Below are 46323 nucleotides of genomic sequence, written 5' to 3' on the forward strand. Positions count from 1 at the left end.
CCCGGCGCATCCGCCCGTGGTTGTACACGTCGATGGGCTCGTCCGCCAGGATCGCGCGGGTGAACTTGAACAGCGCCATGTCGGGACGCCCCCAGGGCCCGTACACCGTGAAAAAGCGCAGGCCGGTCGTGGGCAGGCCGTAGAGGTGGCTGTAGGCGTGCGCCATCAGCTCGTTCGCCCGCTTGGTGGCGGCGTACAGGCTCAGCGGATGATCGGCCGGGTCCCCCACCGAGTACGGCATCCGGGTGTTCGCCCCGTACACCGAACTCGACGAGGCATACACGAGGTGCTCCACCCCGGCGTGGCGGCAGCCCTCCAGCACGTTGAGAAACCCGGTGAGGTTGCTGTCCGCGTACGCGTGCGGGTGCTCGACCGAGTGCCGCACGCCCGCCTGCGCGGCGAGATGCACCACCACGGCGGGGCGCTCGGCCCCGAACAGCTCGGCCATCCCCCGCCGGTCCTCCAGGTCGAGGCGCACCTCCAGGAAGTTCGGGAACGCCCTGAGGAGATGCAGCCGCGCCTCCTTGAGGGCCACCGCGTAGTCGGGGTTGAGGTTGTCGAGCCCGATCACCTCGTCGCCGCCCTCCAGGCAGCGCCGGGCGAGGTGCGAGCCGATGAAGCCCGCCGAGCCGGTGATCAGCATCTTCATGGAGACCTCCAGGCGAGGGAGACGCGGGGCGCGGGCCGGGCGGGGTCAGGCATCGTGCTCCCGCAGCCACAGCTCCAGCGTCAGCAGGGCGTAGACCACCGCCGACCAGTGGCGGTCGGCCATCACCCGACGGGCGAGCAGGGCGTCCACGAACGCGGGGTCGAGCCACCCGCGCACCCGCGCGTCCGGGGCGCCGAGCGTGTCGTGCAGCAGCGGGCGCAGGTCCTCGCGCAGCCAGCGCTCGACCGGAATCTCGAAGCCGCGCTTGGCCCCGCGCACCACCTCGTCAGGCAGCCGCCCCCGGTAGGCGTCGCGCAAGACGGCCTTGGGGGTGGCGCCCCGCACCCGGTACCCCCCCGGCAGGCGGGCCGCGTACTCGGCGACCCGGTGGTCGAGGAGGGGCGAGCGCGCCTCCAGCGAGTGCGCCATCGTGGCGATGTCCATCTTCACGAGCAGGTCGGAGAGCAGGTTGAGGCGCACGTCGGCGTCGAGCTGGCGGTCGAGGGGGGGCAGCCGGGGGTCGAGCAGCGACTCGATGCGGTCCTCGGTGGGCAGGCCGGGGGCGCGGCGCCACAGAGAGCGCTTGTCGGCCTCCTGCAACAGGTCGTTCGTCCAGGTCAGGTACCGCGCGCCGGGAGGTTGCCCCAGGCCCCGCGCGAACCGGGCGCCGAAGCCCCTCGCCGAGCGGCGTCCGGCGCCCCGGCCCAGCACCCGCGCCGCCGCCCCCACGGCCCACCCCGGCAGCAGCTCGAAGGGCGCGGCCCGGCGCGCGGCGACGTAGCGGCGGTAGCCGCCGAAGGCCTCGTCCCCGCCGTCCCCGTTGAGCACCACCGTCACGTGCTCGCGGGCCAGCCGGGCGATCTCCAGGCTGGGAATCGCGCTCGCGTCGGCAAACGGCTGGTCGTAGTGCCGCACGAGCCGCTGGAGGCCGTCGAGCGAGGACACCTCCAGCGGCAGGACCCGGTGGCGCACCCCCAGGTGGCGGGCCGTGCGCCGGGCCACGGGGGACTCGTCGAACTGCGGGTCGTCCACCGCGACCGTAAAGGTCTCGAGCTCCGCGCCTAGGACCCGGGCCGCCTCATAGGCCACGACCGCGCTGTCCACACCGCCCGACAAGAAGACGCCCAGCGGCACGTCCGAGCGCAGGCGCAGCCGCACCGCCTCGGCCACGAGGTCGCGCACCCGCGCCTGCGCCCGCGCGTAGCTGGCCCGGTCTTTGGGCAGGTACTCCAGATTCCAGTAGGTCCGCACCTCGTGGCCGTCCTCGCCGATGGAGGCCCAGCTTCCCGGGGGCAGGGCGTACACCCCGCGGTAGATCGTGGACGGCTGCGGCACGACGCCCAGCGACAGGTAGTCGTAGACGGCCTGCTCGTTCAGGGTCAGCTCTTCGCCGCAGGCGCGCGCCAGCACCCGCAGCGCCTTGAGTTCGGAGGCGAACAGCCAGCCGCCCGACGCCGCGCGCATGTAGTAGAGCGGCTTTTTCCCGAAGCGGTCGCGCGCGAGCAGCAGCCGGTGGGTGCGCGCGTCGTGCAGGGCGAAGGCGAACATGCCCCGCAGCTCGTGGACGAGCTCGACCCCCCGTTCCTCGTAGAGGTGGACGAGCACCTCGGTGTCCGAGGTCGTGCGGAAGTGGTGGTGGCGGGCCCGGAGCCCGGCGGCCAGCTCCCGGTAGTTGTAGATCTCGCCGTTGAAGACCACGGCGACGCTGCGGTCCTCGTTGTAGATGGGCTGCTGGCCGCCCTCGAGGTCGATGACCGACAGCCGCCGCATTCCCAGCACGACGTGCGGCTGCCGGTAGAGCCCCTCCCCGTCCGGGCCGCGGTGGCGCAGGGCGTTCAGGGCGAGACAGACCGGACGGTCCGCCAGGGGCGACTCCGCCGTTCTGGGCTGCCAGACTCCGGCGACGCCGCACATCTCAGCCCCCCACGACGCGGCGCATCAGCCCCGCCACCGCCTGCGCCTGGGCCTCCAGGCTGTAGTGGTCCAGAACACGCGCCCGGGCCCGGCCACCCAGGCTCGCGCGCAGCCCGGGGTCGCGGATCAGTTGCGCGAGCCGCGCGCGAAACTGCTCGTCGCTTGCCGCCAAAAACCCCGTCACCCCGTCCACCACCACGTCGCGGTTGGCCCCCAGGTCGGTGGCGACGCTGGGAATGCCGAGCGCGCCGTACTCGATCAGCTTGAACGCACACTTGCCCCGGACGTAGGCGTCGTCGAGCAGGGGCATCAGGCCGATGTCCACTCCCCTGAGCGCCCCGATGTAGGAGTCGAGGCCCCACGCGGCGAACCGGCCCCCGGCCTCCTCCACCGCAGGCCGCACGTCCGGCGAGGCGATCACGAGGAGGTCGGCGCCGTTCTCCCGGCAGGTCTCGGCGATTCCGGGCAGCACGGGCAGCAGGTAATGCCGGAAGGAGGCGCCCGTCCCGATCCAGCCCACCACGGGCCTCGCCGGGGCGGGGTGGGCCACGGGCCGGTAGACCAGCGGATCGACCACCGTGGGCACGACCACCGCCTCGGTGCGCGCCGACACGCACCGGACGTAGGCCGCCAGGTAGGAATTGCCCACGGTCGCCGCGTCGCAGTGCCTGAGCAACCCGTCGATGGAGTACTCGGTGAACACGGCGTCGTCCATGTCGAAGATGAGTTTGGGGCCCGCGCGGACCGCCACCCCGTCGAAGACCCGGTGCAGCGCGGGCGCGCACTGCCGGTGAATCCACACCGCGTCGTGCCCGCGCGCGCCCAGCAGGTCCGCCACCCGGCGCAGCGCGCGCCCCAGCAGGCGGGCGAGCATGGGCGGGTCGAGGACCCGGCGGTGCATCCAGCGGAAGTACATGGCCCTCGTCATGAACGGGCGGATGTCCAGGGCGATGCCCTCTTTCCGGAGCGGCCCCTCGAAGTTGTAGACCCGGTAGCGCGAGCTGGGGCCCTCCAGGGGATAGGGGGTGATCGCCAGAATCTTCATCTCTTCGCTCTCCTCGGCGTCTCAGACACCTTCTCGAAGGGGCGACCCGGCCCGCTTCCCCGGCCGTCCCCACCAGACCCCCAGCAAGACGGCCAGCGAGCACAGGGCGTAGGACAGGGCGATCCAGGGCACCACGAGTCCCGGCGACCCCAGCAGCAGCGTGGAGGCGAGCAGGGCGCAGAAAGCCAGAACGATCAGCACCTGGAAGGCGAAGGGGGCCTGCCGCCCCGCCGTCACCTGCTCGAGGCGGGCGACCCCCAGCAAGAAGGTGGCGGGCAGCATCCACTCCACGTAGCGCGAAGCCCCCGCGTAGGTCTCCCCGTACAGCAGCACGATGGCGGGCCTGCACAGCGCGACCATGACGAGGCCCAGCAGCGCGAGCGCGGCGTACAGGGGCGCCCTGCGGCCCAGCGGACGCTGGATGACGACCGCCGACAGCGCGGCGAACACCTGGAAGTAGATGGTGGTGAAGGTGTTCGAGATGGCGTACAGCCCGGCGTTCGCCCCACCCAGCAGCACCCGGATCAGGGGCAGTTCCAGGCAAAACGTCAGGACGGTCTCGGGCAGGGCGACGGTCGTGTACGCCCGGCTCTCGCGCCACACGCCGCGCGCGCCCGCGGGCCCGGCCTCACCCGGGGGCAGCAGGGGCCGCACCCGGCTCAGGCTCAGGCCGCACGCCAGCGTGACGGTGAGCAGCCACGCCCCGTAGAAATAGAGGGAGCGGTGGGTGGCGTAGGCGGCCAGGAAGAGGGCCAGTTGCACGAGCGCCTGACCGAGGTTGATCACGAACAGCTCGCGCAACCGGCCCAGGTGGATGAGGTAGGCCGTGTTCACCTTGAGCACCGCGACGACCACCGCCGCGAGGAAGGTGGGCAGGAGGTAGACGGCGGGCAGACGGCAAAACACCAGAAACCCCCACATCAGGGGCAGCAGCGTCGCGCAGCCCAGCAGGAGCGCGCGGTGGTAGGCGGCCCGGCCGAAGAGGCTGAACCCGTGTTTTTGCACGAGCTGCTCGAAGCCGAGGGCACCGAAGCGGCTGAAAAGCTGCCCGGCGAGCAGCAGGAGGGCCAGGGTGCCCCGCTCCTCCAGGGCGAGCGCCCGTGCCGAGCACACGCCCACGGCCACCCCCACGAGCGTGACGGCGTAGCCCTGCAAGATCAGCCCCGCGGCCCGCCCCACGGCGGGGCCATCCTCACCGGCCCTTCCCCGGCCCGGCCACACGCTCACGGCGCCGGGGATCCCGACACCTGCGGCGAGCGCTCCTCGCGCAGCCACGCCGCGAGGCGCGTCACGCCCTCCGCGAAGGGGGTGTGGGGGGCGTAGCCCAGCAGGTCGCGCGCGCGGGAGAGGTCGGCCCAGGTCTGCGGCACGTCCCCGGCCTGCTCGGGCAGCCGCTCCAGCCGGGCGCGGGTGCCCAGGACGTCCTCCAGGGTGGCGATCATCTCGCTGAGGCGGACCGGCGAGCCGCCTCCCAGGTTGATCACCTCGAACAGGCGGCCCTCGTACGCCAGGGCCCCCAGCACCCCGTCCACGACATCGGTGACGAAGGCGTAGTCGCGGCGGCTGTGGCCGTCTCCGAACACGGGAATCGGCCAGCCCGCGAGCATCCGGCGCGCGAACCGGTGAATGGCGAGGTCCGGGCGCTGGCGCGGGCCGTACACGGTGAACAGGCGCAGCGCCACGAAGCGCAGCCCGTAGAGGTGCGCGTAGACGTGCCCGAGCAGCTCCCCGCTCAGCTTGCTCGCCGCGTAGGGACTCAGGGGCCCGCGCACCGCCTCGCTCTCACGCCACGGGAGGTTGGGGCACCCCCCGTACACCCCGCCCGACGAGGCGAACACGAAGTGCGGCACCCCCCGCTGGCGGGCGAATTCGAGCAGGCTCTGGGTGCCGAGCACGTTCACGTCCTGGTAGGCGCGGGCCCGGTCCACCGAGGAGCGCCCGCCCACCAGCGCCGCGAGGTGCACGATGGCGTCGATGGGCTCAGGCTCCAGCCGGGTGAGCAGCGCGGGCTCCTCGCGGACGTCGAGCCTCTCCAGCCGGTACCCGGGGTGCCGGGCGTGGGCCGCCACGTTGCGGGTCTTGACCGCCGGGTCGTAGGTGGCGTCGAAGTTGTCCACGGCGGTCACGGCCCAGCCCTCGCGCAGCAGCCGGTCCACGACGTGGCTGCCGACAAAACCCGCCGCGCCGGTCACCAGCGCGTGGGGCGCGAGCTTCACCGCCCCACCCCGATGTGGAGCAGCCCGGCCGCGCGCAGGGCGGCCGCCGGCAGGGCGTTGCGACCGTCCATCACGACCGGCTGGCGCATCCGGCGGGCCACCTCCGCCCAGTCGAGTTCGAGGTACTCGGGCCAGGGCGTCGCCAGCACGAGCGCGTCCACCCCGTCGAGCGACTCGTACCACTCCACGTCGAGCTCCGGGTGGGCCGCCCGCGCCTGATCGAGGGCCACCGGGTCGTGCGCCCGCACATACGCGCCGCGCTGCACGAGCCGCGTCACGATGTCCAGGCCGGGCGAGTCGCGGACATCGTTCGTGTGCGGCTTGAAACTCAGGCCCAGCACGGCCACGTGGCGCCCGCGCAACACCTTGAGCACCTCCTGAAGCCGCTCGAGCACGTGTTCGCGCTGCCGGGTGTTGACGGCGCACGCCGCCTGCACGATGGGCAGGGAATAGTCGTACTCCGCCGCGACGGCTTGCAGGGCGCGCATGTCCTTGGGAAAACAGCTTCCGCCCCACCCGATGCCCGCTTGCAGGAACTGCGGCCCGATGCGGGCGTCGAGGCCCATGCCGCGGGCCACCTCGTCCACATCGGCCCCGACCCGCTGGCACAGCCCCGCCATCTCGTTGATGAAGCTGATCTTGGTGGCGAGGTAGGCGTTGGCGGCGTATTTGATCATCTCGGCGCTCGTGGGGTCGGTGACCATCAGGGGCGGCGGCGTGAAGCCCCTGGGTCTGGGCAGGAGCGGCGGCGGCTCGAAGGTCTGGTCGAGCAGCGGGCGGTACAGCTCCCGCAGGCATTCGACGGCCTGCGGGTCCTCGGACCCCACCACGATGCGGTCGGGATAGAGCGTGTCGTGCAGCGCCCGGCCCTCCCGCAGGAATTCGGGATTGGAGGCGTACCGCACCCGGGCCTCGACCCCCCGCTGGCGCAGGCCGCGCGCGATCACGGCCTCGACCCGGCGACTCGTCCCGATGGGCACCGTGGACTTCACGACGACCACGTACTCGCGGCCTCCGCGCAGCCCGAGCGCGATCTCCGCCGCCGCCGCCTCCACGAACGCCGTCTCGGCCTCGCCGTTCGCCCGGGCCGGGGTGCCCACCGCGATCACGATCAGATCGGCCTCTCCCACCGCCCCCACCAGGTCCACCGAGTAGGTCGTGACGGCCTGGGTCCGGGCGAGCATCTCCGTCAGCCCGTGCTCGTAGATGGGGCTGTGCCCCGCCCGCAACTCCGCCACCCGCCCCGCGTCGCGGTCGACCAGCGTCACCGCGTGCCCCAGGTACGCCAGCACCGCCCCCGTGTTCAGCCCCACGTACCCCGCCCCCACGATGGTGACGCGCTGCGCCGCCCCCGGTGGCCGGACCGCGCGCTCGGCACCGGACTGGGAGGAGAGGATGGGAGGCTGTGCGTCGGGCGGATGCGGCATGAAACACTCCTGAACGCGATGAGGGCCCGCGCGGCGGAGCCGGGGCGACGAGGCGGGATCGGGGCAGCCAAGCTACACTAGATCGCCCGACGTTAATAACTCGTTAACGCACCGGGTGGCCTTCCCGGCGCGGCGTCGGGCGGTCGGGGGAGGGGCGCAACACGTCCGGCCCCCGGGGCGGGCGGAGGCCCACGAGCCCCGTTCAATGTTAGGCAACTCTCTTTTCGTCCTCCTGTCAGGCTCAATAACGACCCTCACCGGAGGTGCCCATGGGCCGAACGGAGTCCATCCTGATCGCCGTGTTGTCACTCGTCCTCAGCCTGGCCCTTCTGTTCGCGGGTCAGCTTCGCGCCTGGGTCATGGGCCCCGCCGCGCCGGTCGAGTCCGTGGACACCGGGGTGATCTCAGCCCCGGCCGCCCCGCCCAGGCCCCGCCCGGTGCCCCCCGTCCCCACCCGGCTTCCCCCTCCCCCGGCCCGTTCACCCGACGTGACGGCCCCCTCCGCCAACCGGGTGATCCCGGACGCGGGGCCGCTGGAAAGGGGGCGGCGGTTGACCCGGCTGTTCTACGACGGAAACCTGGAGCAGGTCTGGGCGGCCTTCAGCCCCTCGGCGCGCGGGGAGTGGGGAGGGCTGGCCGGCTTCGAGACCTACCGGGAGAGCGGGAGGCGGGCCTACGGCGCCGAGACGGGGGTGGTGCGGGAGCGGGTCGTCCGGGAGGGCGAGTTGACCTACTACACCCGCACGGCCACCTTCGAAAAGGGGCCGCGCGGCGGCTGGACGGTGGTGTTCGGCCTGGACGCCTCGGGCAGGGTGCAGGAGTTCGGCATCGTCGCGCCCTGAGTCCTGCCGGACTTTCAAAACACGGGAAAGCGGGCCGTGACTCCATGTCACGGCCCGCGCGGTTCCTGCCGGTTACTGGTCGCGGAAGTCGTTGCCCTTCACGCCGACGAGCTGGATGTTCACGGCCGTGTTCGTGTTGACGTTGAGGGTGTGGTTCGAAAATCGCTTGATCCCGTAGACGAGCCGCCCGCTGTCGTTCGTGATCGTGGTGTCCCGGATGGTCACGTTGCGGGAGACCCCCTGGGAGAAGGCGATGCCCAGGCCGGTGCCGTTTTTCACGGTCACGTTGCTCAGGCCCACCCCGTCGTTGGAGTAGATGGTGAGGGCCTTGTACCCGACGTTGACGTCGTAGCCCACGTTGTTGAACGTGACGCCCCTGAGGTAGATGTCGCGGTTGAAGCTGCTGCTGTCGCCGTCGCCGATGGAGGCGAAGGTGCGGGAATTGGAGAAGGTCGTGTTCTCGATCACGGCGCCCTTCATCTGGGTGAAGATGAAGGGGCGGTACACGCCGTCGAACGAGGAGTTGACCACCCGCAGGTTCAGGGGCACGGTGCTCGCCGTGGGAATCTCCTTGGCGTCCCACGAGGAGTGCGTCAGCGCCAGCGCGGTCTGCCCGGGGCGGTTGTCGCCGTAGCCGCGGACATTGCTGATGGTGATGTTCTGCGAGGGCGTGGTCAGCCGGTCCTGGGGCCGCAGGAGCAGGGCGATCAGGGCGTTGGCGGCGACGTCACGGAATTCGCAGTTGTCGATGGTGATGTTGCGGACGCGGCTGAAAGCGTCGTTTTCCGGGTCGGGCTCCAGGTCGATGGCGCCCGGCATCCCGGGGCGGCCCGTCCGCAGGAACTTGGAGCCGCGAATCTCGACGTCCGTGCCGTCCACGATGGTGATCCCGTTGCGGTTGTTCTGGACCACCCCGTCGAAGACGCTGTTGAGGATCTTGACCCGCTCGTTGTGCCGCTCGGCGTAGCGCATCCCCGACCCCAGGTACAGGCCGTCCCCGACGTAGCCCTCGAAGGTCAGCTCGCTCACCACGACGTCGGACACGGCGTTGAGGTTGAGCAGGTGGATGTGCTCGTCGAAGGCCACCTTGCCCGCCTGGCCCCTCAGCTTGAACTTCTCCAGCCGGATGTTGCGCGTGTTGTCCGCCACGTTCGCCGTGCCCGTGCGGCCCGGGTTGGCGCTCAGCAGGTACGGAGCACCCACCTTTTGCAGCAGCACCGAGGAACTTCCCTCGCCCACGATGTTCTGGTTGGACCTGAGCAGGAGGTTCCCCACCAGGCAGGTGCCCGCCGGGAGATAGACGTTGTTCGCGGAGGTCAGCGCCCTTTGCACCGCCGCGCTGTCGTCGGTCACGCCGTCGCACTTCGCTCCGTACGTCTTGACGCTGGTGAACCCGGCGGGCATCGCCTGGGTCTGGACCCCGCTCGGGGCGCTGGCCGCTTCCTCGGTCGAGGTGACGGCGCTCCCGGCGGGCGGCTGGGCGGATGAGGCCGAGGGCGTCTGCCCACAGGCACACAGGGCGAGGGTAAGAGCGAGAACGCCCGACACCTTCCAGTGTAAAGCGCGGGGCGAGAGGGCCGTGAGAGGGAGCTGCGGCATGTTGAACTTCCTTGGAGTGAGAGGCGACAAACGAAACCCTCCAGTCCCGGGAGACCGGACGGAGACCGACCAACATGGGTGGGGCGCCGCTTGCTTTGCACGGCCCCTGGCGCGGCTGAAGCGCGGGATTCGCAGAACTCCAGCCGGACCTCTACGGCGCCCAGGCTACGCCATTTCGAATTCCTTTAACTATTAAATAGTCGTCATCTTAAGCGATTGCCCGAAAGTTCACGTTTGGGGGCGGCGCGGAGGACTGCATGGCCCTGGCCCGCGAAAGACGCGGCTGTGGAGCCGCCCGCGGTCGAGGGGCCGGGCCCCTGCGTCTACGGGAGCGTGGGCAGGGCTTCGACCGACCGGGACGGGGCCAGGACGTGCGGGAGCAGGTCGCGGCCCCTCCACTCGACGCGGGCAAGACACAGGCCGATGTCGACGGCGCGCACCTGCAACTCGACGGCGCGCGGGTCGGGGCGGTCGGCATCCAGCGTCAGCTCGTGCTCCATCCAGACGCCCGGGGTCACGGTGCTGCGGACGACGTGCCGCAGGCCCTGCACCTCGAAGTCGGGCTGGGCGTAGGGGCTCAGGATCAGCAGGGTCTGCGCGTCCACCCGGACCGCCAGGGGGAAGGGGACCTCGGGGGGGCCCAGTTCGGGGGCGGCGTTGAAGTGCTCCAGGCGCCAGATCAGCCGCAACCGGCCCCCGCCTCCCTCCCCGGGCAGCCGCAGGTGGACGCGCAGGGTGCGGGCGTGCCCGTAGGGGCCCCGGCGGTGGATCTGGAGCCAGCCGTGCTCGTTGGACAGCAGGAAGTCGCGGACCCGCTGCGGGGTGACGGGCGGCACGTCGGCGGGGGTGGGGGCGGGGGGCGGGGCGGCGGGCGGCGCGCTCACCTCCGCCACCTGGATGTGGCCCGACCGCTGCACATACGCCTGGTGCAGGGCGGCGGCCAGGGCCGTCTCCCCGGCACGCCGGGCGTAGAAGGCGGCGAGCCCGGGGTCCGCCTGGGCCAGGTGACGGGCGAGCCGGAGGTTTGTCTGCCGACGGGGGGCCCCGGGCAGGCGGCTCGCCAGGCAGATGCGCAGGGCCTCGCTGCGGAAGATCGCCCGGCTGTGGGCGGGGGCGAGGGGGGGCGGACGCCGCCACCCGCCCCCGATCACGACCGTCTCTCCGGGGTCGTCCTCGCGCAGCGCCCCCAGCTCGTGGGCCTCGCGCAGCAGCGCCGCCTCCTCACCCGGGGGGCTCGCGCCCAGGGCGGCCACGAGGTCCTCGTCGACGGGGCCGAGCGCCAGGCTCAACTGCTCCAGGCCGTGCCGCAGGGCCGGCGGCCACTGCTCGATCTCGGCGTTGAGGCGCCGGTGCATCTCGGGGGGCAGGTGGGGCCCGGGGCTCTCGCTCAGCAGCAGGGCGCGCAGATGCAGGGGGTTGCCCGCGCTGCCCAGCAGCAGGGTCTGGGCGAGGCGGCCCGCCTCGTCCCGGCCGAGCCGCGGGTGGTGGGTCTGCACGGCCCCGACGACGCTGTCGAGGGTGAGCGGGCCGAAATGCACCCGCCGCAGGCGCTCGGCCGGGAGCCGGGTCAGCATCGTCCAGATCAGGGCGCCGTGGTGTCGGGGGTGGCTGGTGGTGAGGACCACGAGCACGGGGGCGGGGCCGGTCGCCAGCAGTTGCAAGAACCCGGCGAGGTCGGGCGTCTCGGCTCCCGTGTTCTCGAAACACAAGATCAGCGGCGGGCGCACCGTGCGCAGGGCGTACGCCACGCTCGCCGCGTCCTCCTCGACGGACTGGGGGCTGAGCAGCGTCCGGGTCACCAGGGCCTCGGCCTCGGGGGTGAGGGCCGACCCGGCGGTCTGGGCGATGCTCGCCAGCGTCAGGCGCAGCGAGCGCGTGTCGCCGTACACGAGCAGCCCGCCCTCGCGCTGGGCCAGCCGCTGGAGTTCGTACGACTTGCCGCTGCCCACCGCCCCGCTGAGCACCAGCACCTGCGGTCCGTGGCGCGCCGCGTGCAGGGCGGCTTGCAGGGCCGCCGCCTCCTGCCGCTTGAAGTGCGGCTCCCCCGGCACCAGGGGAAGGGGCGGGGGGTCGGGTGCGGGGAAGGCCTCGTGCCCGAGGGCCGTGAGCCGGGCGTTGATGCGCGCGCACACGCCCTGACGCCCCGCGCGGGCGTGGGCCAGGTACACCTGCTCGAGCGTGTGGAGCATCCGGGTGTCGAGCACCTGCCGCTGCTCGTCGAGCCAACTGCGGAAATGCAGGCTGCCCAGGTCGTCGAGCCCGCTGAGCGGCACCCCGCGCAGGGCCGCCAGCCACTCCTCGAGCTCCGGCCCGTCCAGGCGGCCCGAGGCGCCCGCCTCCCAGAAGTCCAGGTCCGTCCGGGCCTGCGCGAGCGACAGCAGCCGCTGGCCCTGCGGAAAGCCGGGCAGGCCGCTCGCCCGGATGCGGTTGAGTTCGACCCGCAGGTTGAGCCGGGCGTCGGGATGGTCCCACAGCAGGTCCGCGAGATGGTCGCGGTGATGCGGCTAGCGTTCCAGCGTCAGGTAGGTCAGGAGCGCGACGGCTTTCGCCGAGAGTCGGACGGGTTGCTCGCCGTGTTTCACGTACGTGTGCCCCATCACGTGGACGGTCAGCATGGTGAACCTCGGAGGGGAAAAAGAGCTTTTTCTTACTGTAACAGGGAATCTCTCATGTCAGGGACACCCGGTGCTCACCGGGCGGCGGGCGCACCTCCCCGGAACGCGGGGAAGTCGCGCTCTGCCCGTTCGCCGGGGGCCGCGCGGGTCGGTCCTGCCCCCACCGAACGCACCCGGCCGGACGGTCGAGTGCGGGCTCCCTGCGCCCGACTCCGGGCCAAGGGGGACGCTATTAACGAGTTATTAACGTTGGGCGATCTAGGGTGGCCTGGCCGCCCGACCCCGCCTCGCCGTCCCGGCTCCGCCGCGCGGGCCCTCGTCGCGCCCAGGAGTCCTGCCATGCCGCATCCGCCCGACGCACAGCCTGCCGCCGCCTGTCCCGGCCCCGGGGGCGGGGAGGGTGGGGGCGAACACAGCCTTCTGGCGCGCACGGTCTGGCCGGGTACCCGGGCGACACGCCAGCGCGGGGCCCACCGCACCTCCGGAAGGCGCCAGCGGGCGGCCCGGATGAGCTGCGGGGGGTGCCGGAGAGGAGGGAGGAGCTGAGGTGCCCACCGTCGTCATCAAGTTTCTGATCGACCTGCTGATCTTCGCCGTCGCCCCGGTGGTGGCGTATCTCGTCCGCTTCGACTTCGGGCGCGGGGGGTACGTGTACGACGCGGGAATTTACGCCCTGCTCACGCTGCCCCTGAAGGCGGCGGTCCTGGGGCTCTTTCGTCAGCACCGCCTGATCTGGCGCTACGTCGGCTTCGAGGACCTGTGGTCCCTGGTGCGTCCGGTGGGCGTGTACGTGGTCGGCGCCCTGCTGCTGACGGTCTGGCTGCGTTCCTGGCTGGTGGTGCCGTGGTCGGTGCCGCCCGTGGAGGGGCTGCTGGCTTTTTTGCTGATGTGCGGGGCGCGGCTCGTCGCCCGCGGGCGGCTCGACCGGCGCCAGCCGCCGCAGGCCGGGCAGACCCCGCGCCGGGCGCTGATCGTGGGTGCGGGCATCGTGGGGCGCGTCGTGGCGGGCGAACTGCTGCGCCACCCGCGCGAGCAACTGACCCTGGTCGGCTTTCTGGACGACGATCCCTCCAAGCGGGGCAAGAGTCTGCTCGGCGTGTCGGTGCTGGGGTCGTACCCACACCTGGCGCAGGTGGTCCGGGAACGGGGGGTCAACCTGCTCGTGATCGCGATGCCCTCGGCGGGGGGCCGGGTGATCCGCCGCTACTTCGACCGGGCGCAGGAGATCGGGCTGGAGGCGCGCATCGTGCCCGGGATGAACGAACTCGTCGGCGGCCAGGTGACGGTCAACCAGTTGCGGGAGGTCCGCATCGAGGACCTGCTGCGGCGCCCGCCCATCCGGCTCGACGACGACCTGATCCGCAGCTACCTGGAGGACAAGGCCGTTCTGGTCACGGGTGCGGGCGGCTCCATCGGCTCGGAGATCGTGCGGCAGGTCGTGCGCTTCCGGCCCCGGCACGTGCTGCTGCTGGGCCGGGGCGAGAACAGCATCTTCGTCATCGAGCAGGAGCTCAGGCGCACCTGGCCCGCGATCAAGACCACCGCCCTGATCGCCGACGTCCGGCACCTGGAGCGGCTCGAGGGGGTGTTCCGGCAACACCGCCCCGACGTCGTGTTTCACGCCGCCGCCCACAAGCATGTCCCCCTGATGGAGGCGGCCCCCTGCGAGGCGGTGGGCAACAACGTGTTCGGCACCTGCAACGTGGCCGAGCTGTGCCTGAGATACGACGTGGCGTGCCTGGTCAACGTCTCGACGGACAAGGCCGTCAACCCGTCTTCCGTGATGGGCGCCACCAAACGGGTCGCCGAGATGGTGGTGGCCGACGCGAGCCGCCGGGCCGGGCCGCACCAGACCTTTGTCTCGGTGCGCTTCGGAAACGTGCTGGGCAGCCGCGGCAGCGTCGTGCTGACGTTCTTGCAGCAGGTGCGCTCGGGCGGTCCGGTCACGGTCACCCACCCGGACATGACCCGCTACTTCATGACCATCCCCGAGGCCGCCCGGCTGGTGTTGCAATCGGGCGGCATGGCCCACAACGGTCAGGTGTGCCTGCTCAACATGGGGCAGCCGGTGCGGGTGGTGGACCTGGCGCAAGACATCATCCGGCTCTCGGGCGCCCAGGACGTCGACATCGTGTTCTCGGGCGTGCGGCCCGGCGAGAAGCTCCACGAGGAACTGTTCGCCTCAGCGGAGCAGACGGAGGTGACCACCCACGGCGACGTGTTCACCGTGCGCTCGGAACAGCCCGAACCGCAGATCCTCGGCCGGCTCCTGCAAGACCTCGGGGACGCGGCCCGGGGCAGCCTCGACGACGAGGTGTACCGGCTGCTGCGGGCCACCATCGCCCAAAACGAGTTGAAGCCCAAAGAGCCGTATGCCCAGAGCCTGAGCGGGGCGCTGTGACGCCCCTTTCCGAGAAACCGGGGGTCATGTGAGGATGAGAACGGAACCCGCGACGGCGGGGGGTGCCCATGACGCGTGAGACGGCCCTGCCCGAAGAGGTGGACCTGCGGGAGATGTTGACGGTCTTGCGCCGCGCGGCGCTGCTGATCGTGCTCGCCACGCTGCCGGTGGCCCTGAGCGCGTACGTGGCGACGAGTCGGCTGCCGACCCTCTACGCCTCCACGGCCGCGCTGATGACCGTCGACCGCAGCACGGGCCGCTTCCCGGACGCCGCCCTGGACAACACGCTGACCTCGGCGCCCGCGCTCCCGCCGGGGGCCCTGGCGGGCGCCCTGCGCAGCCCGGGGGTGGTCGAGGACATCATCGGCCGTCTGGGGTCTGCCGGGCAGGGCGCCCCGCTCGTGCGGGCGGTCGCGGCGGACCTGCGCAGTGAACTCGCCCAGGGACGGTTCGTGCGGCTGGCCCTGAAGTCCCCCGACCCGGACGCGCCGGGGGGCGTGTACGAACTGCGGGCCCAGGCCGAGACGCCGGGGGCGGCCCGCGCCCTCGCGTCGGCGGGCACCGGGGCGCTGCTGGCCTGGGACCAGGCCCGGTCGCAGCGGGATGTCGACCGGGCGCAGACGATCTTGCGCCGCCAGTTTCAGGACCTCACCCGGCTGCTGGCGGCGGGCGCGGGGGACGCCTCCGAACAGGCCCGGCTGAGGCAGGCGCGCGCCGAGGTCTGGCAGGCCCTGACGCGGGTGGACAGCCTCGACGCCGTGGTCGGTGGCACCCTCGCCGTCGTGACGCCCCCCGTGGCCCCCCTCGCGCCCGTCTCCCCCAAACCCCTGCGGACCGCCCTGCTGGCGGGGCTGCTGATGGCCTTGCTGACGGGCGGCCTGGCGCTGCTCGGGCAGCTCCTGCGCCCGGTGGTGTACGGCCCGCCCGACCTGGCGCGGCTCGGCCTGCCGGTGCTGGGGCAACTGCCCCGCGTGCGGCCGGCCCGGCCCGGCGGGAGCCTCCTGACGGGCGGGCCCGGCGACCCGTGGGCCCGGGCGCTGGGCTTCCTGGGCCTGAACCTCCTGGCGGCGCGGCACGGCGGGCGCGTCGTCGTCCTCGTCTCGGGCGTCACCCCGGGGGTCGGGGCGAGCAGCGTCACGGCGGGGCTCGCCGGAAGCCTGGGCCGCCGGGGGTACCGGGTGCTCGTGGTCGAGGCGGACCTGGAGCGGCCCTCGCCGCTCGCCCTCGGGACGGCCGCTCCGGAGGAGGGTACGCTCGCCGGGCAGGCGGTTCCGGGCCAGACACGGCGGGTCGCGCCGAACGTCGACCTGCTGTCCGGGGCGGATGTGGCGGCGCGGCTGGAGCGCTCCGGCCCGCCCGGCGGCCTGCCCGGCGAGCCCGGCCTCAGCGGCCTGCTCGACGTGTGGGGCGAGGCCTACGACGTGGTGCTCGTGGACACGCCGCCGCTCACCCGGCAACCGGAGATCGCCGCCCTCGCCGCCGGGGGCGACGGGGTGCTGCTCGTGGTCGAGGCGGGCCGCACCCGGCGGGCGGCGGTGGTGCAGGCCGCGCAGACGGCGACGTTGGCGGGCGGAAGTGTCATTGGCCTCGTGCTCAACCGGTGCGGCGCCCCCCGGAGGGACCGGCTCCCCGGGCCGCCGCCCGCCCCCCGGCCCACCCACGAACCAGGCCACCGCCGGGGGGTCCGGGCCACCGAGGTGGTCGATGCCGACTGAGCGCCCCGCCCCCCCGTACCCCTCCCGCAGGGGGCCGGGACAGCGGGAGCCCTGAGGTGCGGGCCGCCTCGCCCCCGGGGGGCCAGTCGGGGGGCCGGGCGCCCGCCGGAGGTGTGGTTCCCGGCGGGCGTCCGGGAGAACCCCCGACGCCGCTGCTGTTGCCGTTTTTGCTCTATTTCTCCCTCATTCTCCTCCTGCCCGTCTCGGCGAACCTCACCAAGGCCGTCCTGGCGGCCGTCGTGGCGGTCGCTGCGGCGCTGCTGATCGTGCGGCGGGGGCTTCACCTCAGCCGCTCCACCCTGGCGGTCTTCACCCTGATGCAGTGCACCGGGCTGCTGTGGATTTTGTACGGCGCCTTCGGGAATACCCCGGGCTGGGTCTTCTCGCTGATGGTCTACGTGATCTGGCCGGCGTTCTACCTGATCACGTTCACCCAGTTCGTCAGCTCGCGCCGGGTCTACGGGGTCGTCCGGAACCTGATGATCCTGGGGCTGGGGCTGATCGGGCTGTTCACCCTGTATTTCGTTCTCTACAACTTCGGGGTGGTGCCGGCGACGCCGCTGCTCAAGTTGCAGTTCGGCCAGGGCATCGCAAAACACAGCGGGTACACGGCCCTGCGGCTCTACTCGATTTCCACGATGATCTTCCTGATTCCGTACGGGGTGGCGAAACTGCTCTACCCCTCGCCGGGCACGGGCCGGGGACGGTTCTGGCTCACGGCCCTGGCGGTGGGGCTCGGGAGCTGCGCCGTGCTGTTCACCGGACGGCGGGCGGCGCTCCTCACCGTGGGCCTTTCGGTGTTCATCGCGCTGGTGTTCGGCCAGTTCTCACCGCGTCCCCTGCGCTCGGGAGCCTGGCGGCGGGTAGCGGCGTGCCTCGCGGCGCTCGTGCTGCTCGGGGCGGTCTCGGCCGGCCTGCCGGCCTCCTCGCGCTTCTCGGCCCTCACCCTGGCGACCCAGGTTCAAAGGAGCCTGTTCGACCCGGGCCAGACCGCCGACGACGTTGTTCGCTTCGAGCAGGCCAACTCGCTGATCGACGGCTGGGTGCGCCGCCCACTCGTCGGTGCCGGGCTGGGGGCCTCCTCAGGCTACGTGCGCTCCGAGCGCACCTGGAACTACGAGCTGCAATATCACCTGCACCTCTTTCAGATGGGGGTGCTGGGCGTCTTTCTCTACAGCCTGGGCTTCGCCTGGATCTACCGCAATGGGCTCAACCTCGTTCGGCTCGGCGGCGACCCGGGTTCGGAGATGATCGCGCTGCTCACCGGCCTGACCTGCTTTCTCCTCGCCAACGCGACGAATCCCTACCTCCAGGCCTACGGCAACCTCTGGACGGTCTTTCTGCCCGTGGCCGTGATCAACCTGATGAAGCTCGAGCAGACCCCCGCCGCCTGGCCTTGACCCCGGGCCGGTAAGCGGCGGGATGCCCGTCCGGACCGAGGGAGGGGGACTCGCGGACGAGCGGCGACCGGTGCGGGCAGGAAAACCTGCGCTCCGGGCCAGGGTTCCGCCCGGATAAAGACCGGGCGCTGTAAGAAATCTGGGTGCGGGCCCTGCCTAGGGTGAGGCGTGACCGCTCGCCCCGCCGCGCCCCCCGGACTCAGCGCCGAAGAGACCGCCTGGCGTCAGAACCTGCTGCTCACGCTGCCTCTCGCCGGGCTGGCGGTCGCGGCGGGGATCTGGCTGGAGGCGCGGGCGCCGCAGTCCGTGGCCTTTGACCGGGTGGGCTACCCGGTGCTGGCCGCGCTGCTGCTGGGGCTGACCGGGTGGCTGCGGGCCCGGCCGACGGCCCTGCGCGCGGTTGTGCTCGCCTCGGTGGGTGCGGCAGGGGCGTTTTTCGGCCTGCGCCTCGCGTACCTGCTGCACTTCACGCACGGGGCCGAGACCCTGCGCGAACTCACCGAGGCGTACGGGTGGGTGCCCGTCATGTACGTCGTGACGTACCTCGTGCCGGAGAGTCAGGGCCGCGCGGCCCGCCGCCTGGCGGTGGCCTGCCTGCTGTGGATGCTGCTCGTGGGTGCCGCCTTCTCGGCGACGCACGCGGGCGAGCGGGCCGCCTTCCCGGTGATCTCCGCGCTCGTGCAGCTCGCGTGCAGCAACCTGGCGGTGCTCATCCTCACCCGTTCGCTCGCCGAGCGGTTGCAGGGCCGCGCCCGCGAGCACGAGCGGCTGGCGAGCACCGATGTCCCCACCGGGCGGTTCAACCGCCGGGGCTGGTCGGCGGCCTTTGAAAAGGTGCTGCGGGACCGCGACCAGACGCAGGTGCAGGCGCAGGTGCAGGCGTACGCCGTACTGTTCATCGACCTCGACGGCTTCAAGCGGGTGAACGACACGCGCGGCCACGAGGTCGGCGACGCGCTGCTGCGGCAGGCCGGGGAGCGGCTGCACCTCCTGGCCGCCGGGGGCGCCGCCGCGCGGCTGGGCGGGGACGAGTTCGCCCTGTTCGCGCCCGTGGAAGGCACCTGGCAGGCCGAGGCCCTTGCGGAGCGGGTGCGGGGCGCCCTCCAGGCCCCGTACGAGATCGGCGCCTTCACCGAACTCGTGACCGCCTCGGTGGGGGTGAGCGTCGCCCCCCACGACGGCGCCGACCCAGAGACGCTGCTGCGCACGGCCGACCTCGCCATGTACCGCGCCAAGCGGACGGGCAAGAACGCCGTGCGCCGCTACGCGAGCGTGCTCGGGGAGGCCGAATCGCGCCGTGCCCGGCTGGAGCGCGACATCCAGCACGCCGCCGAGCGCGGGGAGCTGACCCTGCACTACCAGCCCCTCTTCGAGCTGCGCGCCCGCCGGGCGGTGAAGGTGGAGGCCCTGCTGCGCTGGGCACACCCCTCCCTGGGAGCGGTCAGCCCCACCGAGTTCATCCCCCTCGCGGAGGCCACGGGCCTGATCCGGCCGCTCGGCGAGTGGGCGCTGAGGCAGGCCTGCGCGGACGCCCGGCACCTCCCGGACGCCCTCGTCGTCGCGGTGAACGTCTCGCCCGTGCAACTGGAGGACGGCGACTTTCCGGAGCTGGTCCAGGCGGTCTTGCGCGAGTCGGGGCTGGCGCCCGGGCGGCTGGAACTCGAACTTACCGAGACGGCCGTCATGCGCGACGTGGACCGCGCCCGGCACGCGCTGGGGCAACTGCGCGCCCTGGGGGTGCGGGTGGCCCTCGACGACTTCGGCACCGGGCACACCTCGCTCTCCTCGCTGCGGGACCTGCCGCTCGACACCGTCAAGATCGACCGCTCCTTCGTGGCGGACCTGCGCGGCGGCCAGGCACAGCCCTTCGCCCGGACGCTCCTCGGCGCGCTCCTTCAGGTCGCCGACCTCCTCGACCTCGAGGTCGTCGCGGAGGGACTGGAGGACGACGCGCAGTTGCAGGCCCTCCACGCCCTGGGCTGCCACGTCGGGCAGGGCTACCTGCTCGGGCGGCCCGCCCCGCTGGGCGACGTGCTCGCCACCCCCTGGGGCCAGGGGCGTCGGGAGCCGGAGGACGTGGGCGCGGTCGTCGCCTGACCTCGCGCACGGCCGCCAGACCGTCACGCGGTCCTCACATTCCGCAGCGCCGGGAGACCGGGCTGGTACAACGGGGAGCATGTGCGCCCTCCCCCTCCAGACCGCCCTCCCCGCCGCGCGGGAGGCGACCCGGACCTTCCTGAACGCGCTCTCCCCCGCCGGGCGGGTGGTCGTCTTCTGCCACTTCGACGCGGACGGGCTCTCGGCGGGGGCCCTCTTCGGCCGGGCCCTGCCCCGGCTGGGGTTTCAGGACGTGCGGGTGGTGCCCTCGGGGCGCGGGGAATCCGCCTTCTCGGAGGGGGCGCGGGCCCGCCTCGCCGCGCTCGGCCCGGCGGCCCTCGTCGTCACGGACCTGGGGGTCAACGGGCGGGGCGTGCTGCCGGACGTGCCGACCCTGTACGTGGACCACCACCAGCCGGGCGGGATGCCGGGCGGGAACGTCACCGTCGTGAGCGGCTACCCCTGGGACCCCATCCCCGCCAGCGCGTGGCTCGCGCACGACCTCCTCTCGCCGCTGACCGACATTGAGGACCTCGGGTGGATCGGGGCGGTCGGGACGATCGGCGACCTCGGGGACGGGGCGCCCTGGGACCTCCTGCCTGCCATCAAGAAGCGCTACACCGCCAAGTGGCTCAAGGAGGCCGTCGCGCTCGTGAACGCGGCCCGGCGGGCGAGTGCCTTCGACATCGACACGCCGCTGAAGCTGCTGCTCACCGCCGACGGCCCGAAGGACCTCGCCACCGACGACGAGCACGGGGCCGACCGGCTGCGTGCCTACCGGGCGGAGGTGGGCGCCGAACTCGCCGTCGCCCGCCGCGCGGCCCCGACGTTCAGCGCCACCGGGCCCTACGCCCTCGTCCGGCTGCACTCGGGGGCGCAGATTCACCCGCTGATCGCGCAGCAGTGGCGCGGTCGCCTGCCCGGCCACGCGGTGATCGCGGCCAACACGGGCTACCTGCCGGGCACGGTCGCCTTCTCGATGCGGACCGCCCGCGCCGACCTGAACCTCCCGGCCATCCTCCAGGCCATCGACGTGGGGGATACGGCGGAAAGCTACGGCCACGGGCACGACCAGGCCTCGGGGGGCCAGCTTCCACCGTCCGCCTTCGACCGCGTGCTCGACGCCCTGGGGTTTGGCGCCGTCGCGCGGGAGTGAGCGCGGGGGCCGAAATTGTCGGCGGGCACCCAGCATGAGCCCGGCGACAAGGAAATTCGTCCAAAGTGAACTAACTCTCACATTTGGGACTTTTAGGCTGCTTTTCATGAGGGAGAAGACCCTTTCCCCCTCAGACCCGATACGCCGGACCCACACGCACCACCCACTGCAAGGAGGTTGGAGGATGACGTACCTGACCCGCCACACGCTGCTGACGGCCGCACTGCTTCTGGGCATCGCCACGGCCCAGACGGACACGACGGCCACGCCCGCCCAGACGCCTGCGGCCACGTCGGCCGCCCAGGGCCTGCCCGCGCAGACGACCCTCACGCTCTCGTCCGGTGACCTCCAGCTTCCCTACCTGCAAGGCGCCACCCCCGTTCGCAGCGTCCAGACCTTCACGGGCGTCGCCGTGATCTACCAGGGCTCGGTCGCGGGTGCTCTCGACCAGTATGCCCAGGCCCTCACCTCGGGCGGCTTCACCGCCGTCTCCCCCGGCTCGGAAAGCGCCGCCACGGCGGGAACCGCAGGCACGACCGATGCGGCCGGAGCAACCGCGGGGACCACGGACGCCGCGAGCGGAACCTCGACCGACACCGGCACGGCGGGCACCACCGACACCTCGACCACGGGCACGACCGGGACGACCGATACGTCCGCAACCGGCACCGCGACCACCGATACCTCGACGACGGGGACGGCCAGCGGGGCCTCGACCACGGGGACCACGGGCACGACCGATACCTCGACGACCGGAACCGCCGCGACGGGCACGGCGACCGGAAGCACGACCACCGGGACGACGGGCACCACCGATACCTCGACCACAGGCACCGCCGCGACCGGCACCACCGGAACGACGGGCACGACCGGCACCACGGACACCTCGACGACCGGCACGGCCACCGGGACCTCGACCACGGGCACGACCGCGACGGGGACCACCGGGACGACCGGTACCACGGACACCTCGACCACGGGCACGACCACCGGGACGACGGGCACCACCGATACGGCGACGGCCGCAACCACCACGACGGACGCGGCGACCAGCACCACGGGCACGACCGACGCGACCGGGACGGCGGGCGCCACCACGACCGGAACGGATACGGCGGGCACCACGGGAACGGATACGACCGCGAGCACGAGCGGTGCGGCTTCCGTGGCGCCCACGCTGCCCGGCGAGGCCCGACTCTTCGAGCGGGACGGCCAGCGCATCCAGGTGCGGGTCTTCGAGCAAAACGGCTACACGGTCGTCCTCCTGTCGCGCCGAGGCGCCACCACCACGACCCCCTCGGGCAACTGAGGTTCGTCAGGGCTGGACGGGTTGCCTCGGCAGCTCGTCCAGTTCCTTTGGCCTGAGCCGCTGTCCGGGTTTCCGAGGAAGACTCCACCTATGAACAGCCTGTTTCTTTCCCTGGGGCCGAGCGGTGAGTGAGGTCGCCGTGTGTGCCCTGTGCGGCGCGAAAAACCGGCTCGCCACGCCGCCCGCCGGGCAGGTACCGGTCTGCAGGCGCTGTGGTCGGGCCCTGCCGTGGCTGCTCAGCGCCTCGGACGCGAGTTTCGACGCCGAGGTGCGGGCTTCCGTGCCCGTGCTCGTGGACTTCTGGGCGGCGTGGTGCGGGCCGTGCCGGGCGGTGGCCCCCGTGCTCGAAGACCTCGCGCGCGAACACGCAGGAAGACTCAAGGTCGTCAAGCTCGACGTGGACCACAATCCCGCCGTGTCGGGGCGCTACGCGGTGCGCAGCATCCCCACCCTGATGCTCTTTCGGGAGGGGCGCCCGGCCCAGACGTGGGTGGGGGCCCTGCCCAGGAAGACCCTCGACGCCCACCTCGCGCCGTACCTGGGGTGAACCCCGCCTCCCCCGCCGGGTCAGCCCTTCCCCGCCTCGCACACCGCGTTCTCCCCGGTGGGGGGAACCGTGATCGCGCAGGTGCGGGGCGGCTCCGGCGCACGCAGTTCGCCCCGGGGGTCCTGGGGGGCCCCGTCCAGCAGGACCCAGCCGTCGCGGTCGGCGCGCCACGTCCGGCCGCCCACCACGAGGAGCGCCCCGCCCGCGGGCTCGCCGGGGGCCCAGAAGACGCGGACCCAGCGCGACACCGTGAAGTTCGCGCGCCAGTCGAGCACCGCGAGGCCGTTGCCCGCCAGCGCGAGGGTCGCGGCGTCCTCGCCGACCGTGATGTTGAAGGGCAAGGCGTCCACGTCCACGCTGACGTTCACCGCCGTCTCGCCGTCGCGGCCGAAGGCCACCGCGTCGCCCGCCGCGTCGGTCCGCACCGTGCCCGCGCCCGTCCGCAGGGTCAGGCCGGGCACGCCGGTGCGGATCAAGACCCCCCGCCGGGCCGCCTCCGGCACGACGAGCGCCCCCTGCCCCGTGAGGAGCACGCTGCCCGAGACCCGCGCCGCCACGCTGCCGCCCGTCCCCGCCGCCACCTCGATGCGGGCGGGGGCGTCGCGGCTGTAGCCCAGCGTGACCTCGTTCTGGTTCGCCTGCGCCCACGCCACCTGTCCGGGCGTGAGCTGGTAGCGGGCGCCCACGCCGAACTCGGCCCCCGCCCCCAGCCCGGCGGACGCACTCACGTCGAGGGCCGAACTGGGCTTCCAGCCGAGGGTGGCCCCCGCCCGCCAGCGGCCCGACTCGTAGCCGATCCGCCCCCCCAGGGTCACGTTCCTCGTGAGGGGCGCACTCGCGCTCAGGTTGCCGCCGAGGGTCCCGCCGCGCGCGTCGTAGGCGAGGCTGGTGCCGAAGGTCCACGCGGGCGTGAAGTACAGCGCGCTGAGGTTGACGCGGGGGTGCAGGGGGCCAGGCAGCGGCACGCTCAGCCCCGCGCCGAGCGACCACGCCCCGAACGCGCGGGCGTAGGAGACCTCGAAGGCGCCGCCCAGGGCCCCCTCTCCCGAGCGGGTCACGCTCGCCCCGACCCCCAGGGCGCCGCCCGCCAGGGTCGTCGCGCCGCCCGCGCGCAGGCTCAGCTCTCCCCCACCCTTCCAGTCCCCGCTGCCCGTCACCGTCCAGGTGGGCGTCACCGCGACCGTGCCGAGGAAGGCCGCGCTCGGGCGCCCGCCCTCCACCCCGGCGCGGGCCCGCACCTGGAACTCCCCGGCCCGCTGCGCTCCCGGCCCGGTGCCGAAGGGGACGTTCACGACCCGGCGGCCCGAGGCGTCGTCGATAAAAACGTTCAGGACCCCGAACGATTGCACCCTCGGCAGGTTGCGGATCGTGACCCGGCCGGGATTGGCGTCGAACTCGCTGAGGATGGTGTCGTTGAGAAACACCGTCACGCGCGACGTGAGGGGCAGGTCGAGGTCGAGGGGCGGCAGCACCGCCACCTCGCCCGAGCGCCCCTCCACCTGCACCCCCTTGAAGTCGGTGGTCACCAGGGCGCCGCTCGCCTCGGGCAGGGCCGAGTTCCACCCCGCGCGGACCACCCACGCCTCGTTCACCTGCCACGCGACCCCCGCGCGCACCCTCACCCCGAAGGCGCCGCCCTCGCCGCCCACGCCCACGGCGGCCCGCGCCTCCCAGGCGCCCTGCGCGTACCCGCCCTCCAGCACCGCGCCGTAGGAGATATCCCCCGTGCGCCAGTTGGCGCGCACGTCCACGGCCGAGCCCACGCTCGCCAGGGCCCGCGTCTGCACCGGGGCCGCGCGCTGAGGTCCGCCCGCGTCCACCTGCCCGGACGTGAGCAGCCGCGCGGCGGGCGAGATCACGAGCTGCTGCTCGGCCCCGTCGTAGGTGACGTTGAGGTCCTCGCGCAGCCGCACGAAGTCCCCGTCGGGGCACGTCACGTTCCCGGAGGCGTACCCGCGCTCGCTCTCGCGCAGGGCGCCGGGCTCCACCAGCCACCCGCCGGACGCCCGGCGCACGGCGAAGCTGCCCCGGCCCTCGCTGCCGACCCGCACCTCTAATAGTTCGGGCGGGGCGGCGCACTCCACCTGCGGCCCGGCCGGGGTGGGAGCCGCTGGGGCTGCCGGGGCCGCCTGCTGGGCCTGCGCCCCGCCCCCCACGGCGAGCAGCAGGCCCAGCAGCAGGGTGCGCTCAGCGTGGGGGAACAGCAACACGCGCGGCGACTTCCTGGTCGCTGGCGTCGCGGTAGGTGACGCTCAGCTCGCCCGCCCAGTCGCCCCAGCCGGGCAGCGGCAGCTCGAAGGTGCCCCCCGCGAGCACCGCCTTGCTCTCCACCCGCACCGTGCGCTCGCCCGCGCGGACGATCAGGTCACGGTAGGTCAGGTGCCGCGTGCCGTCGTTGGTGACCAGCAGGGAGAGGTCGTTGCCGCTGCGCCTGACCCCGTACCCGACCTTCGGCGCCGCCGAGGGAAAGGCGATGTACACGGGCAGGCTGAGGTTGAGGAGCACGGTCACGTTCGTCCCCGAGCCTTCCGCCGCCGCCGTCTGCGCCGGGGGGGCCTGCCGGATGAACACGCGGTAGGTCAGCTCGCGGTCACCGGGCTTGCGGCGCACGCCGACGCGGATCACCTGCTTGCCGTTCGGCGCCAGGGTGAAGCTCGCGGGATTGACGAGCACGTCCGAGGTCGGCGTCAGCACGTCCTGGCCGCCCTCGGAGGTCCACTCGAAGACCTCCACGCTGAAGGACATGGGCAGGCGGTCGAGGTTCGTGAAGGTCGTCTGGGTGGTCAGGCTCCGCTCGGGGTTCACGTCGAGCACCACCGGCAGGACGCTGAAGCGCTGCGCTCCCGCCCCCGGCAGCGCGAGGGCGAGCAGCGCGGTGGCGAGGAGGTGAGGCAGGCGGAGGGGCAGGCGGATTCGGGGCATGGTTCCTCGTGGGTCGGGGGCGGGACGGGTCCCGGCGGGAGGGCGGGTCGGGATCGAGCGAAACCTCGCTCCGGCGGGCGCAAAGGAATTCTCTTGTTGGAGGGGAAGGCTTCGGGGGCGGCGGCTCAGGGCACCGTCAGCTCGACGAGCCGCACGTCGAAGGCGTTCGAGTACGTCCCGCCGCGCACGCCCCACTGGCCCTGGGGCAGCCGCAGGTTGAAGGCCACCCGGCGCGAGCCGCGTAGCCCGGTCAGGCTGGCGGCCGGAAGCGGAAGGACCTGAAAGCGCAGCCGCCCGTTCGCACCGCTGAGTTCTCCCCAGACGTTGCCCTGCACGTCGGCGCTGCCGCCGAGGACCAGGCCGTAGCGGGTCGTGTCGTCGTCGCAGGTCACGTCGACGGTCACCGTGCCGTACGTGTCACGGTCGGCCCGGTAGGCGGGCACGTCCGGGCGCACGCCGCTGATGGCGCACCCGGCGCTGGCGCTGGAGCCGAGCCCCAGCAGGGCGAGAACGAGAAACGGCGCGAACTTCACAGGGTCCTCCCGAAAAAAGGTGTCGGCGCTTCAGTCGTAGCGGACGATGATCGTCGCCGTGCCCCGGTACTGGCCGCCCATGACGCCCCACTGTCCGGCGTCGGCTTCCACCCGAACGTTCACGAGGTAGACATCGGGATCGTTGTCGTTGCCCGGGCGACCCGGCCCGCGACCGTTGTCGTCCACAGCCTCGGCTCCGGCCAGAACGCGGGTCAGCAGCGGGGCGCCTCCCCCACCCTGACGGTTCAGGGCCAGGGGGCTGGGCAGCGGGGCGGCGATGAACCTCGTGCCCCTATTGCACTGCACCCGGGCGACCACCGTGGTCGCGGAGGCCGACGCCCGGTTGGCGCGGTAGGTGCCGAGGTCGATGGACGCTCCCGTGACCGAGCTGGTGGCCGGGTTGACGTCCGCGCCGTTCGCCTGGAACACGCAGAGGTTCTCGACCCTGGCGTCCATACTGCTCTTCACACTTCCGGCGCTGGCCGCGCAGAGTCCGGCGAGCAGGCCGGTCAGAATGGCTTTTCGCATGTCGCTCCTAGGGAGTTGGGACCGGGCGGACGGAGAGGCATGTCCCCGCCCGCCCGGTGAGGGGGCTCAGTTGTAAGAGAGGGTGACGCTCAGGGTGCCGGTGAAGGTGCCACCCTTGACGTTCCACTGCCCGGCTTCGGCGACCAGCTTGACATCCACATTCCAGGTGTCGGGGTTGTTCTGGGTGCCCGTGGAGTAGGGAAGCGTGGTGTCCGTGATCTTCACCACGAGGTCGTCGCTGCCGTTGCTCTTGAGGTTGACCGTGGCCGGGAATTTTCTGTCCAGCGTGGTCCCGCGGTTGCAGAGCACCGTCACGATGGCGGCGTTCTCCTTCGTCGTGGCGGCGTTCGCCCGGTACTGACCCAGGTTGATGTCGGCGCCCTTGAAATTGGCGGTCGTGTTCACGTCCGACCCGCTGGTCGTCTGGTAGACGCAGAGGTTGTCGACCTTGGCGTCGACCTTGCTGTCCACGTTGCCCGCCGAGGCGGTGCCGATCAGGACGAGGGTGCCGGTCAGAACCATCAGTGCTTTCTTCATACTCTTCCCTCCCAGGGGGCAGTCCCGACACCCCATCCCTTCCCCGCTCATGTGAAGCGTGGCGCTTCCGTGAACTCGGGGCTCCCCGGATGAGGCAAAATTAAACCTGAACTGCTGGTGAATAAGATGCCTTCCGGTCACTGACGCGTCACTGACGCGCGCGGGGGGCGAAAGTAAAGGCGCGCACGCCAATCTGACGTCGGTCATTCCCCCCGGCCTGATGAGAGAAGACTGAGCGTGGCTGAAGTTGGACGGCAACTAGAGAAGCCAGTTCTCATCTGATGCCGTCATCCCGACAGCGGGCCGTCAGGAGGTCAGGGGGCCGTGCGCCTCGCCTGGGGTGGCACCCCGGCGAGGTACGCCTCCCAGTCGTCCGGCAGGGGCTCGTCCAGCTCCGCGAAACGGGCGCGGGCGGCGGCGTAGACCTCGCGGGCGGTGCGGATCCGGTCCAGGCGGCGCAGGGTCTCCAGGGTGAAGTGCAGGTGCCCGTGGTTGTAGGGGTCGCCGCGAAGCAGGAACCCCAGGATCCGGACGGCGAGGTCGGGGTCGCGCGCGGCGTGGCGGTCGAGGTCCTCCCGCAGTTGGCGGTCGAGGCGCTCGCGCACGCCGGGCGAGCTGCCCTCCCCGACGTCTTCGAGGTACGCGCCGCGCCACAGCCGCAGGTCGTGGGTCTGGAGGTACTCCTCGACGTCGGAGGCCACGTCGCCCAGCGCGTAGCCCTGCGCGGTGCGCGCGACCGCCCCCGGGCCGAGGGTGCGGCGGACCCGGCGGACGAGCTGCTGGAGGGCGTTCACGGCCTGGGTGTCGTCCTGGCCGGGGTAGAGCAGGTCGAGGAGGTCGTGCTGCGTGGCGCCCGCGTGGCCCGCGAGCCGCGCTTCCAGCAGCAGGGCGAGGAGGGTCTGCCCGCGCCGGGCGGAAAAGGGCTGGCGGCCCCGCCCCGTCTCCAGGGCGAAGGGCCCGAGGACCAACAGGCGCGTCGCGGGGGCCGTCGCCGGGGGCGCATCGGTGACCTCCGCGTCCGGAAAGAGCCTGCGGGCCACCCGGACGGCGTGACCGTGCTCCCCGGGGGAACCCAGCCTCTCCCGGGCGCGGGCGGCGTTCCCCCGCACCGCGTCGAGTTCCAGGGCGTACCGCTCGGCCCAGCCCGGCAGGCCCAGGCGGGCGAGGTGGCCCACGCCGAGGTCCAGCCAGCGTTCGGCGTCCCCGGAGCGGCCCAGCCGCACGTGGGCCACCCCCAGCGCCACCTCCGCGAGGGCGACGCCGCGCTCCTGGCCGGGGGGCTGGGCGAGCCGGATCGCGCCCTGGGCCAGGGCCAGGGCGCGGCGGGGGTCCCCGTGGCGGGCGTGGGCGTGCGCGGCGATCAGGGCGTGCCAGGCGTCCCGGACGGGGTTCTCGCCGTCCTCGGCCCGGGACAGGAGCTGCCCGGCGTAGGCGAGGCTGAGCCCGGCGGCGCGCGGGATGCCCGTGACCCAGCCCCATTCCGCATACAGGAAGGCGAGGTGGGCGCGGCAGGTCTCGCGCAGCCCCTCGCCCCGCTCGGCGAGGTCCGCCGCCGCGAGCCCGTCCTGCAACGCCTCCTCGGCGGCCTCGTACTCGCCGCCCTCCAGCAGCGGGACGGCCCGGGACGCGCGGGCCCGCGCGTGCAGGAAGCCGTTCGCGAGGCTCTCGGCCACCCGCGCGGCCTCGTCGGCGTCGGCGAGGGCCGGGCGCGGGTCCACCTGGCCCCAGCGCAGCCGGGCCCGCAGCAAGAGCGCCTCGGCCAGCTCCCGGCCGGGCCCGGATGGGCGCAGCCGGGCCAGCGCCTCGTCCGTCCGTTCGAGCGCGGCGGCGGACTCACCCCGTCCCTCGTGCGCGAGGGCCCGCACCAGCAGCGCGGCGGGCTCCTGGGCGGCCCCCGCCCCCGGGGGCGGCAGCAGGGACAAAGCCCCTTCCACCCGGCCCAGGTTCACGAGGGCCCAGGCGGCGCACACGCGCAGGGCGGGGTGCCTGCGGGTCCGGGGCGGGGCCGCCCGCCACTCCCGGAGCACCTCCCCGAAGTCGCCCGAGGCGGCGAACGCGAGGGCGCGCAGGTGCGCCCGCATCTCCCCCGCTCCCCCGGGCAGCGTGCCGATCACCTCCAGCGCCTGCTCCACGTGGTTCTGGGCGATGAGGAGTTCCGCCAGCAGGGGGCCCGCCTCCGGGTGGTCCGGCGCCCCCGTGTGGGCGTCTCGCGCGAGCCGCAGGGCCTCCCGGGGGTCGCCGGGGCGCAGGCCCCGGGCCGCCTCCAGCGCGGCCTCCACGCGCGCCCGCCCGGTCAGCAGGGGCACGCTCCTCGCCGTGTAGGCCGAGGCGCCCCGGTCGTCCCCCCGCCCGCGGGCGTGGCAGGCCGCGCGGGTGAGCAGGTCGAGGGCCTCGGCGGGGGGAAGCGGATGGGCCTCCAGAAGCTGCGCGGCGACCTCCGGGCGGTCCCGCAGCACCTCCGCCGCCCGGCGCACGAGCGCCAGGAGTTCGTCCGGGGGCAGCCGCCGCAGGATCACGAGCGTGTACAGGGGATGCACGACCCTCCCCCCGCGCACCAGCCCGCCGAGGGCGAGGTCGCGCAGCGCGGCCTCCCAGGCGGACGGGGCCAGCCCCGCGCAGCGGGCCACCTCGTCCCCGGTCGCGGCGGCGGGCAGGACGGCCAGGGCCCGCAGGGCGCGGGTGGCCTCCGGCGAGAGGGCGGCGCGCGTGAGCGCGTGTTCGATCCGGGACACCAGGTTCTGCGGCACGGTGCCGGGCGGCGGGGCGCTCCACGCCGGGCGGGGGCCGTCGCTTCTCAGAAAGCCCCGCCGCGCGAGGAGGAGGGCATACTCCAGCGCGAAGAGGGGGTTGCCCCCCGCCCGGGCCTCGATCCACTGGGCGGCGGCCTCCGGCACGGCGACGTGGTGTCCGGCGACGAGGGCCCGCACCTCCGCGCGGGAGAGCGGCGGCACCTCGAAGGTCTCGAAGGGGGGCGCGGGCTCCAGCGAGGTGGCGAGCAGCGCCACGCCGGAGGACCGCCGCACCCCGCTCGCCAGGAGGGTCCAGAGCGTGCGGCGGGGGGCGGCCGCCCCGTGCAGGTCCTCCACCAGAACGATCAGGGGCGCGGCGGTCGTGAGCGCGGCGGTCAGGGCCAGGGGCAGCTCGTCCCCCGCCAGCGCCTCGCGCCGCGCCAGCCGCTCCAGCGCCGTCCGCACCCAGCGCGGCGCCGCCCCGTGGAGCAGCGCCTGCGCCAGCTCGGCCAGGGGCTGGTCGGCCCGCACGACCACGCCGCGAACGGGGGCCGCCTGGAGCAGCGCCCGCGCCGCGTGGGTCTTGCCCGTCCCCACCGGGCCGACCAGCGCCGCCGCGAGCCCCGGACCCCCCGAGGCCAGGCGGGCGAGCCGGGCCGACAGCTCGTCCGGCGACCCGGGATTCCCCCCCTCCCCCACACTTTTCACCTGGGACATACTACCGTCACACGTTAGGCGCGTTGACCGTAAATGACAGGACATGGAACGTTCTCGGTGTCCGCCGCTACAGGCCGGGGGAAGGACCAGGGAAACGGACGGTTCCCAGCGCCCGATTTCATTTTGAGGCGGACCAGAGCTTCTCTCTGGCCGAAGGACCCATCTCACCCAGGGCCCCAGGATCGGGGTCCTCTCTCACCCCCGGCTCAGCCCACCTCCTGGGGGTGGGCCTGCGCGTCGTGGAGCCGCTGGTAAATTCCGCCCCGGCGGCGCAGCGACTCGTGGGTGCCCTGCTCGGCGATCCCCCCGCCGTCCACCACGACGATGCGGTCGGCGCCCCGGATGGTGGCGAGGCGGTGGGCGATCACCAGGGTCGTCCGGCCCCGGGCGAGGTCGTTCAGGGCAGCCTGGATCGCGCGCTCGGTGGCGGTGTCGAGGGCGGAGGTCGCCTCGTCGAGGATCAGGATGGGCGGGTTTTTCAGGAACATCCGGGCGATGGCGAGGCGCTGCTTCTGCCCGCCGGAGAGCCTGACGCCGCGCTCGCCGATCAGGGTGTCGAGCCCCTGCGGCAGCCCGGCGATCACGTCGTCGAGGCGGGCCCGGCGCGCGGCGTCGAGGATCTCGGCCTCGGTCGCGCCCAGCCGCCCGTACGCGATGTTCTCGCGCAGGGTGCCGCCGAAGAGGAACACGTCCTGCTGCACGATCCCGATCTGGGCCCGCAGGGACGCCAGCGTCAGGTCGCGCACGTCGTGGCCGTCCACGGTGATGCGCCCGCCCGTCGCCTCGTAGAAGCGCGGTAGCAGCGAACACAGGGTCGTCTTGCCCGCCCCCGAGGGTCCCACGAAGGCGACCGTCTCCCCCGCACGGATGGTCAGGTCGATGCCCCGCAGCACCGGGCGGCCCACCCCGTAGCCGAACGACACGTCCTCGTAGCGAATCTCGCCGCGCAGGGGGGGCGCCACGCGGGCGTGCGGCGTGTCCGCGATGTCGGGCGCGGTGTCGAGCAGCTCGGTGTAACGACGGAAGCCCGCCACGCCCTTGGGGTACGTCTCGATCACGGAGTTGATCTTCTCGATGGGCCGGAAGAAGACGTTGACGAGCAGCAGGAAGCCCACGAAGCCTCCAGCGGTGAGGTTGCCGCGCAGCACGAAGTACGCCCCGGCGACCATCACGACCATCTGGGTGAGGCGCATGGAGAGGTAGCTCAGCGACTGGGTGGCCGCCATGATGCGGTAGGCCTCCAGCTTCGTGCGGCGGTAACCGTGGTTGTCCCGCGCGAAGAGGGCCCGCTCGTGGTCCTCGTTGGCGAAAGCCTGCACCACCCGGATGCCGCCCACGTTCTCCTCGATGCGGACGTTGAAGTTGCCCACCGTGTCGTATAGCGCCCGCCAGTTCTGCGTCATGCGGCTGCCGTAGCGCCCCGTCAGCCACAGCACGAGCGGCACGATCAATGCGGTGATCAGCGCCAGCTCCCGGTGGACGCCGAACATCAGCACGAAGGCGCCGATCAATGTCATCACCGCGATGAAGAGGTCTTCGGGGCCGTGGTGCGCGACCTCGCCGATTTCCTCGAGGTCCTTGGTGAGGCGGGCGACGAGCTGCCCGGTCTTCACGTTGTCGAAGAAGCTGAAGGAGAGCTTTTGCAGGTGGTCGAAGGCCTTGCGCCGCATCTCGGTCTCGATGTTGATGCCGAGCATGTGACCCCAGTAGGTGACCACCGCCATCAGCCCGGTGTTCAGCAGGTAGATGCCCAGCAGGGCCACCGCCGCCACGGTGATGGTGCCCCACTGCCCGGTCGGGAGGAGGCGGTCCACGAACGCCTGCACCGCCAGCGGAAAGGCCAGTTCGAGCACGCCCGAGAGCACCGCGCACCCGAAGTCGATCAAAAAGAGGCGGCGGTACGGCGCGTAGTAGGCGAGAAAGCGGTGGAGCAGGGGAGTCACGGGGCGGGCCTCATCTCCCGGCAGGGTAGCGCGCCCACCCCGGCCCCGAAATCGGCCGAGTGGCGGAGGGCGGGCGGTGGCCCAGTCCCGGACTTGCGGTTTGCTTCATCCCTGCCCGTCGCCCTGCCTGCTGCCCCCAATACTGGAGCCATGGCTGACACGACCGTGAAGAAGGTGAACTCCCAGGCCTCTCCCAAGGGCAAGCTGGGCCAGAAGTATCTGGTGAACGGCAAGTCCATGTCCATGCGGCTCTGGGAGGACGAGCAACCCGGGGAGGGTGACGCCCCTCACGCCCGCCCCTATGAGACGGTCGGGTTCGTGATCTCGGGCCGCGCCGAGCTGCACATCTCGGGCTCGATGCTCCTCCTCGAACCCGGCGACTCCTGGGTGGTGCCCAGGGACGCCGAGCACCGCTACAAGATTCTCGAATCCTTTACGGCGGTCGAGGCCACCCACCCCCCCGCCGAGATGCACGGGCGGGACGAGGAGTAGCCGGACGACTCCACCTCTCCCCCATTCCTGATCCCGGCAAGGTGTCCCGGCGAATCCAAAAAGGATGCGGGCAGCGCGGGCCAATCACGGCCCCGCTGCCCGCATCCCTTTGGAAAGGCGAATCTCAGGAGTGTCTAATTGGACTCCCCCAGGAGACGCGCGAGTTCCCCGATCAGGGTCTCTGCCCGCCGCCGTTCCTTCGCCCCCAGCGCGTCGAGGCGGCGCCTGTCCCGGAGAGCGTGGGCGACGAGCGTGGCGGGGTCCTGCGGCTTATCTTTCCGGAAAGATAGAAGTCGTTCGCGGAGCTGGGCCTTGGTGGCACCGCCCAGAGCGAGGTCGAGCAGTTCCGCCTGACGCTCCCCGGGCGCGGCGGCGACGACCCCGGCGAGGCTGTAACCCAGGCCGTGTTCACGCATGGCGGTGAGGACGGGCCCGGGCCAGCGCAGCACCCGCAGCTTGTTCTTCACGAAGGAGGTCCACGCCCCGCGCCCCAGGCCGGTGAAGAGCGCTTCCACCCGCACCACGTCCTCCGGATATTCGCCCGGCCGGTTGACGAGGACGTGCAGGCGAGTGGGCACCTCCCCGGCCGGGAGACCCAGGACACGCGAGGCGAGCGCGACGATCAGGTCCACCTCGTCGATGACGTTCAGGTCCGCGCGCTGGAGGTTCTCGACGGCCGCCGCGTCCTGCGCCTCGTCGTCGCTGAGGTCGCGCACGACCACGGGCACGGTCGCCAGCCCGGCGAGCCCCGCCGCCCGCCAGCGTCGCTCGCCCGCGACGATCTCGTACCCCTGGGGGGCCGGGCGCACGAGGAGCGGCTGAAGCACCCCCCGCTCCCTTACGCTCGCCGCGAGGTCTCGCAGGGCGGCCTCGTCGAAGTGGCGCCGGGGCTGGAAGCGGCTGGGCGTCAGGCTGCCGATGGGGAGTTCGCGCGGACTCTCCTCACGGGTGTCCACCGGGGTCAGGTTCGCCACCAGGGCGCCGAGGGCCCCGCGCCGGGCGTCAGGGTCGCGTCTGGGCATGGGGCACCTCCCCGAGCACTTCGAGCAGTTCGCGCGTGACCGCCTGCACCTCTGCGACGGCGGGGTTCCTGGGGTCGTAGAGCGCGATGGGGAGGCCCTGGAGCTGCGAGTTCGGGTACACGCTGGGGCGCTCGGTCAGGGGCGTGCTCACGGGCGCGATCCCCGCCTCCCGCAGCGCCTCGACGCTCTCGCGGCTGAGGTTGGTGTTGCCCACCCGGGTCGGCACCATCAGGGCGATTCGGAGAGAAGGCACCGCGACCTGCCGGAAGGTGGCGACCATACGCGTCACGCCGGTCAGGCCCTCCAGCCCCTTGTTCCCGGCGGGCACCGGCACCACGAGGTCGTCCGCCGCGAGGACCGCCAGCGTCGAGAGCTGCCCCAGGCTGGGGGGCGGGTCGATCAGCACGAAGTCGTATTCGGCGGCGAGGTGCCGGACCGCCGTTCGCAGCCGCATCTGCCCCATCACCTGACCGGGCAGCAGCGGCTCGACCTCCGCGAGGTCCAGGCACGAGCGCACGAGGTCGAGCCCGTGGACCCGCACGGGTTCGGGCAGCCTCAACTCCTCCGCCGGGCCGAGAACCGCCGCATAGAGAGTGTCGAGCTTGGCACTCTCGCCGTCCGGCACCTCCGCCCCCAGCCAGCGGGTGAGGTTGGCCTGGGGGTCGGCGTCGATGAGCAGCACGCGGTACCCGGCGGCCCCGAGCGTGTACCCCACATTCAGGGCCGTGCTCGTCTTCGCCGCGCCGCCCGCATGGTTGAAAAACGTGATGGCACGCATTGGGCCGAGTCTAACGCACGCGCCCGGCGTCCGCTGCAGGAGTAGAGCCGAGGTGACAAAAGGGCCCATACCCGACCCCACAACAGGCTGGGAGGCCGGGGGATGGACCCCTCCTCGATCTATCTTTCCGGAAAGATAAGCCGGACCCAGCGGGAGGGGGCAAGAGCTTCACGCAGGCGGTTTGCGAGCACCAACCGTGGTCACCCCTGGCCTGGGGCGCCGCGTTCCGGCCTCTGACCAGGGGAAAACCTGAAGAGCGAAGCAGACGGACTTCCAGGCCCCGCCTCGCCCGCTAGAGTTCGCCCATGTCTGCCCCCGCCGCCGACTCCTCCAACCGGGCCGTCCTGCGGCTGCCCGAGTTTCGCTCGCTCCTGCTGGCGACCCTGTGCAGCACCCTGGCGGGCCGCGCCGTGGCCCTGACCGTGGCCTATCAGCTCTATCAACTGACGAAAAACCCTCTCACGCTCGGCCTCCTGGGGCTGGTCGAGGCGATCCCGGCGCTGAGCCTGGCCCTCTTCGGGGGCGTGGTGGCCGACCGCAACGACCGCCGCCGCATCCTGCTCCTCACGACGGGCGTCGAGGTCGGGTGCGCGTTCCTGTTCGCCGGGTACGCGGCGCTGGGGACGGGGAGCGGCGTGTGGCCCATTCTCGCCCTGATCTTCTGCCTGGGACTGGCACGCGGCTTCTCGGACCCCGCCCTTCCGGCCTTCGAGGCCCAGGTCGTGCCGCGCGATCTCCTGCTGCGGGCCTCGGCGTGGCAGGCGAGCGTGTGGCAGGTGGCGGCAATCTCGGGCCCGGCGCTCGGCGGGGTGCTGTATGCCGTGCTGGGAGCGGGGGGCGCGTACCTCTTCGCCGCCGTCCTCTTCGGGGTGGCGCTCGTCTGCGTGGCCTCTATCCGGCCCAAGCCCAGGCCCCGCTTCACTCCCGGCGAGCCCGTGTGGCAGAGCATCAAGGAGGGGCTCGCCTTCGTGTTGCGGCGGCAGGTGCTGGTGGGAAGCATGGCGCTCGACCTCTTCAGCGTGCTCTTCGGCGGGGCGGTGGCGCTGTTGCCGATCTTCGCCTCGGACATCCTCGGGGTGGGTCCGCAGGGACTGGGCATTCTGGTGGCGGCCCCCAGCGTCGGCGCGCTGGCGGTGATGCTCTACGCGACCAACCGCCCGCCGGGACGGGGCGCCGGGCGCACCCTGCTCGCCGCCGTGGCGGGCTTCGGGGTATGCATGGTCGTGTTCGGGCTCTCCCGAAACTTCGCCCTCAGCGTGGCGGCGCTCGTGCTGGCGGGCCTGTTCGACGGGATCAGCATGGTGATCCGGCGCGCCACCCTGCGGCTGAGGGCCCCCGACCACCTGCGCGGGCGGGTGAGTGCGGTCAGCAGCATGTTCGTCGGCGCGAGCAACGAACTCGGCGCCTTCGAGAGCGGCGTGGCCGCCAGCCTGCTCGGCACGGCCCGCAGCGTGTGGCTGGGCGGGGTCGTCACTCTGCTCGTGGTGGGCCTGACCGCCTACCTCGCCCCCGAGCTGCGGGCGATGAACCTCGACGATGTGCCCGAGGGGGAAGAGCGGCCCGTGGCGCTCGGCGCCGTCAGCGAGACGACCTGAGCCCCGCACCGGAGGAGATCACTCCACCTTGACGGTCCACCCCTCGGGCGCCTCCACGTCGCCGAACTGGATGCCCGTCAGCTCGTCGTAGAGGCGCCGCGTCACCGGGCCCACCTCGGTCTCGCTGTGGAAGACGTGGAAGGTCTCGCCGTGCTGAACCCCGCCGATGGGGGTGATCACGGCGGCGGTCCCGCAGGCCCCGGCCTCCGCGAAGTCGCCCAGGCGGTCGACGTAGACGTCCCGCTCCTCGACCTCCAGCCCCAGACGCTCCCTCGCCAGATACATCAGCGAGTCGCGGGTGACGCCCGGCAGGATCGAGGGCGAGCGCGGGGTGACGACCTTCCCGTCCCGCGTGATGCCGAAGAAGTTGGCCGAGCCGACCTCCTCGATCTTCGTGTGGGTCTCGGGGTCGAGGTAGATGCCGTCGGCGAAACCCTGGCCCCGCGCCTCCTGGCCGGGGAGGAGGCTCGCCGCGTAGTTGCCGCCCACCTTGGCCGCGCCCGTGCCGTTGGGGGCCGCGCGGTCGTAGCGAGAGACGACGAAGTTGGTGGGCGTCAGGCCGCCCTTGAAGTAGGGCCCCACCGGGAAGCAGAAGACCGAGAAGAGGAACTCGGGAGCGCTGGCGACCCGGACGTTGTGGCCCACGCCGATCAGGAAGGGCCGCAGGTAGAGCGCCCCGCCCGTGCCGTAGGGCGGGAGGTAGCCCAGATTGGCCCGCACGACCTGACGGCAGGCGTCGATAAAGGTTTCGGTGGGAACGGGCGGCATGAGCAGCCGGGCGGAGCTGCGGTGCATCCGCGCCGCGTTGCGGTCCGGGCGGAAGAGGTTGACCGAGCCGTCGCGGCAGCGGTAGGCCTTGAGCCCCTCGAAGCACTGCTGGCCGTAATGCAGCGCGCTCGACGCCTCGCTGATGTGGAGCGTGTTGTCCCCCGTGAGCGTGCCCCCGTCCCACGCGCCGCCCCGCCAGTGGGAGAGGTAGCGCAGGTCGGTCCGAAGGTAGTCGAAACCCAGCGTCGGCCAGTCGATGTTCGGGCGGCTCATGGCTCCCCACCCTAGCGCGGAAGCGGGAGGACGGGAGAGCCTCAGACCAGCCAACTCACGAGCGTCACGGTGACGTGCCAGCCAGCGTGCGCGAGCATCGCCGTCTCCAGGTTGCGGCGCCAGTACAGCCAGCCGAAAGCCACCCCCACGACCGCGTTGAGGAGGACGGTGCGCGCCACGACGGCAGGCGTCAGCTCGGTCGCCAGCCCCGCCGCCCCGAGGTGTCCGAGGCCAAAGAGCAGGGCCGAGACGATCACCGCCCCCCACATCACCCCGGCCCCAGGAGCGCCCCGTCCCCCCCACAGGACGCGCCAGCCGAGCCACGCGAGCAAGGTCATCACCCCCCAGCGCAGCAGGAGTTCCTCCGCGAGCCCCCCGTAGAGGACGCCCGTGAGCGTTTCGAGGAGGGAGCGGGGACGGCCCAGGCTGAGGGTGGCCCCCGCCGCGCCGAGCAGGGGCCGGGTAAGGGCGTCGAGCCCCACGAGGCCGACCCCGGTCACGGCCCCCACCAGGAGCCCGGCCACCCCGTCCCCCCGGGTGAAGGGCCGGTCCGAGAGCCCGGCGACCACCGAGCGCAGCCCCACCCTGGGGGCCAGGAGGACCCCCAGCGCCACGCTCCCGAGGATCAGAACGCCGGGCTGGATCAGCGAGAGGGCCGCGAGCAGGGCGGGGGAGAGGTCGCCCGGCAGGCTCGGCAGCGGCCCCTCGCCCCGCGCGACGCGTCCGAACAGGTCGAGCAGGGTGGGGTACAGCCCGAGCAGACCGACGAGGCCCACGGCCGCGAGCCGGGCGAAGGCGGGGAGGAAGGCGGGTGCAGGTCGAGCGGTCGTCATCGAACTCCCTTCCGGGCGGGGCGGTGAAAGAGGGCGTCCCCTGAAAGCCTCCCAAGGACGCACGCCGCCCCTCCCGTGCTGTACTGGGAGGATCATGACCGAAGACAGCATCCACGACGGCGGTGTGCCCCGCCAGGCCGAGGCCTCCTCCGACTCCGGCGCCGCCGCGCTCCGGCGCTGGCTGCCCGTGGTGGCGGGCGGCATCGCCGGGGCGGTCACGGTCACGCTGCTCAACGAGGGGGTCCGGCAGATCATGCCCCACGCGCCGCGCATGGAGGTGATCGGCGAGCGGGCGCTGAGCCGGTCGCTGGACGCGGTGGGGGTGGACCCTCCCCGGGGTGAGGACCTCTACCGCTGGACCCTGCTCGGCGACCTCGCCTCGAACACCCTGTACTACGCGCTCGTGGGAGTCGGCGACCCGCGGGGCGCCTGGGGCCGGGGAGGGGCCCTCGGGCTGGCGGCGGGGCTGGGCGCCGCGCTCCTGCCGAGGCCGCTGGGGCTGGGGCACCAGCCGGGGGCACGGGCGCCGCTCACCCCGCTCCTGACGGTGGGCTGGTACCTCGCGGGCGGGCTCGCGGCGGCGGCCGCGTACCGGGGGGCGGCGGGAGCGATGGAAACCTCCGCCTGACCGTCCCGCCCGGACAGCGGGGCCGGAGGGTGGCGCCCATGCCGCTCTCCCCCCGTCCGGGCGTGGCAGGATAGCGGCCGTGTCTGTGCCGTCCGCGCGTTCGTCCGCCTCCGCCCCGCCTCACATTCCTCGCGCCCTGAGCGCGGGTCTTTTGCTCGTGGTCCTCGTCGTCGCGTTCGAGTCGATGGCGGTGGGGACCGTGTTGCCGCGCGTCGCCGACGACCTGCGTGGCCTGGCCCTCTACGGCTGGGCGTCGAGCGCTTTCCTGCTCTCCAGCCTGTTCGGGGCGGTGGTGTTCGGGACGTTCTCGGACCGCCGGGGTCCGGCGCTCGGGGCCGCGCTCTGCCTGGCGGTGTTCGCGCTCGGGCTGCTCGTCGCGGGGCTCGCGCCCTCCATGTTCGTCTTCGTGCTCGGGCGGCTCGTGCAGGGCTTCGGGGCGGGAGGGCTGGCCGCGCTTCCCTTCGCCGTGATCAGCACCCGCTTCCCGGAGGCGAGCCGCGCCCCCATGCTCGCCGCGCTCTCGGGCGCGTGGCTGCTCCCGGCCCTCGTCGGTCCCCTGATCGCCAGCCTGATCGCGGACGCGTGGTCGTGGCGGGTGGTGTTCTGGGGGCTGACTCCCGTCCTCGCCGTCGTCGCGCCGCTGTGCGTGCTGCCGCTGCGGGGAGGGGAGAGGCGGGCGCCCGCGTCTGCCGACCCGCCCCTGTTGTGGCCCGCGCTGGGGCTGACCCTGGCGGCGGGGGCGCTCGTCGAGGGGCTGCGCCGCCCGGACGCGCTGGCCGTGCCCCTGGCCGTGCTCGGCATGGGCGGCATCCTCCTCGCGTCGCGCCCGCTCTTCCCGGCGGGGATGTGGCGCCTCGCCCCCGGGCTGCCCGCGGGGCTGATGCTGCGGGGCTGGGCGGCCTTCGGGCTGCTCGGGATGAACACCTTCCTGCCGCTCGCCCTGCACGAGTTGCGCGGCCTGAGCCTCACCCAGGCGGGCTGGCTGCTGAGCGTCGGCGGCGCGACGTGGACCCTGGGCTCGTGGGCACAGGCGGCCCTGGAGCGGCGCCTCGGCCCCGCCTCCCGCCCGGCGCGCATTCGCCTGGGGATGGTGGGCGTCTGCATGGGTCTGCTCGTCACGGCCCTCGCGGTGCTGGGGCACCTGCCCCTCTGGGCCGCCTATGCGGGGTGGATCGTGGCCGACTTCGGCATGGGGGTGGGCTACAACAGCAACAGCCTGCTCGCCCTGTCGAGCGTGCGCCCCGAAGCCTCCGGGCGGCTCTCCGGCCAACTGGCGAACATCGAGGTCCTGATGACGGCGGTGGCGGCGGGGACGGCGGGCGCGCTGCTCGCGCGGGTCCAGCCGCTGGACCGGGCCTTCACGCTCGCCTTCCTGGTCACCCTGCTGGGCTCCCTCGTCACGTGGGCGGCGGCGGGGCGGCTGAGGGGGAGGGGCGGCTGAGGCCGGGGGCGGCGAGGCGCCCCTCCCGCATCGTTACACGGCCACCCATCTCCACGGCCGGGCTTCGCTAGCCTGCGGGCGTGTCCTACCTGGAGGTCAAGGAGCAGTTGGCCGCCCCCTTTCCGGCCCGGCGCGTCTCGTGGAAACCGCAGGCGCTGAGCCGGGATCGCTCGTCGGCGCTGATGGTGGCCTTCATCGACGCCCGGACGGTGATGGAGCGCCTCGACGCCGTGTGCCCGGGCGACTGGGCCTTCGACGTGAAGCTCTTCCCCGGCACGCCCCCCACCGCCCGGGGCCGCCTGACCGTCCTGGGCCTCACCCGCAGCGACGTGGGCGAGGCGGGCGAGGGGGAGGCGGGCACCCTCAAGGCGGCGGCCAGTGACGCCCTCAAGCGCTGCGCCGTCCACTTCGGCGTGGGCCGCTACCTCTACGACCTCCCCGCCGCCTGGGTCCCCTGGGACGAGGCCCGCCGCGCGCCCGTCACCCCCGTGGCGCTCCCCGACTGGGCCCTGCCCGAGGAGGAGCGGATGGTCGGCGCCTCACACGTCCTGGGCGCCCTCGACACCCTGCGCTCCGGTCTGCCCCGCGACCTCGGGCAACTGCGGGAGGTCTACCGCCACGTCAGGGCCGCCCTCGACGCAGCCGAGCGCCCCTCCTGAAGAGGGGACGGCAGATCCCCTAGCTTTGCTGTAAAACGCCGTCCAGGCGCAGGCCAAGCCTCCGACACAGTGGGGGAGTTCAAGGCCCCAGGCCTTTATGCAAAGGGGTACCGATTTACTCGGCATGTCGAAAAAGGGGCCGGAGGCTCCAAATAGGCAATCTTCCCTCCTGGTGGGCTTCTAGCCTCCTGGAGAACATGCCGAGTAAATCGGTAGTCCCCGGGCTCTAACTACCGATTTACTCGGCAAGAAGTACCGATTTACTCGGCATCTGGTGCATATTCTGCCGAGTAAATCGGTAGAACAATTCACGCCGGGGTACCGATTTACTCGGCATCTAGTACCGATTTACTCGGCATCTTTCCAAAGTTATCCACAGCCCCCTCCCGATTTACTCGGCATCTTTGGGTCGCCAACTACCGATTTACTCGGCAGAAAGTACCGATTTACTCGGAATGTGAACACTGTTCACTACCGATTTACTCGGCAGAAAGTACCGATTTACTCGGCATCTTTTTTTTGCAGATGCCGTCTGACACGCAGTTTCGCCGGGCCGGGCCGCCCGCCCTTGATGTTGATCATCAATATCTTTTAAAAGAGAACTACATCCTAAAAATCAACATCAAGGGTGCATAGGGCAGGGCGAACCGGGCCGGGCAGGGTCGGGTATAGTTTCGGGCGGAGGCCTCCCCCTTGACATCCGTGGAGAAGAAACGCAGGGTCAAGCCCACGGCGCCCGCCGACATCGACCGCTTCGATGAGGCCAACTCGGCGCGGCTGGGGCTCATCTGCGTGCAGGAGCGCATTCCGAGCGATTACACCCGCTGGGACGTCCAGTTTGTCATCGACAACCGGGACGCGCGGCTGACCTGCATCTCGCCGAGCGAGTACGGGGGCGTGCCGCACGGCCTGGACGGCGATTTCGCCACGATCCTCAACGTGATGTATCTCGAACAGGGTGCTCCCGAGGACGGCGAGGTCCACACGACGGCCTACCAGCTCCTCCAGCGGGCGGGCTTTCCCGACTCGGGCCAGTACTACGCGTCGTTGCAAGAAAGCCTCGACCGCCTCAAGGGCGCGACGTACACGGCGAGCGAGTCGTGGCGCGACCACAAGCGGCAGCGCTGGACGACCGTCAAGTTCAACATCATCGAGCAGATCATGGCCGACACGCAGGGGGACACGTCCTTCGGGAGCGGCACCAGCCTCAAGGTCCGGCTCGCCCGCCCGGTCGTGCAGAGCATCCGCGAGCGGTATCTCAAGCCGCTCGACATGACCTTCGTCCTCAGCCTCAAGCGCTCGCTGACCCGCAGCCTCTACCGGGTCCTCGACGCCCACCGCTACGACCCCCAACACCCGCAGGCCCCCGCCGAGGTCTTCCGCATCCAGCTCCAGCAGTGGGCCCGCGAGTGCAAGTTGCGCGAGACGGTGCCCGCCCGCATCAAGCGCAACCTGGAAAGCGCCCACACCGAACTGCTCGAACGCGGTTACCTGCGCTCGGTGACCTACGAGGGGACCCGCACCGACACCGTGATCGTCTACGAGTTCGGCGACCTGCCCGCCACCGCGCCCGCCCCCGAGCCCGTCATCGAGGTAATTCCCGACGCCCCCGTAATCGACGCCCTGCGCCGCTACGGGGTGGCGCACACGGTCGCCCGCAAACTCGTTCAGGACCGGGGCGAGGGGCACGTCACCGCGCGGCTGGAAAAGTTCGAGGCGATGATGGGCGCCGGGTACCGGGCCCGCAACAAGGGCGCCCTGCTCGTGGACGTGATTCGCGACGACGAGGGCAAGTACCTTGACCCCCGGGGTGCCTTGCCCGAGCCGGGACGTGTGGTCCAGGGCGCCCGCCTCAGCGAACTCGCCCGCCGCGAGGCGGAGGAGACCGAGCGCCTCACCACCGCCGTCGAGCGCGAGTTCCTGGCCCTACCCCCCGACGAGCAGGCCGCCCGCGCGGTCACGCAGGTGCGGCTCTTCGTGGGGCGCGAACTGCGCGAGGACCACCTGCGGCGCCTGCTGGTCGCCCTGCAAGCGGGTGAGCTGGAGCCCTACGGCCTGTACCGGGAGGTCATGCGCGCCGCCTCCGAACTGCGTCTCCCGGAGTTCGCCGAGCAGATCCGGGACGCCTACGGCGCCTGAGGCCGGAAGCCGAGAGCCGTACGCTGGAAGTGGATCACACCCTCAGGCCACAATGCCCCTCTTTCCTCACAGGAGCCACGAGAAGGCCCCTCGTGATCGCCAGTCGAGAATCAGTCCACCGGCCACATCAGAGGGGCCTTCACGGCCCGGACAGAGCGTTTTTGAATCTCCGGGCCCGCGAACGTCAGGGGACCGGGAGTCTTTCCGTGTGTACGACGCTGTTTCCTGATGCCACACCCACCCCGCCCCGATGGGAGCACAATGCCGGGGTGACCGAACCCCGCGAGGTGACCCTGGCTCCCGTTCACCGGTTCTACGAGATGTACGACACCCACGATCCGGGCCTGCTCGACGGCCTGCTGGCCCCGGAGTACGTCGGGGAGGTCAACGGCCGGCGTGTCGTGGGGCCGGAGGCGGCCAAAGGGGTGATCGGCGCGTTTCTCGCCGCCTTCCCCGACGTCCGGTATGGGGTGGAGGAGACCCTGGTCGAGGGCCACCGGGTCCTGACGCGCTGGCGGGCCGTCGCCACCCACCTCGGGCCCTTCGAGGGCGTGCCACTGAGCGCACGTCAGGTCACGATGACCGGCATGACGCTCTTCCACATCGCCGGGGAGCGGATCGCGGCGCTCTGGACCGTGTGGGACGTTCACGGGCTGCTCGAACAGGTGCGCCCGTAGGTCGAAAAGAGCGGGGCTGGCGGGTGGGCCAGGCGCCCCCCTCCCTGGCCGGGTTCAGAGGGGTTCCAGCCGCAGGAGCCAGTCCTCGCCGCGACCGCGTGACGGGGCCGTGAAGGTGGCCCGGCCCGGCGCGGTGACGGGGCCGATGCGTGTGGTCTGCCCGGTTCGGGGATCGAACCACGACGCTTGCAGCACAGGGCGCCCCAGGCCTTCGAGGCTCACCGTGGCCGCGCCGCCGTCGGGCAGGTACACCCACGCGTAGTCCGGGCCGCGCAGGGCCACCACGGGCCGCACGCCCGAGAAGCCCCCCTCCACCAGGCTGGCGTCGGGCCGCCGTCCCTGGGCCGGGCGCGACGCCAGCAGGGCCTTGAGGTGCTCCAACTGGCGCACCCCCGGCGCCCCCAGCGCCCGGAGCCAGGCCCGGTCCCCGTCGTACACGTCGAAGCCCCAGATCAGGCGGTGGCCGTAAGCGTGCCCCGCCGCCCCCGCGAACATGCTCCAGTACGCGACGTTGCGCACGTCCACCTCGTCGGTGAAGCCGTTTTGCCGGTCGTGGCAGACCGCGTGGTCCTCGTACACCGGCTCGGCGTTGATCACCGGCTTGATCGGTGTGCGCCCGAAAGTGCTCAACACCTGGGCGGCCTCCTGCACGTCGCGGCAGTGCCCGGTCTGCCACACATTGAAATCGAGCCAGGGCTCGTCGTGGAAGAATTCCGCCGAGGTCTTGCCCCCGCGGGGGTGGTAGGTCATCAGCGCCCGGTCACGGCCCCCGGACCCCTGCTCGATCCCGTCCGCCATCGCCCGCCAGACCGCGCGCTGCGCCTCGGTCTCCGGGTTGCGGTCCCCGCCCAGCATCCAGATGACCGGCTTGTTCCCGTACCGCTGCCCCAGGAAGGCGCCGTAACTGCGCGCCGACTCGGGCGTGAAGATGGGCTCGTCGTTCACCCAGCGCCCCCAGCTCGGCAGCAGCGTGACGTGCAGACCCAGCGAGGCGGCCTCGTCCACGACGTAATCCACGTGGTCCCAGTAGTCGTATTCGCCGGGGGACGCCGGGTTGTTCCCCGGGGTGGTCAGCGGGCGCGAGGGGTCCTTGCCCGCCAGCGGCAGGTCACCCTGGGCGTTGGGCACCGTCAGGCCGTCCATCTCGGCCAGGGCGACCGCCTGGATCACGGTGAAGCCCTGGCTCCGGCGGGTGCGGAGGTAGGTGCGGGCATCGTCGCGGTTCAGCCGGTGAAACAGCTCCCAGCCGGTGTCGGCCCAGTACAGGAAGGGCCGCCCGTCCGCGTGTTGCAGCCGCCGCCCGTCGGGCGAGACTTCCAGCCGTGCGGGAGTCGCCGGGGCAGGGGAGGCGGAAGCGGCGGGACGGGCGCCCGGGCCCTGCGCCGCCCCCGTGGTGATCAACAGGCCCAGGGCGAGGGCCGCCCACCGCCGGTTCGGAGGACGGGCGGCTTTTCCTGTCGTCAAAGTTCCAGGATTCGACATCTGCCCGAACTGTAGGGGACGAGGCTGAAGCCTTTCTGTTTGCCTCCCTCATCCGGGCCCACCCGGCGGCGGGGGAGGGGAGACTCACGCCCGCGCGGATGTGGCGACGCTTCCGCCTCCCCGTCCGGTCGGGAGTCACCCCTGTGCCCGGCAGCAGAAGACCGCCCCCACGGGAGGAGGGCGGCCGGGCAGGGGCGGGGCTTATTCCAAGAAAGCTTGGAGCTTGCGGTTGTGGCCTTCCTGGTACTTGAGCTTTCTGAGGGCCTTGTTCTCGATCTGGCGGACGCGCTCGCGGGTCACGTTGAGGTACTGCCCGACTTCCTCGAGGGTGTGCTCGCGCCCGTCGATAAAGCCGTTGCGCAGCTTCAGGACGAGGGCTTCCCGCTCGCCCAGCAGGTCGAAGGCCCGCTCCAGCGCCTCCGAGAGCAGCACCTGATTGGCGCTCTCGACCGGCGAGACGAACCGCTCGTCCGCGATGAAGTCGCCGTAAAAGGAATCGCCCTCGTCGCCGATGGGGGTCTCCAGCGAAACGGGCTCCTGGCGCACCTTCTGGGTGTCCTCGACCTTGGCGGCGTCCCAGCCGGGGCCCATCGCCTCGGCGAGTTCCTCGTTGCTGGGCTCGCGCGACAGCTCCATCTCCAGTTGCCGCGACATGCGCGAGAGCTTGTTGATCGTCTCGACCATGTGCACGGGCA

The 46323-nt window shown here is 72.3% G+C and carries 36 protein-coding genes (2 of these 36 running past the window's edge); 15 read left to right on the forward strand and 21 right to left on the reverse strand.

The features are described 5' to 3' along the window. The 6 genes in view from IC605_RS06995 to IC605_RS07020 are tightly spaced (at most 45 nt apart) and all read right to left on the reverse strand, a layout consistent with a single transcriptional unit that may run on beyond the window. Positions 1 to 649: the 5' portion of an NAD-dependent epimerase gene (locus IC605_RS06995; protein WP_216320881.1), read on the reverse strand. It extends 386 nt beyond the left edge of the window; 649 of the gene's 1035 nt are visible here — the first part of the coding sequence; its start codon is at positions 647 to 649; the stop codon falls past the left edge of the window. A 45-nt stretch (positions 650 to 694) separates the two neighbouring features. Continuing rightward, positions 695 to 2563: an asparagine synthase (glutamine-hydrolyzing) gene (gene asnB / locus IC605_RS07000; RefSeq protein WP_216320885.1), complete on the reverse strand. Its 1869-nt coding sequence runs from the start codon at positions 2561 to 2563 to the stop codon at positions 695 to 697. A 1-nt stretch (position 2564) separates the two neighbouring features. Beyond that, entirely contained in the window at positions 2565 to 3608 is a 1044-nt protein-coding gene (locus IC605_RS07005; protein ID WP_216320887.1) for a glycosyltransferase family 4 protein, read from the reverse strand. Positions 3609 to 3629: 21 nt separating this feature from the next. Beyond that, positions 3630 to 4787, reverse strand: coding sequence for a hypothetical protein (locus IC605_RS07010; protein ID WP_216320890.1), 1158 nt, complete (start codon positions 4785 to 4787; stop codon positions 3630 to 3632). A 44-nt stretch (positions 4788 to 4831) separates the two neighbouring features. After that, positions 4832 to 5824, reverse strand: coding sequence for an NAD-dependent epimerase/dehydratase family protein (locus IC605_RS07015; RefSeq protein ID WP_216320893.1), 993 nt, complete (start codon positions 5822 to 5824; stop codon positions 4832 to 4834). Next, the gene (locus IC605_RS07020) at positions 5821 to 7251 is read right to left on the reverse strand and encodes a UDP-glucose dehydrogenase family protein (RefSeq protein ID WP_216320895.1); all 1431 of its coding nucleotides are present in this window, start codon (positions 7249 to 7251) and stop codon (positions 5821 to 5823) included. Before IC605_RS07020 ends, IC605_RS07015 begins: the two co-directional genes overlap by 4 nt. Positions 7252 to 7520: 269 nt before the next feature. Here IC605_RS07020 and IC605_RS07025 point away from each other — a divergent pair, with 269 nt between their 5' ends. Next, on the forward strand, positions 7521 to 8093 hold the full coding sequence (locus tag IC605_RS07025; RefSeq protein ID WP_216320898.1) for a hypothetical protein: 573 nt from the start codon (positions 7521 to 7523) through the stop codon (positions 8091 to 8093). Between the two features lie 72 nt (positions 8094 to 8165). Here IC605_RS07025 and IC605_RS07030 read toward each other — a convergent pair whose 3' ends face one another. After that, positions 8166 to 9692, reverse strand: coding sequence for a right-handed parallel beta-helix repeat-containing protein (locus IC605_RS07030; RefSeq protein ID WP_216320901.1), 1527 nt, complete (start codon positions 9690 to 9692; stop codon positions 8166 to 8168). Positions 9693 to 10015: 323 nt separating this feature from the next. Then, on the reverse strand, positions 10016 to 11965 hold the full coding sequence (locus IC605_RS07035) for a hypothetical protein (protein ID WP_216320904.1): 1950 nt from the start codon (positions 11963 to 11965) through the stop codon (positions 10016 to 10018). 889 nt (positions 11966 to 12854) lie between these two features. Here IC605_RS07035 and IC605_RS07040 point away from each other — a divergent pair. From IC605_RS07040 to trxA, 7 genes are all read left to right on the forward strand, one after another. After that, on the forward strand, positions 12855 to 14708 hold the full coding sequence (locus tag IC605_RS07040; protein ID WP_216320908.1) for a polysaccharide biosynthesis protein: 1854 nt from the start codon (positions 12855 to 12857) through the stop codon (positions 14706 to 14708). Between the two features lie 68 nt (positions 14709 to 14776). Next, complete coding sequence (locus tag IC605_RS07045; protein WP_216320911.1) at positions 14777 to 16423, forward strand: hypothetical protein; 1647 nt, start codon at positions 14777 to 14779, stop codon at positions 16421 to 16423. 56 nt (positions 16424 to 16479) lie between these two features. After that, complete coding sequence (locus tag IC605_RS07050; RefSeq protein ID WP_216320914.1) at positions 16480 to 17823, forward strand: O-antigen ligase family protein; 1344 nt, start codon at positions 16480 to 16482, stop codon at positions 17821 to 17823. A 168-nt stretch (positions 17824 to 17991) separates the two neighbouring features. After that, the gene (locus IC605_RS07055) at positions 17992 to 19920 is read left to right on the forward strand and encodes a putative bifunctional diguanylate cyclase/phosphodiesterase (protein WP_216320917.1); all 1929 of its coding nucleotides are present in this window, start codon (positions 17992 to 17994) and stop codon (positions 19918 to 19920) included. A gap of 79 nt (positions 19921 to 19999) precedes the next feature. Next, positions 20000 to 21076 (forward strand): DHH family phosphoesterase, encoded by a 1077-nt coding sequence (locus IC605_RS07060; protein ID WP_216320920.1) that lies wholly within the window; start codon positions 20000 to 20002, stop codon positions 21074 to 21076. Positions 21077 to 21260: 184 nt separating this feature from the next. Then, complete coding sequence (locus IC605_RS07065) at positions 21261 to 22385, forward strand: hypothetical protein (RefSeq protein ID WP_216320923.1); 1125 nt, start codon at positions 21261 to 21263, stop codon at positions 22383 to 22385. 124 nt (positions 22386 to 22509) lie between these two features. Next, complete coding sequence (trxA, locus tag IC605_RS07070; RefSeq protein ID WP_343216530.1) at positions 22510 to 22932, forward strand: thioredoxin; 423 nt, start codon at positions 22510 to 22512, stop codon at positions 22930 to 22932. A 20-nt stretch (positions 22933 to 22952) separates the two neighbouring features. Here trxA and IC605_RS07075 read toward each other — a convergent pair whose 3' ends face one another. From IC605_RS07075 to IC605_RS07105, 7 genes are all read right to left on the reverse strand, one after another. After that, positions 22953 to 25142, reverse strand: a complete 2190-nt coding sequence (locus tag IC605_RS07075; RefSeq protein WP_216320925.1) for a fimbria/pilus outer membrane usher protein — start codon at positions 25140 to 25142, stop codon at positions 22953 to 22955. Next, complete coding sequence (locus IC605_RS07080; RefSeq protein WP_216320928.1) at positions 25120 to 25854, reverse strand: fimbrial biogenesis chaperone; 735 nt, start codon at positions 25852 to 25854, stop codon at positions 25120 to 25122. The genes IC605_RS07075 and IC605_RS07080 overlap by 23 nt, the downstream gene beginning before the upstream one ends. A 125-nt stretch (positions 25855 to 25979) precedes the next feature. Continuing rightward, entirely contained in the window at positions 25980 to 26387 is a 408-nt protein-coding gene (locus tag IC605_RS07085; protein WP_216320931.1) for a hypothetical protein, read from the reverse strand. A gap of 30 nt (positions 26388 to 26417) precedes the next feature. After that, entirely contained in the window at positions 26418 to 26915 is a 498-nt protein-coding gene (locus IC605_RS07090) for a hypothetical protein (RefSeq protein WP_216320933.1), read from the reverse strand. Between the two features lie 66 nt (positions 26916 to 26981). Further along, a complete protein-coding gene (locus IC605_RS07095; RefSeq protein ID WP_216320935.1) occupies positions 26982 to 27452 on the reverse strand; it encodes a hypothetical protein in 471 nt (156 codons plus the stop codon). 314 nt (positions 27453 to 27766) lie between these two features. Then, positions 27767 to 30898 (reverse strand): tetratricopeptide repeat protein, encoded by a 3132-nt coding sequence (locus tag IC605_RS07100; protein WP_216320937.1) that lies wholly within the window; start codon positions 30896 to 30898, stop codon positions 27767 to 27769. A 206-nt stretch (positions 30899 to 31104) separates the two neighbouring features. Continuing rightward, a complete protein-coding gene (locus tag IC605_RS07105) occupies positions 31105 to 32841 on the reverse strand; it encodes an ABC transporter ATP-binding protein (RefSeq protein ID WP_216320939.1) in 1737 nt (578 codons plus the stop codon). A 150-nt stretch (positions 32842 to 32991) separates the two neighbouring features. Here IC605_RS07105 and IC605_RS07110 point away from each other — a divergent pair, with 150 nt between their 5' ends. Further along, positions 32992 to 33333 carry a cupin domain-containing protein gene (locus IC605_RS07110; RefSeq protein ID WP_216320941.1) on the forward strand — a complete coding sequence of 114 codons (342 nt, stop codon included), beginning with the start codon at positions 32992 to 32994 and terminating at the stop codon, positions 33331 to 33333. A 134-nt stretch (positions 33334 to 33467) separates the two neighbouring features. Here IC605_RS07110 and IC605_RS07115 read toward each other — a convergent pair whose 3' ends face one another. Then, the gene (locus tag IC605_RS07115; protein ID WP_216320943.1) at positions 33468 to 34355 is read right to left on the reverse strand and encodes a ParB/RepB/Spo0J family partition protein; all 888 of its coding nucleotides are present in this window, start codon (positions 34353 to 34355) and stop codon (positions 33468 to 33470) included. Continuing rightward, complete coding sequence (locus IC605_RS07120) at positions 34336 to 35133, reverse strand: ParA family protein (protein WP_216320945.1); 798 nt, start codon at positions 35131 to 35133, stop codon at positions 34336 to 34338. Before IC605_RS07120 ends, IC605_RS07115 begins: the two co-directional genes overlap by 20 nt. 305 nt (positions 35134 to 35438) lie before the next feature. Between IC605_RS07120 and IC605_RS07125 the strand changes: the two genes are divergently transcribed. Then, positions 35439 to 36728 (forward strand): MFS transporter, encoded by a 1290-nt coding sequence (locus IC605_RS07125; protein ID WP_216320949.1) that lies wholly within the window; start codon positions 35439 to 35441, stop codon positions 36726 to 36728. An 18-nt stretch (positions 36729 to 36746) separates the two neighbouring features. Here IC605_RS07125 and IC605_RS07130 read toward each other — a convergent pair whose 3' ends face one another. Both IC605_RS07130 and IC605_RS07135 read right to left on the reverse strand, forming a co-directional pair. Then, positions 36747 to 37769 (reverse strand): branched-chain amino acid aminotransferase, encoded by a 1023-nt coding sequence (locus tag IC605_RS07130; RefSeq protein ID WP_216320951.1) that lies wholly within the window; start codon positions 37767 to 37769, stop codon positions 36747 to 36749. Between the two features lie 41 nt (positions 37770 to 37810). After that, positions 37811 to 38602 carry a CPBP family intramembrane glutamic endopeptidase gene (locus tag IC605_RS07135; RefSeq protein WP_216320954.1) on the reverse strand — a complete coding sequence of 264 codons (792 nt, stop codon included), beginning with the start codon at positions 38600 to 38602 and terminating at the stop codon, positions 37811 to 37813. Positions 38603 to 38696: 94 nt separating this feature from the next. Here IC605_RS07135 and IC605_RS07140 point away from each other — a divergent pair, with 94 nt between their 5' ends. The 5 genes from IC605_RS07140 to IC605_RS07160 all read left to right on the forward strand — a co-directional run bounded on the left by IC605_RS07140 (position 38697) and on the right by IC605_RS07160 (position 44146). Beyond that, the gene (locus IC605_RS07140; RefSeq protein ID WP_246580504.1) at positions 38697 to 39230 is read left to right on the forward strand and encodes a hypothetical protein; all 534 of its coding nucleotides are present in this window, start codon (positions 38697 to 38699) and stop codon (positions 39228 to 39230) included. A gap of 79 nt (positions 39231 to 39309) precedes the next feature. Further along, positions 39310 to 40671, forward strand: a complete 1362-nt coding sequence (locus IC605_RS07145; RefSeq protein WP_343216531.1) for an MFS transporter — start codon at positions 39310 to 39312, stop codon at positions 40669 to 40671. 80 nt (positions 40672 to 40751) lie between these two features. After that, a complete protein-coding gene (locus IC605_RS07150) occupies positions 40752 to 41330 on the forward strand; it encodes a Rad52/Rad22 family DNA repair protein (protein ID WP_216320957.1) in 579 nt (192 codons plus the stop codon). A gap of 702 nt (positions 41331 to 42032) precedes the next feature. After that, positions 42033 to 43469, forward strand: a complete 1437-nt coding sequence (locus tag IC605_RS07155; RefSeq protein WP_343216534.1) for a replication initiator protein A — start codon at positions 42033 to 42035, stop codon at positions 43467 to 43469. Positions 43470 to 43738: 269 nt separating this feature from the next. Beyond that, positions 43739 to 44146, forward strand: a complete 408-nt coding sequence (locus IC605_RS07160) for an ester cyclase (protein ID WP_216320963.1) — start codon at positions 43739 to 43741, stop codon at positions 44144 to 44146. A gap of 54 nt (positions 44147 to 44200) precedes the next feature. On the opposite strand, the gene IC605_RS07165 is transcribed toward IC605_RS07160, so the two are convergent. Both IC605_RS07165 and rpoD read right to left on the reverse strand, forming a co-directional pair. Next, complete coding sequence (locus tag IC605_RS07165) at positions 44201 to 45610, reverse strand: glycoside hydrolase family 140 protein (RefSeq protein ID WP_216320966.1); 1410 nt, start codon at positions 45608 to 45610, stop codon at positions 44201 to 44203. Between the two features lie 219 nt (positions 45611 to 45829). Beyond that, a protein-coding gene (rpoD, locus tag IC605_RS07170; protein WP_343216532.1) for an RNA polymerase sigma factor RpoD crosses the window boundary here: on the reverse strand, positions 45830 to 46323 show its final stretch. Its footprint extends 733 nt past the window's final position; 494 of the gene's 1227 nt are visible here — the last part of the coding sequence; its start codon lies off the right edge, out of view; it ends in the stop codon at positions 45830 to 45832.

Origin of the sequence: Deinococcus aestuarii (assembly GCF_018863415.1) — a bacterium.
GTDB classification, from domain to species: domain Bacteria; phylum Deinococcota; class Deinococci; order Deinococcales; family Deinococcaceae; genus Deinococcus; species Deinococcus aestuarii.

What these genes read in the sequence shown, in the direction of transcription:
- IC605_RS07110 (WP_216320941.1), top strand. Translation starts at nt 32,992, where the DNA reads ATGGCTGACACGACCGTGAAGAAGGTGAACTCCCAGGCCTCTCCCAAG.
- IC605_RS07025 (WP_216320898.1), top strand. Translation starts at nt 7,521, where the DNA reads ATGGGCCGAACGGAGTCCATCCTGATCGCCGTGTTGTCACTCGTCCTC.
- IC605_RS07115 (WP_216320943.1), bottom strand. Translation starts at nt 34,355, where the DNA reads ATGCCCAGACGCGACCCTGACGCCCGGCGCGGGGCCCTCGGCGCCCTG.
- IC605_RS07120 (WP_216320945.1), bottom strand. Translation starts at nt 35,133, where the DNA reads ATGCGTGCCATCACGTTTTTCAACCATGCGGGCGGCGCGGCGAAGACG.
- IC605_RS07005 (WP_216320887.1), bottom strand. Translation starts at nt 3,608, where the DNA reads ATGAAGATTCTGGCGATCACCCCCTATCCCCTGGAGGGCCCCAGCTCG.
- IC605_RS07090 (WP_216320933.1), bottom strand. Translation starts at nt 26,915, where the DNA reads ATGCGAAAAGCCATTCTGACCGGCCTGCTCGCCGGACTCTGCGCGGCC.
- IC605_RS07080 (WP_216320928.1), bottom strand. Translation starts at nt 25,854, where the DNA reads ATGCCCCGAATCCGCCTGCCCCTCCGCCTGCCTCACCTCCTCGCCACC.
- IC605_RS07030 (WP_216320901.1), bottom strand. Translation starts at nt 9,692, where the DNA reads ATGCCGCAGCTCCCTCTCACGGCCCTCTCGCCCCGCGCTTTACACTGG.
- IC605_RS07140 (WP_246580504.1), top strand. Translation starts at nt 38,697, where the DNA reads ATGACCGAAGACAGCATCCACGACGGCGGTGTGCCCCGCCAGGCCGAG.
- IC605_RS07065 (WP_216320923.1), top strand. Translation starts at nt 21,261, where the DNA reads ATGACGTACCTGACCCGCCACACGCTGCTGACGGCCGCACTGCTTCTG.
- IC605_RS07130 (WP_216320951.1), bottom strand. Translation starts at nt 37,769, where the DNA reads ATGAGCCGCCCGAACATCGACTGGCCGACGCTGGGTTTCGACTACCTT.
- IC605_RS07060 (WP_216320920.1), top strand. Translation starts at nt 20,000, where the DNA reads ATGTGCGCCCTCCCCCTCCAGACCGCCCTCCCCGCCGCGCGGGAGGCG.
- IC605_RS07045 (WP_216320911.1), top strand. Translation starts at nt 14,777, where the DNA reads ATGACGCGTGAGACGGCCCTGCCCGAAGAGGTGGACCTGCGGGAGATG.
- asnB (WP_216320885.1), bottom strand. Translation starts at nt 2,563, where the DNA reads ATGTGCGGCGTCGCCGGAGTCTGGCAGCCCAGAACGGCGGAGTCGCCC.
- IC605_RS07095 (WP_216320935.1), bottom strand. Translation starts at nt 27,452, where the DNA reads ATGAAGAAAGCACTGATGGTTCTGACCGGCACCCTCGTCCTGATCGGC.
- IC605_RS07125 (WP_216320949.1), top strand. Translation starts at nt 35,439, where the DNA reads ATGTCTGCCCCCGCCGCCGACTCCTCCAACCGGGCCGTCCTGCGGCTG.
- IC605_RS07100 (WP_216320937.1), bottom strand. Translation starts at nt 30,898, where the DNA reads ATGTCCCAGGTGAAAAGTGTGGGGGAGGGGGGGAATCCCGGGTCGCCG.
- IC605_RS07020 (WP_216320895.1), bottom strand. Translation starts at nt 7,251, where the DNA reads ATGCCGCATCCGCCCGACGCACAGCCTCCCATCCTCTCCTCCCAGTCC.
- IC605_RS07135 (WP_216320954.1), bottom strand. Translation starts at nt 38,602, where the DNA reads ATGACGACCGCTCGACCTGCACCCGCCTTCCTCCCCGCCTTCGCCCGG.